Annotated in this window: 53 protein-coding genes and 11 tRNA genes (2 of these 64 only partly in view); 46 read left to right on the forward strand and 18 right to left on the reverse strand. The window is 67.5% G+C overall.

What is annotated here, in order from left to right:
* Together G4D77_RS26195 and G4D77_RS26200 are read left to right on the forward strand one after the other, a co-directional pair.
* Positions 1–791 carry the 3' portion of an LD-carboxypeptidase gene (locus G4D77_RS26195; protein ID WP_034399682.1) on the forward strand. Its footprint begins 202 nt before the window's first position, so only the last 791 of its 993 coding nucleotides appear in the window; its start codon lies beyond the left edge, outside the window; its stop codon occupies positions 789–791.
* Between the two features lie 19 nt (positions 792–810).
* Positions 811–1560, forward strand: a complete 750-nt coding sequence (locus G4D77_RS26200) for a sterol desaturase family protein (RefSeq protein WP_016449226.1) — start codon at positions 811–813, stop codon at positions 1558–1560.
* Positions 1561–1690: 130 nt separating this feature from the next.
* Here G4D77_RS26200 and G4D77_RS26205 read toward each other — a convergent pair whose 3' ends face one another.
* The gene (locus G4D77_RS26205; protein ID WP_016451406.1) at positions 1691–2071 is read right to left on the reverse strand and encodes a hypothetical protein; all 381 of its coding nucleotides are present in this window, start codon (positions 2069–2071) and stop codon (positions 1691–1693) included.
* 195 nt (positions 2072–2266) lie between these two features.
* Here G4D77_RS26205 and G4D77_RS26210 point away from each other — a divergent pair, with 195 nt between their 5' ends.
* Complete coding sequence (locus tag G4D77_RS26210; protein ID WP_154833903.1) at positions 2267–4801, forward strand: penicillin acylase family protein; 2535 nt, start codon at positions 2267–2269, stop codon at positions 4799–4801.
* 35 nt (positions 4802–4836) lie between these two features.
* Here the strand turns inward: G4D77_RS26210 and G4D77_RS26215 are convergent, their stop codons facing one another.
* The 3 genes from G4D77_RS26215 to G4D77_RS26225 form a co-directional block, all read right to left on the reverse strand.
* On the reverse strand, positions 4837–5814 hold the full coding sequence (locus G4D77_RS26215; protein ID WP_154833904.1) for an alpha/beta fold hydrolase: 978 nt from the start codon (positions 5812–5814) through the stop codon (positions 4837–4839).
* 103 nt (positions 5815–5917) lie between these two features.
* Positions 5918–6310 carry a transcriptional regulator gene (locus G4D77_RS26220; protein WP_193726204.1) on the reverse strand — a complete coding sequence of 131 codons (393 nt, stop codon included), beginning with the start codon at positions 6308–6310 and terminating at the stop codon, positions 5918–5920.
* 5 nt (positions 6311–6315) lie between these two features.
* Complete coding sequence (locus G4D77_RS26225; RefSeq protein ID WP_013801561.1) at positions 6316–6630, reverse strand: type II toxin-antitoxin system HigB family toxin; 315 nt, start codon at positions 6628–6630, stop codon at positions 6316–6318.
* Positions 6631–6831: 201 nt separating this feature from the next.
* Between G4D77_RS26225 and G4D77_RS26230 the strand changes: the two genes are divergently transcribed.
* From G4D77_RS26230 to G4D77_RS26245, 4 genes are all read left to right on the forward strand, one after another.
* Entirely contained in the window at positions 6832–8160 is a 1329-nt protein-coding gene (locus tag G4D77_RS26230; RefSeq protein ID WP_151020258.1) for an ABC transporter substrate-binding protein, read from the forward strand.
* A 77-nt stretch (positions 8161–8237) separates the two neighbouring features.
* Positions 8238–9977: an ABC transporter permease gene (locus tag G4D77_RS26235; RefSeq protein WP_213757758.1), complete on the forward strand. Its 1740-nt coding sequence runs from the start codon at positions 8238–8240 to the stop codon at positions 9975–9977.
* 6 nt (positions 9978–9983) lie between these two features.
* Positions 9984–11075, forward strand: coding sequence for an ABC transporter ATP-binding protein (locus G4D77_RS26240; RefSeq protein ID WP_012206598.1), 1092 nt, complete (start codon positions 9984–9986; stop codon positions 11073–11075).
* Between the two features lie 83 nt (positions 11076–11158).
* Entirely contained in the window at positions 11159–12070 is a 912-nt protein-coding gene (locus G4D77_RS26245; protein ID WP_061287831.1) for a LysR family transcriptional regulator, read from the forward strand.
* Here the strand turns inward: G4D77_RS26245 and G4D77_RS26250 are convergent.
* On the reverse strand, positions 12043–12690 hold the full coding sequence (locus G4D77_RS26250; RefSeq protein WP_016449233.1) for a TetR/AcrR family transcriptional regulator: 648 nt from the start codon (positions 12688–12690) through the stop codon (positions 12043–12045). The two genes, G4D77_RS26245 and G4D77_RS26250, sit on opposite strands and share 28 nt — an antisense overlap.
* 320 nt (positions 12691–13010) lie before the next feature.
* Between G4D77_RS26250 and G4D77_RS26255 the strand changes: the two genes are divergently transcribed.
* From G4D77_RS26255 to G4D77_RS26265, 3 genes are all read left to right on the forward strand, one after another.
* Positions 13011–14435, forward strand: a complete 1425-nt coding sequence (locus G4D77_RS26255; RefSeq protein WP_016451412.1) for an amino acid permease — start codon at positions 13011–13013, stop codon at positions 14433–14435.
* Positions 14436–14456: 21 nt separating this feature from the next.
* Complete coding sequence (gene hppD, locus G4D77_RS26260; RefSeq protein WP_016449235.1) at positions 14457–15551, forward strand: 4-hydroxyphenylpyruvate dioxygenase; 1095 nt, start codon at positions 14457–14459, stop codon at positions 15549–15551.
* Between the two features lie 104 nt (positions 15552–15655).
* A complete protein-coding gene (locus tag G4D77_RS26265) occupies positions 15656–16717 on the forward strand; it encodes an aldo/keto reductase (RefSeq protein ID WP_034347720.1) in 1062 nt (353 codons plus the stop codon).
* A gap of 17 nt (positions 16718–16734) precedes the next feature.
* Here the strand turns inward: G4D77_RS26265 and G4D77_RS26270 are convergent, their stop codons facing one another.
* From G4D77_RS26270 to G4D77_RS26285, 4 genes are read right to left on the reverse strand one after another with little or no spacing between them, the layout of a single operon-like run.
* A complete protein-coding gene (locus G4D77_RS26270) occupies positions 16735–17355 on the reverse strand; it encodes a hypothetical protein (protein WP_126312116.1) in 621 nt (206 codons plus the stop codon).
* Entirely contained in the window at positions 17352–17567 is a 216-nt protein-coding gene (locus G4D77_RS26275) for a helix-turn-helix domain-containing protein (RefSeq protein WP_013801570.1), read from the reverse strand. The genes G4D77_RS26270 and G4D77_RS26275 overlap by 4 nt, the downstream gene beginning before the upstream one ends.
* Positions 17568–17570: 3 nt before the next feature.
* The gene (locus G4D77_RS26280) at positions 17571–17729 is read right to left on the reverse strand and encodes a hypothetical protein (protein WP_193726205.1); all 159 of its coding nucleotides are present in this window, start codon (positions 17727–17729) and stop codon (positions 17571–17573) included.
* Positions 17726–18274: a DUF2975 domain-containing protein gene (locus G4D77_RS26285; protein WP_034363636.1), complete on the reverse strand. Its 549-nt coding sequence runs from the start codon at positions 18272–18274 to the stop codon at positions 17726–17728. The genes G4D77_RS26280 and G4D77_RS26285 overlap by 4 nt, the downstream gene beginning before the upstream one ends.
* A gap of 57 nt (positions 18275–18331) precedes the next feature.
* Here G4D77_RS26285 and ybaK point away from each other — a divergent pair, with 57 nt between their 5' ends.
* The 7 genes from ybaK (at position 18332) to G4D77_RS26320 (ending at position 27252) form a co-directional block, all read left to right on the forward strand.
* Positions 18332–18826 (forward strand): Cys-tRNA(Pro) deacylase, encoded by a 495-nt coding sequence (gene ybaK, locus G4D77_RS26290; protein ID WP_017404114.1) that lies wholly within the window; start codon positions 18332–18334, stop codon positions 18824–18826.
* A 168-nt stretch (positions 18827–18994) separates the two neighbouring features.
* On the forward strand, positions 18995–19675 hold the full coding sequence (plsY, locus tag G4D77_RS26295; protein WP_016451416.1) for a glycerol-3-phosphate 1-O-acyltransferase PlsY: 681 nt from the start codon (positions 18995–18997) through the stop codon (positions 19673–19675).
* A 98-nt stretch (positions 19676–19773) separates the two neighbouring features.
* Complete coding sequence (locus G4D77_RS26300) at positions 19774–21306, forward strand: DUF4178 domain-containing protein (protein WP_016449241.1); 1533 nt, start codon at positions 19774–19776, stop codon at positions 21304–21306.
* 18 nt (positions 21307–21324) lie between these two features.
* A complete protein-coding gene (locus G4D77_RS26305) occupies positions 21325–21543 on the forward strand; it encodes a DUF350 domain-containing protein (RefSeq protein ID WP_016449242.1) in 219 nt (72 codons plus the stop codon).
* A gap of 187 nt (positions 21544–21730) precedes the next feature.
* Positions 21731–23881, forward strand: a complete 2151-nt coding sequence (locus tag G4D77_RS26310) for a TonB-dependent receptor (protein WP_154833905.1) — start codon at positions 21731–21733, stop codon at positions 23879–23881.
* 87 nt (positions 23882–23968) lie between these two features.
* The gene (locus tag G4D77_RS26315) at positions 23969–25513 is read left to right on the forward strand and encodes a polyamine aminopropyltransferase (RefSeq protein ID WP_034363641.1); all 1545 of its coding nucleotides are present in this window, start codon (positions 23969–23971) and stop codon (positions 25511–25513) included.
* Positions 25492–27252 (forward strand): FAD-dependent oxidoreductase, encoded by a 1761-nt coding sequence (locus G4D77_RS26320; protein WP_193726206.1) that lies wholly within the window; start codon positions 25492–25494, stop codon positions 27250–27252. The genes G4D77_RS26315 and G4D77_RS26320 overlap by 22 nt, the downstream gene beginning before the upstream one ends.
* Before the next feature lie 45 nt (positions 27253–27297).
* Here G4D77_RS26320 and G4D77_RS26325 read toward each other — a convergent pair whose 3' ends face one another.
* The 3 genes from G4D77_RS26325 to G4D77_RS26335 are packed head-to-tail and all read right to left on the reverse strand — an operon-like array spanning position 27298 to position 29515.
* Complete coding sequence (locus G4D77_RS26325; RefSeq protein ID WP_154833907.1) at positions 27298–28287, reverse strand: HD-GYP domain-containing protein; 990 nt, start codon at positions 28285–28287, stop codon at positions 27298–27300.
* Between the two features lie 40 nt (positions 28288–28327).
* Entirely contained in the window at positions 28328–28993 is a 666-nt protein-coding gene (locus G4D77_RS26330) for a retropepsin-like aspartic protease family protein (protein WP_154833908.1), read from the reverse strand.
* Between the two features lie 36 nt (positions 28994–29029).
* The gene (locus G4D77_RS26335) at positions 29030–29515 is read right to left on the reverse strand and encodes a YajQ family cyclic di-GMP-binding protein (protein ID WP_012206580.1); all 486 of its coding nucleotides are present in this window, start codon (positions 29513–29515) and stop codon (positions 29030–29032) included.
* 104 nt (positions 29516–29619) lie between these two features.
* Here G4D77_RS26335 and murB point away from each other — a divergent pair, with 104 nt between their 5' ends.
* Positions 29620–30720 (forward strand): UDP-N-acetylmuramate dehydrogenase, encoded by a 1101-nt coding sequence (murB, locus tag G4D77_RS26340; protein ID WP_016449248.1) that lies wholly within the window; start codon positions 29620–29622, stop codon positions 30718–30720.
* 101 nt (positions 30721–30821) lie between these two features.
* On the opposite strand, the gene G4D77_RS26345 is transcribed toward murB, so the two are convergent.
* Both G4D77_RS26345 and G4D77_RS26350 read right to left on the reverse strand, forming a co-directional pair.
* Positions 30822–31184 (reverse strand): SPW repeat protein, encoded by a 363-nt coding sequence (locus G4D77_RS26345; RefSeq protein WP_016449249.1) that lies wholly within the window; start codon positions 31182–31184, stop codon positions 30822–30824.
* 98 nt (positions 31185–31282) lie between these two features.
* A complete protein-coding gene (locus G4D77_RS26350; protein ID WP_017407584.1) occupies positions 31283–32152 on the reverse strand; it encodes an MBL fold metallo-hydrolase in 870 nt (289 codons plus the stop codon).
* Between the two features lie 138 nt (positions 32153–32290).
* On the opposite strand from G4D77_RS26350, the gene G4D77_RS26355 reads away from it, so the two are divergent.
* Positions 32291–33190 carry a LysR family transcriptional regulator gene (locus G4D77_RS26355; protein ID WP_154833909.1) on the forward strand — a complete coding sequence of 300 codons (900 nt, stop codon included), beginning with the start codon at positions 32291–32293 and terminating at the stop codon, positions 33188–33190.
* 202 nt (positions 33191–33392) lie between these two features.
* On the opposite strand, the gene argG is transcribed toward G4D77_RS26355, so the two are convergent.
* From argG to G4D77_RS26375, 4 genes are all read right to left on the reverse strand, one after another.
* On the reverse strand, positions 33393–34727 hold the full coding sequence (gene argG, locus G4D77_RS26360; RefSeq protein ID WP_016449252.1) for an argininosuccinate synthase: 1335 nt from the start codon (positions 34725–34727) through the stop codon (positions 33393–33395).
* Positions 34728–34845: 118 nt separating this feature from the next.
* Positions 34846–35163, reverse strand: coding sequence for a pyrimidine/purine nucleoside phosphorylase (gene ppnP / locus G4D77_RS26365; RefSeq protein ID WP_012206574.1), 318 nt, complete (start codon positions 35161–35163; stop codon positions 34846–34848).
* Positions 35164–35286: 123 nt separating this feature from the next.
* The gene (locus G4D77_RS26370) at positions 35287–36027 is read right to left on the reverse strand and encodes a glycine zipper 2TM domain-containing protein (protein WP_016449254.1); all 741 of its coding nucleotides are present in this window, start codon (positions 36025–36027) and stop codon (positions 35287–35289) included.
* 127 nt (positions 36028–36154) lie between these two features.
* Entirely contained in the window at positions 36155–36532 is a 378-nt protein-coding gene (locus G4D77_RS26375) for an ArsC family reductase (RefSeq protein ID WP_016449255.1), read from the reverse strand.
* A gap of 79 nt (positions 36533–36611) precedes the next feature.
* On the opposite strand from G4D77_RS26375, the gene folC reads away from it, so the two are divergent.
* The 27 genes from folC to G4D77_RS26510 form a co-directional block, all read left to right on the forward strand.
* Entirely contained in the window at positions 36612–37934 is a 1323-nt protein-coding gene (gene folC / locus G4D77_RS26380) for a bifunctional tetrahydrofolate synthase/dihydrofolate synthase (RefSeq protein WP_154833910.1), read from the forward strand.
* 71 nt (positions 37935–38005) lie between these two features.
* Positions 38006–38929 carry an SPOR domain-containing protein gene (locus tag G4D77_RS26385; protein WP_154833911.1) on the forward strand — a complete coding sequence of 308 codons (924 nt, stop codon included), beginning with the start codon at positions 38006–38008 and terminating at the stop codon, positions 38927–38929.
* A gap of 49 nt (positions 38930–38978) precedes the next feature.
* Positions 38979–39470: a CvpA family protein gene (locus G4D77_RS26390; RefSeq protein ID WP_016451425.1), complete on the forward strand. Its 492-nt coding sequence runs from the start codon at positions 38979–38981 to the stop codon at positions 39468–39470.
* Positions 39471–39603: 133 nt separating this feature from the next.
* Positions 39604–41112: an amidophosphoribosyltransferase gene (gene purF / locus G4D77_RS26395; RefSeq protein ID WP_016449259.1), complete on the forward strand. Its 1509-nt coding sequence runs from the start codon at positions 39604–39606 to the stop codon at positions 41110–41112.
* A 195-nt stretch (positions 41113–41307) separates the two neighbouring features.
* Positions 41308–42522 carry an O-succinylhomoserine sulfhydrylase gene (locus G4D77_RS26400; protein WP_154833912.1) on the forward strand — a complete coding sequence of 405 codons (1215 nt, stop codon included), beginning with the start codon at positions 41308–41310 and terminating at the stop codon, positions 42520–42522.
* A complete protein-coding gene (gltX, locus tag G4D77_RS26405) occupies positions 42519–43925 on the forward strand; it encodes a glutamate--tRNA ligase (RefSeq protein WP_017404949.1) in 1407 nt (468 codons plus the stop codon). Before G4D77_RS26400 ends, gltX begins: the two co-directional genes overlap by 4 nt.
* Before the next feature lie 70 nt (positions 43926–43995).
* Positions 43996–44071: transfer RNA gene (locus G4D77_RS26410), tRNA-Ala, on the forward strand.
* Between the two features lie 38 nt (positions 44072–44109).
* Positions 44110–44185: transfer RNA gene (locus tag G4D77_RS26415), tRNA-Glu, on the forward strand.
* A gap of 44 nt (positions 44186–44229) precedes the next feature.
* Positions 44230–44306: transfer RNA gene (locus G4D77_RS26420), tRNA-Asp, on the forward strand.
* Between the two features lie 71 nt (positions 44307–44377).
* Positions 44378–44453, forward strand: a tRNA-Glu gene (locus G4D77_RS26425).
* A gap of 44 nt (positions 44454–44497) precedes the next feature.
* Positions 44498–44574: transfer RNA gene (locus tag G4D77_RS26430), tRNA-Asp, on the forward strand.
* A gap of 13 nt (positions 44575–44587) precedes the next feature.
* Positions 44588–44663 (forward strand) — tRNA-Ala (locus G4D77_RS26435).
* 39 nt (positions 44664–44702) lie between these two features.
* Positions 44703–44778, forward strand: a tRNA-Glu gene (locus G4D77_RS26440).
* Between the two features lie 44 nt (positions 44779–44822).
* A tRNA-Asp gene (locus G4D77_RS26445) sits at positions 44823–44899 on the forward strand.
* Positions 44900–45177: 278 nt separating this feature from the next.
* A complete protein-coding gene (locus tag G4D77_RS26450; protein WP_017407525.1) occupies positions 45178–45546 on the forward strand; it encodes a hypothetical protein in 369 nt (122 codons plus the stop codon).
* A gap of 226 nt (positions 45547–45772) precedes the next feature.
* Complete coding sequence (locus tag G4D77_RS26455) at positions 45773–47227, forward strand: TolC family protein (RefSeq protein WP_016451428.1); 1455 nt, start codon at positions 45773–45775, stop codon at positions 47225–47227.
* Between the two features lie 41 nt (positions 47228–47268).
* Positions 47269–48486 carry an efflux RND transporter periplasmic adaptor subunit gene (locus tag G4D77_RS26460; protein WP_016450795.1) on the forward strand — a complete coding sequence of 406 codons (1218 nt, stop codon included), beginning with the start codon at positions 47269–47271 and terminating at the stop codon, positions 48484–48486.
* A 4-nt stretch (positions 48487–48490) separates the two neighbouring features.
* Positions 48491–51580, forward strand: a complete 3090-nt coding sequence (locus tag G4D77_RS26465; protein ID WP_016450796.1) for an efflux RND transporter permease subunit — start codon at positions 48491–48493, stop codon at positions 51578–51580.
* A 16-nt stretch (positions 51581–51596) separates the two neighbouring features.
* Positions 51597–51932, forward strand: a complete 336-nt coding sequence (locus G4D77_RS26470) for a P-II family nitrogen regulator (protein ID WP_016450797.1) — start codon at positions 51597–51599, stop codon at positions 51930–51932.
* A 126-nt stretch (positions 51933–52058) separates the two neighbouring features.
* A tRNA-Ala gene (locus G4D77_RS26475) sits at positions 52059–52134 on the forward strand.
* 38 nt (positions 52135–52172) lie between these two features.
* Positions 52173–52248 (forward strand) — tRNA-Glu (locus tag G4D77_RS26480).
* A 44-nt stretch (positions 52249–52292) separates the two neighbouring features.
* Positions 52293–52369, forward strand: a tRNA-Asp gene (locus G4D77_RS26485).
* A gap of 730 nt (positions 52370–53099) precedes the next feature.
* On the forward strand, positions 53100–53624 hold the full coding sequence (locus G4D77_RS26490) for a sigma-70 family RNA polymerase sigma factor (protein WP_154833913.1): 525 nt from the start codon (positions 53100–53102) through the stop codon (positions 53622–53624).
* 152 nt (positions 53625–53776) lie between these two features.
* Entirely contained in the window at positions 53777–54061 is a 285-nt protein-coding gene (locus G4D77_RS26495) for an MbtH family protein (RefSeq protein WP_034395838.1), read from the forward strand.
* A gap of 5 nt (positions 54062–54066) precedes the next feature.
* Positions 54067–54810, forward strand: coding sequence for a thioesterase II family protein (locus G4D77_RS26500; RefSeq protein ID WP_047219762.1), 744 nt, complete (start codon positions 54067–54069; stop codon positions 54808–54810).
* Positions 54788–55477 (forward strand): 4'-phosphopantetheinyl transferase family protein, encoded by a 690-nt coding sequence (locus tag G4D77_RS26505; protein WP_016450665.1) that lies wholly within the window; start codon positions 54788–54790, stop codon positions 55475–55477. The genes G4D77_RS26500 and G4D77_RS26505 overlap by 23 nt, the downstream gene beginning before the upstream one ends.
* A protein-coding gene (locus tag G4D77_RS26510; protein ID WP_016450666.1) for a TauD/TfdA family dioxygenase crosses the window boundary here: on the forward strand, positions 55474–55649 show its 5' end (the start). It continues 814 nt past the right edge of the window; only the first 176 of its 990 coding nucleotides appear in the window; its start codon is at positions 55474–55476; its stop codon lies beyond the right edge, outside the window. The genes G4D77_RS26505 and G4D77_RS26510 overlap by 4 nt, the downstream gene beginning before the upstream one ends.

Below are 55649 nucleotides of genomic sequence, written 5' to 3' on the forward strand. Positions count from 1 at the left end.
CGCGCCTGGCGGCCATCGACCGTGCGGCGGCCAGCGGTGCCGACCTGGCGCTGCCCACGCGCGGCGGCTACGGCCTCACGCGCATCCTGCCGGGCATCAAGTACAAGGCCGTGGCCAAGGCCATCGCAGGCGGCACTCGCTTCGTGGGCCTGAGCGACTTCACGGCGCTGTCGCTGGCCCTGCTGGCCAGGACCGGCGCCACCACCTGGGCCGGCCCGCTGCTGGTGCACGACTTCGGCCGCCCCGATGCCGAGGGCGGCGTGGACGACATCATGCTGGACTGCTTCAACGACCTGCTCAGCGGCCAGGGCGAGGGCGCAGGCTGGCAGATGCCGAAGATCGGCCTGCGCGAAGACGGCAAGCCTGCCGTCAAGGACTTCTACATCAGCGGCGGCGCCACGCTGTGGGGCGGCAACCTGGCCGTGCTGGTGTCCCTGCTGGGCACGCCGTACTTCCCGCAGATCAAGGGCGGCATCCTGTTCCTGGAAGACGTGGGCGAGCATCCCTACCGCGTGGAGCGCATGCTGACCCAGCTGCTGCATGCGGGCGTGCTGGCCCAGCAAAAGGCCATCGTGTTCGGCCAGTTCAGCGAGTTCAAGCTCAGCTCGCATGACAAGGGCTTCAAGCTGCAGACCGTGATCGACTGGCTGCGCAGCCAGGTCAAGTGCCCCGTGCTGCAGGGCCTGCCCTACGGCCATGTGCCGACCAAGGTGATGCTGCCCGTGGGCGCGCCCGTGTCGCTGTCGGTCGAAGGGCGCGATGCGCTGATCTACTGGGGCCACGTGCACTGAGCGGCAAGGAGCAGACGGCATGCTGCAGATGTGGGAGTTCGCGGCCTACCCGCTGCTGGCGCTGATGTTCGTCGGCATCTTCACGCGCGAGGTGATCGCGCCGGCCTCGCGCAACCATTGCGACCGGCGCTGGCTGATCCTGTCCACGCTGCTGGGCCTGGGCACGCTGGCCACCACCTTGGCGGTAGGCCATCTGTTCTCGGACGGCATCCGCCGCCATGCGCTGTTGGACGTGGGCCGGCAATGGCCGGCCTGGGCCGTGGGCGCACTGAGCTTTGTGCTCACCAGCTTTGTCTTTTACTGGTGGCACCGCGCCACGCACCGGTCGGACACGCTGTGGCGCCTGTTCCACCAGCTGCACCACAGCGCGCCGCGCGTGGAGGCGCTCACGGCGTTTTTCGCCCATCCCATGGACACGGCCGCCGCCGTGCTGCTGAGCGCGCTGTCCAGCTACTGGGTGCTGGGGGCCAGCCCGCTGGCTGCCGCCTTCGCCATCGGCCTCACGGGGGCGTTCGACCTGTTCCTGCATGCCGACATCCGCACGCCGCGCTGGCTGGGATACATCGTGCAGCGGCCCGAGATGCACACCGTGCACCACCAGTACGGCCACCATGCGCAGAACTACGGCCTGCCCGTCTGGGACCTGCTGTTCGGCACCTGGGCCAATCCGGCCGAGCGGGTGGAGCGCCTGGGCTTTGATGCCGACAAGGCCGAGCGCGTGACCGACATGCTGCGCTGGCAAGACGTGCACAAGCAGAACTCCCCCTGAGGCGCTGCGCGCCTTCCCTCTCTCGCTTCGCGGGGGGGCGGCGCGGCCGGCGTAGACCCTTGCTCGCTGTCCCTTGTTCTTGGCCGCGCCAGTTTTTGAGGCTCTGTACGGTGGCGGTGGGGGCTGACTGCTATTCGAGGTAGCGGCCGTTTTCCTTGCGGCGGGCGCGCATGCCGGTGCGCAGGAAGAGCACGGTGCCGCCTTGCTCGGCCAGCGGCACGCGCGTGTCGCCGGACAGGTGGGCGTCCAGGCGCTGGGGCAGGTTCTCCAGCAGGGAGCGGATGGCGGACAGGTCAGTGTCGGCCGCTTCGGGGTGGTCGCGCACGAAGCCTTCAAGGTAGGCGCGGGCATCGGCCTGCAGCTGCTCGCGCGTGGTGGCCAGCGAGACGTAGCTGACGCCGGCCTGGCCCGGCGCCTCGGTTCCCAGCAGGTAGCAGCCTATGTAGTCACCACGGGGCTGGCCCACGGGCGGGTCCTGGCTGAGCTTCTTCAAGAGGCTGAAAGGCCACATTCCTGGTACTTCCTGTTTCTGTCTGGCGCCCTGCATCCAACTGCGCAGGGCGGGCGCTGATTGTCGCCTGAAGGCGGGGCCAGACTTGCTGACGATTCGTCGTGAGCAATGTGAGCAATGTGAGCAATGGACCAGTTCATATGCTACAAACTGCAACGCTACGATATGAAAAAAAAGCAGGGGGAAGGGAGAAGAATGGGAGTCATGCGAATCCTGAACTCGCGATGGTGGAGCGTGGGCGCCGTGGCGTTGGTCGGCTCGGCCTTGCTGGCCGGCAGCGCGGTGGCCATCTATGCCGTGCGCGTGCAGCCGGTGCTCGACGGACAGCTCACGCTGGCCGGCCTGGAGCAGCCCGTGCGTGTGCGGCGCGACGAGGCCGACATCACCCACATCAGCGCCTTCACGCCGCAGGACCTGTGGCGCGCGCTGGGCCATGTGCATGCGCAGGAGCGCGGCTGGCAGCTGGAGTTCAACCGCCGCCTGATGCACGGCACGCTGTCCGAGGTCCTCGGGCCGGCCACGCTGGATACCGACAAGCTCATGCGTGCGCTGGACATACGCGGCGCGGCGCGGCGCCAGTACGCATCCCTGCCCGCCAACGCGCGCGAGGCGCTGCAGGCCTACAGCGAGGGCATCGCGGCCTTCTATGCGGCCCTGCCCATGCGCCAGCATCCGCAGGTGCCCGAATTCATGCTGCTGGGCACCACGCCGGGCGGAGGCGACAGCTCGGCCTGGGCGCCCGAGGACAGCGTGGGCTGGGCGCTGATGATGGCGCTGGACCTGGGCGGCAACTGGGGCAACGAGTTCGCGCGGCTGGCCGCGCTCTCGCAACTGGACACACAGCAGCTGTGGCAGCTGATGCCGCCCTATCCGGGCGAGGCGCCGGCCACCGCCACCGATCTGGCCGCGCTTTACCGGGGGCTGGGCGTGTACCGCCAGGAGGCACAGGCGGCGTCTGCGCCCAAGGTGGCTGCCGCCGGCGAGGCGAGCGATGCCTGGGCCCGCTGGTCCCGCGACATGGTGCGCGATGCGGGCACCAACGACGGCAAGGGCAGCAACAACTGGGTGCTCTCGGGCAGCCGCACGGTCAGCGGCAAGCCCCTGCTGGCCAACGATCCCCATCTGGGCCTGAGCGCGCCCGCCATCTGGTACTACGCGCGTCTGCAGTCGCCCGCCGGCCATGCGCAGGACGGCACGCCGCTGGCGCCCATTGATGTGGTGGGGGCCACCCTGCCGGGCCTGCCCTTCGTGGTGCTGGGGCGCACGCGCGAGGTGGCCTGGGGCTTTACCAACACCAATCCCGATGTGCAGGATCTGTACCTGGAGCAGATCGATCCAGGCAACCCGGGCCGCTACCGCACGCCGGACGGCTGGGCGCCTTTCACCGAGCGCAGCGAGCGCATCAGGGTCAAGGGCCGGGCCGATGTGCAGCTCACGCTGCGCAGCACGCGCCACGGCCCCGTGATCAGCGATGTGCAGCCCCAGTACGAGGCCGTGCTCGACAAGCGCCGCTACGCCGTGGCCCTGCGCTGGGCGGCGCTGGACACCGACAACCTCACCGTGCAGGCCGGCCTGCGCGCCAACGAGGCGCGCAGCGTGGCCCAGCTGTTCGAGGCCTTTGCCGACTACCACTCGCCCATGCAGAGCATCGTCGCGGCCGATGTCCATGGCGACATCGGCTTCAAGGCCGCAGGCCGGGTGCCGCTGCGCGCGGCCGACAACGACCTGCGCGGCGTGGCGCCCGCGCCGGGCTGGGAGGCACGCTACGACTGGCAGGGCTGGCTGCCCTACGACCAGGCCCCGCAGGACGATGGAACGGCGCAGGGCTATCTGGCCACCGCCAACCAGCGCATCACGCGCGAGGGCTATGCCCACTTCCTCACCCAGGACTGGAGCCTGCCGTACCGGCACCAGCGCATCACCGAACTCATCGATGCGAAGGACAGGCACGACGTGGTCAGCATGGCCTCCATCCAGAACGACCAGACCTCGCTGGCCGCCCGCGCCCTGCTGCCGCAAATGCTCAAGGCCCTGGACGAAGCGCCGGCCACACATCCGCTGGCCGGGCAGGCGCGCCGGGTGATGGCGCAGTTCGACGGCCGCATGGATGCTGCGCAGGCCGCGCCCCTGATCTTTGCCGCCTGGGTGGACGAACTCACGCGCGGCCTGGTGATCCCGCGCATTGGCGCACAGACCTTTGCGGCCACCTATGGCAAGCGCGACTACCGCGCAGGCATCGAAGGCATGCTGGAACGCCGCGACGGCTGGTGGTGCGCGGCTGCAGGCTGCAGTGCCCAGGTCAGCCAGGCGCTGGACCGGGCGCTGGTGCGCCTGCAGTCCATGCAGGGCAGCGATCTGGGCCGCTGGCGCTGGGGCGCGGTGCATGCGGCCCTGAGCAGCCACCGGCCGCTGGGCAGCGTGGGGCTGCTGGCGGGCATCTTCAATGTCAGCGTGCCATCGGGCGGCGACAGCTACACCGTCAACGTGGGCCAGTACCTGCCCGGCGATGCCAGGGCGCCGTTCGCCAACCGCCATGCGGCATCGCTGCGCGCCATCTACGACCTGGCCGAGCCCGAGCGCTCGCTGTTCATCTACCAGACCGGCCAAAGCGGCGTGGCCCTGTCCAGCCGCTATGCGGACATGTCTGCCGAATGGGCCGACGGCCGCTACCGGCCCCTGCAGATGGCGCCTGCGCGCTGGCGCCATTCCATGATGCTGCGGCCCCAGTAGGTTGCAGCAGGCTGCAGCAGCGGCGCGCGCAGGCCTCAGGTGCCGAGGAATTGCTCGATCAGCCCGGCCACGGCCGCCGGCTGGTCGTGGTGCAGCATGTGGCCGGCGTCCTGGACCACGGCCGTGCGGCAGTCGGCAATCTGCCCGATGCGCTCGTGGTACTCGGCCAGCGTGTAGCGGTCCTTCCACCACATGCCCAGGCTGTCGTCGCTGGCTTCGATGGCCAGAACGGGCGCGGTGATGGCACGGTACAGGGCCAGGATTTCTTCCACGCGGAACAGCTGCGCGCTGATGAGCTTGTGCGCCGTGTCGCCCAGGATTTCCCAGCGGCCCTGCGCATTGGGCGCCGCCCAGTGGTGGGCCAGCCACAGCGCCTTGTCCTCGGTCAGGCGGCGGTTGGTCTTCATCAGCCGGCGGGCCACGTCCTGCACGCTGTCATAGCTCTTGAGCTCCATGCCGCCGCTGCGCAGCTGGCGCAGCTCGTCCATCCACTGCGCATAGCGCGCAGGCGCCTGGTCTGGCCGGGTGGCCGGCATGCCGAAACCCTCCAGATTGACCAGCCGGCGTATGCGCGCAGGCCGCGCGCCCGCATACATCATGGACACGTTGCCGCCCATGCTGTGGCCCACCAGGTCCACGGGCGTATCGCCCGCCAGGGTGTCCAGCAGATGGTCCAGGTCGCCCAGGTAGTCGGCAAAGTCATGCCGGTCGGCAGGCCAGGCCGGCCGGCTCAGGCCGAAGCCGCGCCAGTCCGGCGCAATGATGCGGCGCCCCGCCATGAAGGCCTCGCCAAAGGCATCGACCACGAACTGGTAGGAGGCCGCCACATCCATCCAGCCGTGCACCAGCACCAGCGGCGCCAGCGCGGGATCGCCATCTACGGGTCCCCACTCGCGCACGTGGTACTCCATGGTGCGCACCGGCACCATGCGCGAGCGCCAGGGGCGTGTGGGAGCGTAGATGGGCGCTTCTTCAGCGGCCGTGGCGGGGAGGGAAGAGGGGGCTTGCAGCATCCCGCCGATTATTCCGGTTTGCTGCTGTGCAGCAGTCAGGGGCGGGACAGCGGTGGCTGGGGATTTCCCGGTGCGCCAGCACGCCTCCCGGCCGGGGTGGGCATCAACCGTGGCTTTCCGGGGCGGCGGTGCGCGGGCGGGACAGCAGGCTCTCGGCCGGTATGCCCAGGTCATGAAGCCTGTAGAGCATGTTCAGCGTCAGGGGGCGGCTGCGGTTGAGTATTTCGTAGATGCGGTTGGTCTGCCCGATGTAGGGCACCAGGTCCTTGACCGTCATGCCCCGGGACTCCATGAGCAGGCGCAGCGCATCGATAGGGTCGGGGGGAGCGATGGGGTAGTGCCTGGCCTCGTAGGCCTCAACCAGCGTTCCGAGAATGTCCAGCCTGTCGCCGTCGGGCGTTCCCGGGGCCGGGTCCTTGTCGATCAGTTGCGAGATCTCGGTCAGTGCTGTCCTGTAATCCTGCTCGGTCCGGATGGGGCGGATTTCCATGGTCATTCCTTTCATTGCAGGCTCTGGTCCACTGTGGCGGCATCCACCTTGTCGTACTGCGCGTGCGTGCCTATGAACTTGATGTACAGCCACTGCTGCCTGTAGGCGATGGCGGCAATCAGGCGGTAGTCGTTGCCCTTGACGTTGAACACGACCCGGTTGTTGCCCACGATGCTGGCATTGCCGATCTGGTCCTTCACGTCCTGGGGGCAGGTCCACTGCGCGCGGGTGGCCATGTCGAACCACGCCTCAAGCGGCCCTTTGGCATCCGCATGCTCCGGCCTGCTGTAGAAATTGACGAGGGTGGAACGGGCCACGATGTGCATGGGTGGATGTTAGTCCCAAATTGGGACTGAGGCTGCTGGCATGGTCTTTGTGCTCTTTGCCGTGCTTGTGCTTTCGCGCCGGGTTAACCCGAGCGCCGCCGCCGCTGATGCATGGCATCAGAAACAATGATTGGCCGGCCGGGCCGGCGCTGCCTACAGTGGGTTGCAGATTGACCGCACAACAACCCGAAGGAGACAGCAATGCAGCAACGCAGATGGCTGACGGCCGCCATGGCCGCAGGATTGTGGGGCGCCGCCATGGCGGCGCAGGCCGGCACGGTGACGGTGCTGACCTCGTTTCCCAAGGAGCTGACCACGGCCTACCAGAAGGCCTTCGAGGCGGCCAATCCGGGGATCAAGATCGAGATCCTGAACAAGAACACCACGGCCGCCGTGGCCTATGTGCGCGAGCTGCCCGAGGGCCAGCGGCCCGACATCATGTGGGCCAGCGCCCCTGATGCCTTCGAGGTGCTGGCGCGCAACAAGCTGCTGACCGCCGCGCCCGAGACGCGCAATCCGGCCGCGCCCGCCAAGATCGGCAACTACCCGCTCAACGACCCGCAGGGCCTGTACTACGGCCAGGCGCTGGCAGGCTACGGAATCATGTGGAACACGCGCTACCTGAAGGCGCACAAGCTGGCGGCGCCCAAGGAGTGGAGCGACCTGACGCGGCCCGAGTACTTCGGCCACATCGCCATCTCCTCGCCCTCGCGCTCGGGCACCACGCAGCTGACGGTGGAGACCATCCTGCAGGGCGAGGGCTGGGACAAGGGCTGGCGCCAGCTGCTGTCCATGATGGGCAACGCCGCCGCCGTGACCGACCGCAGCTTTGCCGTGCCCGATGGCGTGAACAACGGCCAGTACGGCATAGGCATCGTGATCGATTTCTTCGGGCTGGCGGGCAAGTATTCGGGCTTCCCGGTGGACTTCGCCTACCCGGCGATGACGGCCGTGGTGCCGGCCAACATCGCGCTGATCGCGGGCGCCAAGAATGCCGACGAGGCGCGCAAGTTCATGGCCTTCACCATGTCGGTGCCGGGCCAGCAGCTGCTGTTCGACCCCAAGATCAGCCGCCTGCCCATCCTGCCCTACAGCCAGCTCAAAGCGCCGGCCGGCTACCCCGTGCCGCAGGAGGTGGCGCAGCGCGCCAAGGTGCAGTTCGATGCCAATCTGTCCGAGTCGCGCTATGCCGTGGTGATCAGCCTGTTCGACCAGATGGTGACCTTCCGCCTCAAGGAGCTGCAGGCGGCCACGCGCGCCATCCAGGAGGCGCACAAGGCCCTGCAGGCCAAGCCCAATGCCAGGGGGCAGGAGCTGCTGGCGCAGGCGCGCGACATCGCCTACTCGCCGCTGGTGGGCGAAGCCAATGTGAAGGACGAGCAGTTCCTGGAGCTGTTCCGCAAGAGCCGGCGCGATGTGGCCGTGTCCAAGGAGCTGACGGGCCTTGAGCAGATGTGGGCCGACAAGGCGCGTGCCAACTACGAGCGCGCAGGCAAGCTGGCCGCCGAGGCGCGCGGCCTGGCCCGGTAAGTGGCGGGCGCAGGGGCCCGGCACCGGGCGCCTGCATGCACTCCCCTTGACAGTCTCTTTCGCTGCGGAGCATTCGCATGAGCATCGATTCCATGGCGGCGCCCGTCGTCGCCCCCCTTGCTGCGCGCGCACGGCGCATTCCGTCGGGCTGGGGGCCGTGGCTGGCTTTCGCGCTGATCCTGGCCTTTTTGCTGGCCTTTCTCATCGTGCCCGTGGGCATGGTGGTCTACACCGCCTTCGTCAATGAAGGCGGCGGGCTCACGCTGGGGCACTTCGGCAATTTCTTCGGCCAGACCGTCTTCCGCGAGTCGTTCTTCAACAGCCTGGGCGTGTCCCTGGCCAGCGTGTTCTTCGCCAGCCTGATCGCCGTGCCGCTGGCCTACCTGACGGTGCGCTTCGAGTTCCGGGGCGCGCTGCTGATACAGACGCTGGGCGTGCTGCCGCTGATCATGCCGCCCTTCGTGGGGGCGGTGGCGCTGCAGCTGATCTTCGGGCGCAGCGGCTCGGTCAACCTGCTGCTGGACGACTGGTTCGGCTTCACCGTGCCCATCATGGAGGGGCTGACGGGCGTGATCTTCGTGGAGAGCATCCACTACTTCCCGTTCATCTTGCTCAACCTCGTGGCGGCCATGCGCAATATCGACGGGGCCATGGAGGAGTCGGCGCTGAACCTGGGCTCGCGTGGATTCCGGCTGTTCCGGCGCGTGATCTTTCCGCTGGCCATGCCCGGCTACCTGGCGGGCGCGGCCCTGGTGTTCGTGAAAGTGTTCGACGACCTGGGCACGCCGCTGGTGATGGGCGTGACCAATATGCTGGCGCCCCAGGCCTATCTGCGCATCACCTCGGTGGGGCTCGATGATCCGCTGGGCTATGTGATCAGCGTGATCATGATCGCGTTCTCCATCGTCGCCCTGTGGCTGGCTGCGCGGGTGATGAAGGGCAAGGACTACGCCACGCTGCAAAAGGGCGGCAGCGCGCTGCAAAAGCGCCGGCTGTCGGCCTGGGAGGCGCTGCTGGCCTATGGCTGGATCGCCCTGGTGCTGCTGGTGGTGCTGGCGCCGCACATCGGCATCTTGCTGATGTCGTTCTCCAAGGTCTGGAGCTTCTCGGTGCTGCCCGACAGCTATACGCTGGAGCACTACGCCACGGTGTTCACCGACTCGGGCTACATGATCGGCAACACGCTGCTGTACTGCCTGATGGCGGCGGGCATCGACGTGGTGATCGGCACCGCCATCGCCTACCTGATCCTGCGCACCCGGCTGCCTGCCCGGCAGTGGCTGGACTACCTGGCCTCGGTGGCGCTGGCGATTCCGGGGCTGGTGCTGGCCATCGGCTACCTGCGCCTGTTCAAGGGCGTAAACCTGCCCTTCACCGACACACCCATCGTCACGACCTGGGTGCTGATCATGGTGGCCTATGCGGTGCGGCGGCTGCCGTATGCGCTGCGCTCGTGCATGGCGGCGCTGCAGCAGGTGCACATCTCGCTGGAGGAGGCCGCGCAAAGCCTGGGCGCGGGCCGCACCAGCGTGATACGGCGCGTGATGGTGCCGCTGATGGCCGGCGGCATCCTGGCCGGCTTCGTCACCAGCTTCATCACGGCGGCGGTGGAGCTGTCGGCCACCATCATGCTGGCCTCGGCCCAGAGCCAGGCGCCCATGAGCTACGGCATCTACCTGTACATGCAAAGCATCTCGGGGCGCGGGCCCGGTGCGGCATTGGGCGTGCTGGCCGTGGTCGTGGTCGGCCTGGGCACGTATTTCTCGCACCGCTTCGTGGAGCGCTCGCGCGCCACCGTGCAATCGACTTCGGAGTGAACCGCCATGCACCTGGACCCTGTCTCCCTCGAATGCAGGCACATCAGCCTGAGCTACGGCAGCAACGAAGTGCTGCGCGACGTCAACCTCAAGATCGAGCCCGGCGAGTTCTTCGCGCTGCTGGGGCCTTCGGGCTCGGGCAAGTCCACGCTGCTGCGGCTGATCGCGGGCTTCAACCGGCACCAGCGCGGCGAGCTGCTGGTGGGCGGGCAGGACATCACGGGGGTGCCGCCGCATGCGCGCAACATCGGCATGGTGTTCCAGAACTACGCGCTGTGGCCGCACATGACGGTGTACGACAACGTGGCCTTCGGCCTGGTCGAGCGCCGCGAAAGCCGCGACACCATCCGCCGCAAGGTGGGCGAGGTGCTGGAGCTGGTGGGCCTGTCGCAGTACGCGCAGCGCCGCCCGGGCCAGCTGTCGGGCGGGCAGCAGCAGCGCGTGGCGCTGGCGCGCACCGTGGTGATCGCGCCCAAGCTGCTGCTGCTGGACGAGCCGCTGTCCAACCTCGACAAGCAGCTGCGCGTGCAGATGCGCGAGGAACTGCGCAGCCTGCAGCGCAAGCTGGGCCTGACCACCATCTTCGTCACCCACGACCAGGAAGAGGCCATGACCACGGCCGACCGCATGGCCGTGCTCGACAAGGGCGTGCTGCAGCAGGTGGGCTCGGCGGCGGGGCTGTACGACTATCCGGCCAACCGCTTCGTGGCGGGCTTTGTCGGCACGGCCAATGTGCTGGAGGGCGAGGTGCTGCCGACGATAGGCGAGTCGCTGGTCTTCAAGGTGCCGGGCCTGGGCACGCTGACCCTGCCGCGCCCGGCCCAGCCGCCCGTGCCGGGGCGCGCAGCGCTGGCCTTCCGGCCGCACCAGGTGCAGATTGCGGTGCGCGACGATGCGGGCGATGCCTCGCGCGTCTGGGTGGAAGGGCAGATCGAGAGCGCCGAATTCCTGGGCGAGTTCTCGCGCTACCGCGTGCGCGTGGGCGAGGTGGCGGTGGTCGCCGACCAGGCGCACTACGCGGGCATTGCCATGTTCCCCATGGGCATGCCGGTGCGCCTGGGCATCGAGCCCACGCAGCTGCGCTACCTCGATGAGTGAATGATGAGACGGCTAGGGATGTTCCCTGACACCCGGGCCTGCCCGGGCCGCAGGCCCTGGCGCCTGCGCTAGGCTGGCCGCCCATGGAGATGTATCAGCTGCGCGCCTACGTCACGGCGGCCACGCTAGGCAGCGTCACGCGCACGGCCGAGGCCCTGCACCTGACGCAGCCCGCCATCACGGCCCAGATCAAGGCGCTGGAGGAAGAGCTGGGCGTGGCGCTGTTCGACCGGCGCCCGGGCCGCATCAGCCTCACGCGGGCCGGCGAGGCCCTGATGGAGCCCGCCCGGCAGGTGCTGGATGCGGCAGGACGGCTGCAGGGCCAGGCCCGCGAGCTGCAGGGCGAGGTCACCGGCCAGCTGCTGCTGGGCACGGTGGCCGACCCCGAGGCGCTGCGCCTGGGCTCGCTGCTGCATGGCCTGGTGGAGGCGCTGCCGCTGCTGGACATCAAGACACGCCATGGCTGGGCCGAGGAGCTGCGCGCGCAGGTCGCGGCCGGCGGCCTGCAGGGCGCGTTCTACATCGGCGCCCACATGCCGCGCGACCTGGGCGCGCTGGTGCTGCAGACACTGCACTACCGCGTGGCGGCGCCGCCCGCGCTGCGCGAGCGCGTCCTGCAATCGGGCTGGAAGGACCTGGCGCAACTGCCCTGGATCGGCGCGCCAGCGCAGCACCATGAGCAGGCCCTGCTGCTGGCGCTGTTCGCCCGCCAGGGGCTGAGCCCCAATCAGATCGTGGAAAGCGATGCCGCCGCCGCGCCCGAGAGCCTGGTGCGCGCCGGCCTGGGCTTGGCGCTGCTGCGCGAGGACCGCGCCCTGGCCGCGGCCGAGCATGGCTGCGTGGCCATCTGGCCGCATGCGCGCGTGTCGGCGCAGCTGGGCTTCATCCACCCGCGCGAGGCCGAGCACGACCCGGCCCTGGTGGCCACGCTGTCGCAGCTGCGCAGGGTCTGGGGGTTGACCGAGGTTCAGGCGGCGGCGCCGCCGCCGGCCTGAGGGGTGCCTGCCTGGACGATGGCCTCGACCAGCGCATCGAGGCTGCCCTGGCGTTCCTGCTCGCCCACCTCGAACAGCTCCAGCACGCCGGTGCCGCGCAGGATGGCGAAGGCCATGGCCGCAAAGCCCTGGGGGCGGGGATGGTGGGCCGCGATCTCGGGGAAGACGTCCAGGAAGCGGGTGTAGAACACGCTGTCCACATGTACCCGGCGCGCGTCCACGCGGTCGAACAGCGAGGGGGAGGCCTTGCAGCCGAAGAACATGCTCCAGGCCGCCTGGTAGTTGGCCGCGCCGAAGATGTTGTCCCAGGCCAGGGTGACGAAGGCCTCGGCACGCTCGCGCAGGGGCAGGGCCTTGTCGGGCCAGACCGTGCCCTGGTCGCTCAGCGGCTCCATGACCTCGATGACCAGCCGCTCCATCAGCGCATCGCGGCTCTCGAAGTGGTGCTGCAGCGCGCCCAGCGACACATCGGCGCCGCGCGCGATGGCCTGCAGCGTGGCGCTCTTGAAGCCGCCCTCGCGCAGCAGCGCCAGGGCGGAGTCGATGATCTTGCGTTGCGTTGTCTCCACACGCTCGGTCTGCGGCGTGCGTGCGCGCCGCTGCGTGGCGGACGTCGTCATGTTCTGGGCTCCAGAGGGCAAAAAAATAATAGTAGATTGTTTTTGTTTGTTGCGGGCGTTCAACCTTTGCCGCAGTGCGGCATGGCGGGCGGCAATGCGTCGATGGCCTTCGCTACTCCTTCTTCTTGGGCTTGTCCATAGGGATAAATTACAAGAAATAATAATTTATTGTTTTTTATAGTTGATACCCATCAACAAGGGGCGCACAAGGCCCCGCATTCCAACAGGCACCCCACGAGGAGACATTGCCGTGAAGACCACCGAAGTGTTCCAACCCCTGCGCCGCCGCGCGCCTTGCTGAGAGCCGGAGCACCCCCTTGATGCACAGTTCTTCTTCGCAGGGCCATCTGGAGCGCAGGCTCAAGAACCGCCATATCCAGCTCATCGCGCTGGGCGGCACCATCGGCACGGGCCTGTTCCTGGGCTCGGCCGGCATCATCGAGCTGGCCGGCCCGTCCGTGCTGCTCGGCTACGCCATTGGCGGGCTGATCATCTTTTTCATCATGCGTTTCCTGGGCGAGATGCTGGTCGAGGAGCCCAACGCGGGCTCGTTCAGCTATTTCGCCAACCGCTACCTGGGCCGCTTCGCGGGCTTTCTGGCGGGCTGGAACTGTGTGGCGCTGTATGTGCTCGTGGGCATGCTGGAGCTGACGGCCGCAGGCAAGTTCATCCAGTTCTGGTGGCCCGGCATACCCACCTGGGTGACGGCGGCGGTGTTCTTCGTGCTGATCAACGGCGTGAACTTCATCAACGTCAAGGCCTATGGCGAGTTCGAGTTCTGGTTCGCGCTGATCAAGATCGTGGCCGTGATGGCCATGATCGGCGCAGGCCTGTATTTGCTGTTCAGCGCCGACCGGCCCGAGCAGACCGTGCGCAACCTGTGGACGCACGGCGGCTTCTTCCCCAACGGCTTCTCAGGCCTGGTGATGGCCTTCGCCTTCATCATGTTCGCCTTCGGTGGCGTGGAGATGCTGGGCTTCGCGGCGGCCGAGACCGACCAGCCGCGCACCGTCATCCCCAAGGCCGTGAACCAGCTGATCTACCGCGTGCTGGTGTTCTACATCGGCTCCATGGCCGTGCTGATGTCGCTGATGCCCTGGACCGACCTGCTGGGCCAGCTCAAGGCCGGCGGCGACACCTACAGCAGCAGCCCCTTCGTGCTGGTGTTCTCGGGCCTGGGCGAGAACGTGGCCGCCCATCTGCTGAACTTCGTGATTCTCACGGCCACGCTGTCGGTCTACAACAGCATGGTCTACAGCAACAGCCGCCTGCTGTACGGCATGGCCAGCGAAGGCAATGCGCCGCGCTCGCTGATGCAGGTCAACCGCCGCGGCGTGCCGGTGCGGGCCATCGTCTATCCGGCCATCTTCACGGCGCTGGCCATCGTGCTGAACTATGTGGCGCCGGCCGGCGTGCTGGAGCTGCTGATGTCGCTGATCGTGGCGGCCCTGGTGATCACCTGGACCATCATCATCGTGGCGCACTGGCGCTTTCGCCGGGCCCATGCGGCACGCGGGACCGTGCTGGGCTTTCCCGCACCGGCCGCGCCGCTGACCAATGCCATCTGCCTGGCCGCCATGGCCCTGGTGGTGGGCGTGATGCTGCTGACACCGTCGGTGCGGTCCTCCGCGCTGGCCATTCCGATCTGGGTCCTGGTGGTCTACGGGGCCTATCGCCTCGTGTTCCGCCAACGTCCCACGCCTGTGCTGGAATCCGTACTGGAACCCGCGCACATCCCCCGTTGAAACCTTCAAGGAGAACCAACCATGGCAGACCTGTTCGACAACCCGATGGGCCTGATGGGCTTCGAATTCGTGGAATTCGCATCGCCCACGCCCGGCGTGCTGGAGCCGCTGTTCGAGAAGCTGGGCTTCACCCTGGTGGCCAGGCACCGTTCCAAGAATGTGCTGCTGTACCGCCAGGGAGGCATCAACTTCATCATCAACAATGAGCCGGGACAGGCCGCCTATTTCGCTGCCGAGCACGGCGCCTCGGCCTGCGGCCTGGCCTTCCGCGTCAAGGATGCGCACCAGGCCTACAAGCGCGCGCTGGAGCTGGGCGCGCAGCCGGTGGAGATCCCCACGGGTCCCATGGAGCTGCGCCTGCCGGCCATCAAGGGCATCGGCGGCGCGCCGCTGTACCTGATCGACCGCTTCGACGAAGGCAAGTCCATCTACGACATCGACTTCGAGTTCCTGCCCGGCGTGGACCGCAACCCCAAGGGCCACGGCTTCCAGGTGGTGGACCACCTGACGCACAACGTCTACCGCGGCCGCATGACCTACTGGGCGGACTTCTACAGCAAGCTGTTCAATTTCCGCGAGATCCGCTACTTCGACATCTCCGGCGAATACACGGGCTTGGCTTCCAAGGCCATGACGGCGCCCGACGGCCTGATCCGCATCCCGCTGAACGAGGAATCGCGCCAGGGCGGCGGCCAGATCGAGGAGTTCCTCATGCAGTTCAACGGAGAGGGCATCCAGCACATCGCGCTGCTGACGGACAACCTGCTGGACTCCATCGACCAGCTGCAGATGGCCGGCATTCCGCTGCTGACCGCGCCCAACGACATCTACTACCAGAACCTGGAAGGCCGCCTGCCCGGCCACGGCCAGCCCGTGGGCGAGCTGCAGGCACGCGGCATCCTGCTGGACGGCACGACCGAGGGCGGCCAGCCGCGCCTGCTGCTGCAGATCTTCTCCCAGCCCATGCTGGGGCCCGTGTTCTTCGAGTTCATCGAGCGCAAGGGCAACTACCGCGAGGGCTTCGGCGAAGGCAATTTCAAGGCCCTGTTCGAGTCCATGGAGCGCGACCAGATCAACCGCGGCGTGCTGCAGGCCGAGGCACCGCAGGGCGCCTGATCCCGACGGACGCAACGCGCCCGCCCGGCCCTGGCCGGGTGGGCGCGCTGTCGTCAGGGTAAACACGGGCGGCCCTACACTCGGTGCCCATGAATTCCCCCTCGATGCAACCGGTGGCGCTCGGTCAAAGCGCATTGCAAGTCAGCCCCATCTGCCTGGGCACCATGACGTTCGGCGAGCAGGTCGGCGAGGCCGAGGCCTTTGCCATCATGGACCGCGCGCTGGAGCGCGGCGTGGACTTCTTCGACACGGCCGAGATGTATGCCGTGCCCGCACGCGCCGAAACCTGCGGCGCCACCGAGACCATCATCGGCCGCTGGTTCGCCCAGCGCCCCGGCGCGCGCGCCAGGGTCGTGCTGGCCACCAAGGTGGCTGGTCCTTCGCGGGGCATGCCCTGGGTGCGCGAGGGCAAGGGCATGACGGCGGCCGACATCGCCGCCTCCTGCGAAGGCAGCCTGCGCCGCCTGGGCACGGACGTGATCGACCTCTACCAGATCCACTGGCCCGAGCGCAACGTGCCGGCCTTCGGCCAGCTGTACTACGACCCGGCCAAGGAAAGCTCGCAGACCGGCATCCATGAGCAGCTCGAGGCGCTGGGCCGCCTGGTCCGGGAAGGCAAGGTGCGCCACATCGGCCTGTCCAATGAAACCCCCTGGGGCGTGCACGAATTCGTGCGCCTGGCCGAGCAGCACGGCCTGCCGCGCGTGGCCTCGGTGCAGAACGCCTACTGCCTGCTCAACCGCAGCTGGGAAAACGGCATGGATGAAAGCTGCCACCGCCTGGGTGTCTCGCTGCTGGCCTATTCGCCGCTGGCCTTCGGCCTGCTCACGGGCAAGTTCGACGTGCATGCGCCCACCGATCCCGCTGCGCCGCAGGCCGCACGCATTGCGCGCTACGAGTCCGTGCGCAAGCAGCGCTGGGGCCGGCCCGAAGCCCTGGCCGCCGCGCGCCGCTACAACGCGCTGGCGCGCGAGCATGGCATGACGCCCACGCAGCTGGCGCTGGCGTTTTGCTACACCAAGTGGCAGGTGGCCAGCACCATCATCGGCGTGACCTCGGTGGCCCAGCTCGATGAGGACCTGAACGCCTGGGGCACCCAACTGTCGCCCGAACTGCTGTCGGCCATCGACGCCATCCGCTGGGAAGTGCGCGACCCCGCGCAATAGCCCTCAGCCCTGCGCCTTCAGCGGCTGCACTCGCCCTTGAGCGCAGCGGCCGCCAGCATGGGCAGGCTCAGCAGGCCCATGCCGCCGCCCTTGAACTCGCCCTTCATGCAGTCGCCCTGGGCGGCCTCGCGCATGCCGCTGGCCAGCGGGTCCTCGCGCTGCGCATGAATCTGGGGCCTGACCAGGCCCTGCCGGGCCGCCGACTGCACGGCCTCGCGGCCTGCGGCCGAGTCCAGCAGGCGGCCCATGGCCCTGGCGCTGCGCGCGGCGTCCGGAGCGGCCTCGGTGTCGGCGAGCACAGGCGCTTGCGCGGCGGCTGTCGCGGCCTGCTCCGTGGCCTTTGCAGCCCCTGCGCCTTGCCTTGATGGCGGTGCGACGGCGGCGGTGTCCGGCCGTCGCGCAGGCGCGGGCGCGGGCGCCGGTCCGGGCCGGGCAGCCGCTGCAGCAGGAGATGGCGCCGGCGCCGGCGTCGGCGTCGAAGTCGGCGTCTCGACCCAGACCACCTGAAGGCGGTGGGCCTCGGCCTGCCCGGTGCCGGGCCGCGCAATGTCCGGGGCCAGACCCTGCCACAGCAGCGCCCCGTGCAGCAGCAGCGACAGCAGCAGGCCCGCGATCAGTCGCAGCCGTCCGCTGCTCAAGCCTCGGGCCCTGCCACCCATTCCAGCAGGTCGCCGGGCTGGCACTGGAGCGCCTCGCAGATGCGCTCCAGCGTGTCGAAGCGCACGCCGCGTACCTTGCCGCTCTTGAGCAGGGAAATATTCTGTTCGGTGATGCCGACCATCTCGGCCAGTTCGCGCGAGCGCATCTTGCGGCGGGCCAGCATCACATCGAGGTGGACGATGATGGGCATGGTTCAGTCGCCATCCCGGAATCGGTTGGCGTCGCGAAGGAAGATCACCAGGGTCAGCAGGAATAGGCCCAGCAGCATCAATGCGGCCTCGTACAGGTGCAGCGAGAGCGGGCGCTGGCCGGGGAGCACCATGAGGTGGATCGTGATGGGAACGCCGCTCATACGAATCCCGCGTTCTCGTCGGCGATGCGCCGCGCCTGCAGCATCACATGGGCGATGGAGACCAGCACCACGCCGAGCAGGACCAGCAGGCCATCGTGCCAGTACAGGCCCAGCGTGACGAAGCGCTGCCCTGGCGGATTGCCCATGCTGGCGGCCACCGACATCAGCGCGCGCGTGAAGGGCAGGGCCAGCGCGCCCGCCAGCACCGTCCAGGCAAAGCGCATCAGGGCGTGCTGCGCCTGCTGGCCGAAGACACGGCCCTGCAGGTATTCGCCGAACAGTGTCCACAACTGGCGCAGCGCATACAGCCCGCAGCCCACGGGCAGCAGGCTGACCAGTGCGGTGCGCCAGCGCGCAGCCATGTCCAGCGGCTGGCCGGGCGGCATGCCCAGCAGGCCTTGCGCCTGGCCCGAAAGATCTTGCGGCGACAGCAGGGCGGCTACCGGCAGGGCCAGCAGCGCGACGGCACCGAGGGCAATCAGGATGCGCGCCGCCTGGGAGTGGCGCCTCAGGGCGTTGCCTGCGGCGTGGGGCGTATAGTTCATGGCACAGCCTTGTATTGATGAATCGATAAAAAATTATTGTAAAACGATAAAAAATTCATGTCCAAGAAAAACTCTCATGTCAGCGAGACACCGGCCACCCAACTGCTGCGCGCCCACAAGGTGGAGTTCACCGAGCACCCCTATGAGTACCTGGAACACGGCGGCACCGAGCACAGCGCGGCCAGCCTGGGGCTGGACGAGCACATGGTGGTCAAGACCCTGGTGATGCAGGACCAGGACGCCAGGCCGCTGATCGTGCTCATGCATGGCGACTGCAAGGTCTCCACCAAGAACCTGGCGCGGCAGATCGGGGCCAAGAGCGTGGAGCCCTGCAAGCCCGAAGTCGCCAACCGCCACAGCGGCTACCTGGTCGGCGGCACCTCGCCCTTCGGCACGCGCCGCGACATGCCGGTCTATATCGAAGAGAGCATCCTGGCGCTGCCGCGCATCGCCATCAACGGCGGGCGCCGGGGCTTTCTGGTGCAGCTGGACCCGCAGGTCTGCGTGCGGCTGCTGGATGCACGGCCCGTGCACTGCGCGCTGGCAGAATAGATGCCCTGAAGAAATGAACACGACTTGCGCACACGGGAAGGCGGCCGCCGCCTCCACCGGGTTCGCGCAGGTCCTGATGAAAAACATGTGTCGGCGATCAGGGAGGGCGGGCCATCAGGGCCGGCCGGATCGCGCGCCGGCGCTCCACAGACCGGCCAAGGACTTCAATTGAACGCGCTCTACCCCCTTCTCGCCACCGTGGCGGCCTACCTGATCGGCTCGCTGTCGTTCGCCGTCATCGTCAGCCGGGCCATGGGCCTGAATGATCCGCGTACCTATGGCAGCGGCAACCCCGGCGCCACCAATGTGCTGCGCTCCGGCAGCAAGGCGGCAGCGGCCGTCACCCTGCTGCTGGACGCCGCCAAGGGCTGGCTGCCCGTGGCCCTGGTGCAATGGTTCGGCAGCCGCTTCGGCATGGGCGACGGCACGGTGGCCATGGTGGCGCTGGCTGCCTTCCTGGGCCACCTGTACCCGGTGTTCTTCCGCTTCAAGGGCGGCAAGGGCGTGGCCACGGCCCTGGGCGTGCTGCTGGGCATCAGCGTCTGGCTGGGCCTGGCGGTGGCGCTGACCTGGCTGATCATTGCCGTGTTCTTCCGCTATTCCTCGCTGGCGGCCCTGGTGGCCTCCGTGTTCGCCCCCGTCTACTACCTGCTGTGCAGTGGCGTGGTCTGGTATGCCGAGACACCGATTGCCGCCGCCATCGTCGCCATGGCGGCCCTGCTGATCTGGCGCCACCGCGAGAACATCCAGCGCCTGATGGCCGGCAAGGAATCCAGGCTGGGCAGCAAGAAGGCCGACCCGGCAGCCGCCGCGGCCAAGCCCGGCACGGCCAAAGGCAAGCCGCATTGACCGTCGCCGCCGCGCTGCGCACCACGGGCGCAGCTTGCGTGCGGGGCGTGGCCGGCCGGTCACGCTCCAGGCCCTCTCTTCACTGACGACTCTCTCACATGGCATCCAGTCCATCGCAGCGCGTGTACCGCGCACCATGCCCCGGCTGCGGCGCGCCCGTGGAATTTGCCAGCGCCCAGGCCAGCTATGCCGTCTGCGAGTTCTGCCGCAGCACCGTGGTGCGCCAGGGCGATGTGCTGCAGCGCCGTGGCTCCATGGCCGAGGTCTTCGAGGACTACAGCCCCCTGCGCATCGGCGCCACGGGCCAGATGCTGCGCAACGGCAAGCCCGAGCACTTCACCCTGGTCGGGCGGCTGCAGCTCAAGAGCGAGGCGGGCGCCTGGAGCGAATGGGTGGCCGCGTTCAGCGATGGCGCGCTGGGCTTCCTGAGCGAGGACAACGGCCAGTTCGTCTGGTCCTGGCCCTGGGAGGCCGAGGCCCTGCGTAACGGGCCGTTCAAGGCCTCCGACTGGCTGCTGGGTTCGCAGCGTGTGCTGGGCGGCAAGAGCTTCACGGTCAGCAGCGTGCAGAACGCGCGGCTGGTATCGGCCCAGGGCGAGCTGGCGCAGCTGCCCGAGCCCGGCACACCGTACCGGCTGGTGGAGCTGCGCAGCGAGCAGGGCCAGGTGCTGTCCGTGGACTTCTCCGTCCAGCCTCCCGCGCTGAGCCTGGGCGAGCGCGTGGTGCTGGACGACCTCAGGATGCAGGGGCTGCGCGACGGCGCCTCGCTCAAGGGTGAGCAGGGCCGGCACTTCAACTGCCCCAAGTGCGGCGCCGTGGTGCCCGTGCGCTTTTCCACCACCAAGAGCCTGAGCTGCCCCAGCTGCGGATCGCTGGTGGACCTGAGCCAGGGCATTGGCAAGGAATTGGCCTATGCGGAACAGAACGAGCCCGTGCGCCCGGCCATCCCGCTGGGCAGCAAGGGTGTGCTGGAAGGCCAGCAATGGCAGGTGGTGGGCTTTCAGCACCGCATGGGCCAGGAGCCTGGCGACGACGAGAGCTTTGGCTGGGAGGAGTACCTGCTGTTCAACCAGAAGGCCGGCTTCGCATTCCTGGTCGATTCCTCCGATGGCTGGAGCATGGCCCGCGTGACCACGGGCGTGCCCAAGCTCTCCAAGAACCGCAGCACGGCCAAGTACATGGGCCGGCAGTACCAGCTTGAATCGCGCTACACGGCCGAGACCACCTACGCCCTGGGCGAGTTCTACTGGCCCGTGCAGCGCGGCCAGACCACGCGCAATGTGGACTATGTGAGCGCAGGCGCGCAGAACAAGGCCTTCCTGGCCAGCGAGACCGAGAGCGGCGAGACCACCTGGTCGCATGGCAGCGCCGTCTCGGCCACCACGCTGGCAATGGCCTTCGGCCTCAAGCAGTTGCGTGACCGCTCGCAGGTCGGTGTGATGTCGGGCAGCCGCTTCGGGCTGTGGACCATCATCATCGGGCTGCTCATCCTCTGGCTGGTGTTCGTCACCTTGCGCGGCTGCGCATCGCGCCCCAACTGCGACCCCAATACCGACGCCAACTGCAACAGCTACACCCGCAGCAGCGGCGGCTCCTGGGGTGGCTACACCTCGGGCGGCAGCCACAAGTAAACAACGGAGAAACTGATCATGAACTTCGACTGGCTCAACCCCGCCGCCTTCTTCGGCTCGATCCTCTATGCGCTGGTGGGCGTGGTGGTGTTCTGGCTGTGCTTCTTCATCATCGACAAGATCACACCCGTGGACATGTGGGCCGAGATCGTCGAGAAGCACAACAAGGCGCTGGCCATGGTGGTGGCCGCCATGTGCCTGGGCATCAGCATCATCGTCGCTGCCGCCATCCACTGAACGGGGCCGCCTGGCCCCCGCATTCCCCATCTCCTGCCGACACGCAGCCCGCCTGAAAAGGTGCGGCTGCGCTGCGCATGGCGGCGTTGCTGCGTCGCAACAAATTCCTTGTTGATAGTGAGTTTGCAAATGATATTCGTTTGCATTCTAAATAAAATCGCCCCCTTCATTCGAAGAGAGGGTTTCCATGACAGACCATCAAGCTGCCCGCAGGGCAAGGCTTTCAGTGGGTGTGACCGCTGGCATCATCACCACCGCGCTGGCGGGCGGGGTCCATGCCCAGGAGGCCGCTCCAGCCGATCCGGCCCTGGCACAGACGCAGACGCAGACGCATCCTCAACAGGCCCACACCCTGCCCACGCTGCAGGTCAACGCCTCCCAGTACGACCCTGACGACGTGCGGCCCGAAGGCGTGACCACGGCGACCAAGACCTACCTGGCGCCCAAGGACATCCCGCAGACCATCGACACGCTGGAGGTCAACAAGTACAAGAACTACGGCATCAACGACCTGGCCACCATGCTGGACGGCGTTCCCGGCGTGAACACCAGCTACGACATGCGCGGCGAAGGCGTGTACATCCGAGGCTTCAAGGCCGACGAGAGCGACATCTACCGCGACGGCGTGCGCGAGAGCGGCCAGGTGCGCCGCAGCACCGCCAATGTGGAGCGCATCGAGATCCTCAAGGGCCCGGCCTCGGTGCTCTATGGCCGCAGCGCAGGCGGCGGCGTGGTCAACATGGTGAGCAAGCAGGCGCGTTTCGATGCCAAGAGCAGCATCACGCTGCGCGGCGGCTCCTGGGACAACGTGGGCGGCACCATCGACATCAACCGCGTGCTCAACGAGAACGTGGCCGTGCGACTGACGGCCGACCGCGAGCAGGCCCACAGCTTCCGCGAAGGCATACGCAACCGCAACGAGATGGTCTCGCCCAGCATCCTGGTGGACTCGCGCACGGGCTGGCGCTGGACCGGCCAGTACACCTATGACAACGTCTGGCGCGTGCCCGATCGCGGTCCGGTCTACGACCAGCTGCCGGCCGGTGTCTCCATCCGCAAGGGCTTTGCGGCGCCGGGCGACTATGTGGAAGACCGCCTGCGCGTGCTGCGCTCCGACCTGTCCTACGACTTCAACAACCGCTGGAGTCTGCGCTGGGTGGCCAGCAAGCGCGAGGCCAGCCAGGATTTCGACCACTACTTCGCCGGCACCTACCGTGCCGCGACCGGCAAGATCACGCCCAACTACGCCTGGCAGCAGACCCGCAACACCACGCTGTCCAACACGCTGGACCTGACGGGCAAGTTCAGCACGGGCAGCATCCGGCACGATCTGCTGGTGGGCCTGGAGGCCAGCGAGGAAGAGCGCGCGCCGCGCGTCGGCCAGCCCGGCAGCACCTTCGCCTATGACCCGTTGCAGCCCATCGTCTGGCCCAGCCGTCCGGCGCAGGGCAAGCCGACCCAGGACAACTATCACAAGGGCAAAGGCCAGGCGCTGTACATGCAGGACCTGGTCAGCCTGACCGAGCAGTGGAAGCTGCTGCTGGGCCTGCGCTACGACAGCTACGACTTCCAGAGCACCAACAAGATCGCCAACCTCACGCGCAAGACCGACGGCAACGGCTTCAGCCCGCGCGTGGGCGTGGTGTGGCAGCCGGTGCGCGAGCACAGCTTCTATGCGTCCTGGAACAAGAGCTACTCGCCCTATGGCGGGCGCGGCATCCTGACCGTGGAAACCGCCGTGGGCGCGGTGCCGGACGACGAGCCCCAGTACTCGCGCCAGTCCGAGGTCGGCGTCAAGAGCGACTGGCTGGGCGGCGCGCTGTCCACCCAGGTCTCCGTCTACCAGCTGGAGAAGTACAACATCCGCTACCGCCCCGATCCCGAGAATGATCCCTACACCTGGGCCATCCGGGGCAAGGACCGTTCGCGCGGCATCGAGTTCAGCGCGGCCGGCCGCGTGGCCGGTTCCTGGTATGTGCGCGGCGGCGTGGCCTTCATGCAGGCCAAGGTGGCTGAAGACGCGCAAAACCCCGCCAACGTGGGCCTGTACCTGCGTGACACGGCCAAGCGCAACGGCAACCTGTTCCTGCGCTATGCGCCCAAGGGACCCTGGTATGGCGAAGTCGGCGTGACCTACACGGGCAGCCGCTTCACCAACGCCGCCAACACGGCCATCCTGCCCGGCTACTCGCGCTGGGATGCGCTGGTGGGCTGGCGCCAGGACGCCTGGACCGTGACCGTGGCCCTGTCCAACCTGTTCGACAAGCAGTACTGGCGCTCCGGCTCCATGCCGGGCGCACCGCGCAGCGTGCTGGTCAGCGCCAACTACCAGTTCTGACGGAACCCCCAGGAGGCGCGCGGCGCCTTCGCCCGTTGCACGGCGCCTCTCGCGCACACGGGGGGCGCATCGCGCACAATACCGGCCGTGCAAACCTCAGCCTCTCTTGCCGGCGCGCAGCCGGCGCGCCCCATCGACATCGCCCTGCTGGTCAGCGTTTTCGTGATCGCGGCCTGCGGCCTGCTTTACGAACTGGCTGCGGGTGCGCTGGCTTCCTATCTGCTGGGCGATTCGGTCCTGCAGTTCTCCACCATCATCGGCAGCTACCTGTTCGCCATGGGCATAGGCTCCTGGCTGTCGCGCTATTTCGAGGACCACCTGCCTGCGCACTTTCTGCGCATCGAGCTGATGGTGGCCCTGATCGGCGGTGCGTTGCCGGCCACGCTGTTCATTGCCAATGCCTACGCGCCCGGCGCGTTCCGGTTCCTGCTGTACGGCATGGTGCTGGTGGTGGGCACGCTGGTGGGGCTGGAGATTCCGCTGGTGATGCGCATCCTCAAGCGCAATGTGACGCTCAAGGACCTGGTGTCCCAGGTGCTGACCTTCGACTACCTGGGGGCGCTGGCCGTGTCGCTGGCATTTCCGCTGCTGCTGGTGCCCAAGCTGGGCCTGGTGCGCACGGGGCTGCTGTTCGGCTTCATGAATGCGGCGGTGGCGGTGTGGGCGCTGCTGCTGTTTCGGCATGAACTGCGGCGCCCGCGCGCCCATGCCCTGGCCTGCGCGGCCGTGCTGGCCCTGCTGGGCACGGGCATCTGGGGAGCCGACCATCTGACGCGCCTGGCCGACGACCATTTCTACCAGGACCGCATCGTGCTCTCCAGCAGCTCGCCCTACCAGCGCATCGTGGTGACGCAGGGACGCCAGGGCGCGCGGCTGTACCTCAATGGCAACCTGCAGTTCGCGCAAGGCGACGAGTACCGCTACCACGAGGCCCTGGTCCACCCCGTGATGGCCGCGCATGGCGCGCCCAAGCGCGTGGCCGTGCTGGGCGGCGGCGACGGCATGGCCGTGCGCGAGGTGCTCAAGTACCCCTCGGTGGAGTCGGTCACGCTGGTGGAACTGGATCCGGCCATGACCGACCTGTTCAAGGACAACGCCATGCTGCGCCGGCTCAACGGCGATGCGCTCAGCGATGCGCGCGTGCGCATCGTCAACACCGATGCCTTCCACTGGCTGCAGCAGGGCGGGGACACCTTCGACGTCGTCATCGTCGATTTCCCCGACCCGACCAATTTCGCCATCGGCAAGCTGTTCACCAACAGCTTCTATGCCTTGCTGGACAAGCGCCTGGCCGCCAGCGGCTATGCCGTGGTGCAGACCACGTCGCCCCTGATCGCGCGCAAGAGCTACTGGACCGTGGTGCAGACCATCGAATCCATCGGCCTGCAGGCCACGCCCTACCACGCCCATGTGCCCAGCTTTGGCGAGTGGGGCTTCGTCATCGCCAGCCACCGGCCCTGGCGCGAGCCCGATGCACTGCCTGCGGGCCTGCGCTTTCTGAGCGCGCAGACCATGGCGCTGATGTTCGACTTTCCGCTGGACATGGCGCGTGTGCCGGCCGAGGTCAACCGCCTGTCCAACCAGGTGCTGGTCAATACCTACGAACGCGAATGGGGCAGGGTGGAGCGTTGAGCCCCGACCGCCCGTCTTTGTGGAGCCGGCGCCAATGGCTGCAGGGCCTGGCCGGCGGTGCGGCCGCAGGCCTGGCCGGCTGCACGCCAACGCCGCCTCGTCTGGAAGACCTGCCTGGTGGCTTCAGCGGCGTGGCGCTGGAGCGCGGCCATGCCTTGCGCGCGTTCTGGCAGCGATTGGGCCAGGGCCTGGCGCTGCCGGCGCCGGCCGTGGTGCACCGTGCCAACGTGGTGATTGCCGGTGGCGGCATGGCGGGCCTGGCGGCTGCGCGGGCGCTGGAGCTGTCGGGGGTGCAGGGTGTGGCACTGCTGGACACGCAGCCGGCCATGGGCGGAAACAGCCAGGGCGGCAGCATGTCCGGGCTGGCCTGTCCTTTGGGCGCCCACTATCTGCCCTTGCCTGGCGACGATGCATCCGAGGTCCAGGACTGGCTCGAGGCCCTGGGCCTGCGCCAGCGCCGCGCAGGCCGCTGGCAGTACGACGAGCGCCATCTGTGCCACAGCCCGCAGGAGCGCCTGTTCTGGCAGGGCGCCTGGCATGAGGGCCTGCTGCCCGTCGATGGCGTGGCGCCGCGCACGCTGGAGCAGTACGAACTCTTTGCGCGCAGCGTGGCCCAGGAGATGGACAGGGCGCCCTTTGCCATGCCGTCCATCCGCGTCTGGCAGCGCCAGGGCCGGCTGCCCGCCGCCCATGCCGCGCTGGACGGCCAGACCATGCAGGCCTGGCTGGCCAGCCAGGGCATCGATGATGCGCAGCTGATCTGGTATCTGGAGTACTGCTGCCGCGACGATTTCGGCGCGGGCCTGGCGCGGGTGTCGGCCTGGGCAGGCATTCACTATTTCGCCAGCCGCCACGGCTTCTCGGCCCCGCGCCGCCAGGATGAGCGCACGCCCGAAGACGCGGGTGATGCCGTGCTGACCTGGCCCCAGGGCAATGGCTGGCTGTCGCAGCAACTGGTGGCCGGGCTGGGCTGCACCGACCTGCAGACCGATTGCAGCGTGCTATCCATTGCCGAGAGTGCCGATGGCGTGGAGATCGACGTCTACCACCACGGCCGCCAGCAGCACGAGCGCTGGCTGGCCGCGCGCTGCATCGTGGCCCTGCCCAGCTTCATCGCGGCACGCGTGGTGCGCGATGCGCCGGACTTCCTGCGCGCGGTGGCCGGCCGGCTGGACTGGGCGCCCTGGCTGGTGGCCAACATCCATCTGCAGCGGCCGTTGGCCGACCGGCCCGGCGCCGATCCGGCCTGGGACAACGTGCTGTTTGCCGATCCGAATGCGGGCGGCCTGGGCTATGTGGACGCGGGCCACCAGGGCCTGGACCGGCTCACGCCCCGGCCCACGGTGCTCAGCTACTACCAGGCGCTGGGCGACTGGCCTGACGGGCGCGCCCAACTGCTGGGCCAGCCCTTCGGCTTCTGGCGGGACCGCATCGTCGGCAGCCTGCTCGTCCCCCATCCCGACCTGCTGCACAAGGCCACGCGCATGGAGATCACGCGCTACGGCCACGCCATGGCCATACCCCGGCCCGGTGACCAGCAACTGCTCAGCCAGGTGGCGCTGCAGTCGCTGCACCGGGGGCGCAGCGCGCTGTGCGCCGGCGAGCGCGTGGCCCTGCTGCCCACGCCGGGCACGCGCCGCCTGTGGTTCGCACATTCCGACTGGGCCGGCTACTCGGTACTGGAGGAGGCCTTCACGCGTGGCCACCATGCGGGCCTGTGGGCTGGCGCGCGGACCTGACACGGGCCGCGGCGCCGGTGTCGCGCGCTTCAGGCGCCAGATCGTTCAGACAGGCCCGGGCATCTGCACCATGCGGTACAGCGACTGGCTGCCGCGTGCGGCCAGCACGCCCAGCTGGGCCAGCGTGCGCGGGTCCAGCTCCAGCGTGATGGCGGCGCGCGCCAGTGCCGAGCGGATGCGGGGGCCGTCCTCGCCTTCATGGATGACGGGCGGATACAGGCTCGCGCCGTCGGCGCCGATCACGCTGGCCACCAGCGGCGGCTGCGGCGGCTCGCCACGGCGCAGCACCACGGCGATGTCACCGTTGTCCAGCCGCACATAGGTGCCCGGCGGGCACAGGCCCACGGCGCGCACCAGCGCGAAGCCCACCTCGTCGGAGTAGCGCTGCTGCTGGGTGAGCGCGCGCAGCGACTCGGCGGCGCTGCGGCCTTCGCGTGACTTGCGCGGGCTGATCAGGGCGGCGTAGCGGTCCACCGTGCCCAGGATGCGGACCAGGCGCTGCACCGGGGGCAGTGTGGCCAAGGGCTGCTGGGGCACGGCTTCATGGTGGCGGGCCACCAGTTCCAGCCACAGCGCATCGTTGACGAACAGCCGCGCCAGCAGGGCCTGGCTGTGCAGCGGGTGGCGCTGTACGGCCTGCTGCTGGGCGGGGGTCAGCGGCTCGCGCTGCAGCGCCAGTTCGTCCTGCAGCGCGTTCATGCCGATGTTCATGGTCAGTGCGCCATACACCAGGGTGCGGTGTTCGCACTCGTCCAGGCGCAGCTCGCGCGCCAGCACATGGCACAGGCAGGCGCAGACCAGGGCATGGGAGGCGCTGTAGCCCACGGTGGACGAGCAGGCGCGCTGGAACATCAGGTACAGCGCGGCATCGCTGTCGTGGGCGATCAGCTCCTGCAGCCACAGGTCGATCTGCTGCAGCTTGACCAGGAAGCTCTGCACCTGCAGCGGCGCGGACAGCAGCACGGACAGTGCGGCCTCCAGGTCGGACCACAGGCCCAGCAGGTCTTCGTAGGAATCGTCGGGGCGTCGGCTCATCGTTGGCGGGGTGCGGGAAGCGGGGCGCATGCAGGCCGCATCAGCGCCGCTCCAGCACCATCTCGCTGCCCTGGCGGGTCATCTGGACGTGGGCAAGAAAGCTGTTGCCCAGCAGCACATAGGGCATGGGAAGAGGGGCGACCACGGCGTCCACACCGAAGACCTCGACATCGCCCACGCGCACCGAATCCAGCCGCAGGCGCCAGCCCTGGGCATCGCCGTTGGCGGTGCGCATCATCACCGGCTGGCCCTTGAGAAAGGGCAGGCCCATGCGTTCGGCGTCGGACCGGCCGATGGCGACCGAGCTGGCGCCCGTGTCCACCATGTAGACCATGGTCTTGCCATTGATCTGGCCGCGTTCGATGAAGTGCCCCCGGTTGTCGGCCTTGAGCACCACGCGCCGGCCGAGCGCGGGATCGCCCGCCGCCGCGCCCCGGCCGCCCAGGCTGATGGGCGCCTCGCCCAGGCGCAATGTCTGGCGGCGGCCCTTGATTTCCACCTCGGCCGTGTCACCCGATACCTGCAGCACGCACACGTCCTGCAGGCTTTCGCCCGCCGCCAGCGCGCGCGGCGTGCCGCCGTCTATGACCAGCAAGGCCTTGCTGCCCAGCACGCCGCTGAGCGCCACGGACTGCGCCGTCGCCGACGGTGGAGCCAGCGCGGCCGCTGCGGCCAGGCTCAGAAGTACGGCACGTAGGTGGCGCATGGGGTGGCTTGTGGCGCAGAGGCGGGTGCCAGGCGATCAGTCGCGGAAGTTGTTGAAGGACAGGGGATGGTCGGCCAGGTCCTTGCGGATCAGGGCCATGGCGGCCTGCAGGTCGTCGCGCTTGGCGCCGGTGACGCGCACGGCGTCGCCCTGGATGGCGGCCTGCACCTTGAGCTTGCTGTCCTTGATCAGCTTTTGCAGCTTCTTGCCCAGCTCGGCCTCGATGCCGTTCTTGACCTTGATGGTCTGCTTGAGCTTGTCGCCGCCGATCTTCTGGGCCTTCTGGATGTCCAGGAAGCGCACGTCCACGCTGCGCTTGGTCAGCTTGTTGCGCAGGATGTCCTCGACCTGCTGCAGCTGGAAGTCGGCATCGCCGAACAGCGTGATTTCCTTGTCCTTGAGCTCGATGGCGGCCGAGGTGCCCTTGAAGTCGAAGCGTGTGCCGATTTCCTTGGCGGTGTTCTCCACGGCGTTCTTCACTTCGACGAAGTCGGCTTCGCACACGGTGTCAAAAGAAGGCATGGCAAATATTTCCTGTAAATGTTCTGAAAAAGTACCGCAGCGCGCGGCCGGGCGATGCGGGCGCGGGGCCGGCGGCGCAGGGAGGCGGTGCGACAATCCGGTCGATGTTAGTCGAGAAAAATGTTCCGCTGCAGCATTGCAACAGCTTCGGCATCGCCGCCCGTGCCCACACCCTGGTGCGCGTGCGCAGCGACGAGGACGTGCGCCATTTCCTGGCCGATCCGCTGTGGGGCCGCCAGCCCGTGTTCGTGCTGGGCGGCGGCAGCAATGTGGTGATCACGGGCGACGTCGATCCCGTGGTCCTCAAGATGGAGATAGCGGGCATGCGCCTGCTGCGCGAGACCGATCGCCACTGGATCGTCGAGGCCGGTGCCGGCGAGCGCTGGCACGACCTGGTGGCCTGGACCCTGTCGCAGGGCTACGGCGGCCTGGAGAACATGGCGCTGATTCCCGGCACCGTGGGCGCGTCGCCGGTGCAGAACATCGGCGCCTACGGATTGGAGCTGCAGGACCGGTTCGAGTCGCTGGATGCCATCGACCTGGCCACGGGGGAGTCCTTCACGCTGGATGCCGCGCAATGCGCCTTCGGCTACCGCGACTCGGTGTTCAAGCATGCGCCGGCCGAGCCCACGCCCGTGGCGCGTGCGCGCATGAGCGGCGTGCCGCCGCGCGGCATGGGCCTCAAGGGCCGCGCCGTGATCACGCGCGTGCGCCTGGCCCTGCCCAAGGACTGGAAGCCCGGCCTGGGCTACCTGGACCTGCAGCGCCGCCAGGCCGAGGCGGGAGTGGCCGAGCCCACGGCCCGCCAGATCTTCGACTGGGTGTGCGAGATCCGCCGCGCCAAGCTGCCCGATCCGGAGCACATCGGCAACGCGGGCAGCTTCTTCAAGAACCCGACGGTGACGCCCGAGCAGTGCGCCGACATCATTGCGCGCGAGCCCCGCATCGTGCACTACCCCATGGACGACGGCTCCATCAAGCTGGCCGCCGGCTGGCTGATCGATGCCTGCGGCTGGAAGGGCAAGTCCATGGGCCGCGCCGGGGTGTATGACAAGCAGGCCCTGGTGCTGGTCAACCGGGGCGACCGGCACAGCGTGGACAGCAGCGTCACGGGCGGCGAGGTCATGACGCTGGCCGGAGCGATACAGACCAGCGTCTACGAGCGATTCGGCATCCGCCTGGAGCCCGAGCCCGTCGTGGTCTGAGCGGCCTTGGGCGGTCCTTGGGCGGTTCTTGAGGGGCACGGCGGCAAAAAAACAGCGGCCCGCAGGGCATTGCCGCCTGCGGGCCGCTGCGCATCAGCGCCTCAGTGGGCGGAGCGACTGCGCCAGTCCATATAGTCCTTGTCGGTCATCAGCACCCACAGCGCGAGCACCAGCACCACGATGCCCGACACCACGGCATTGCGCATGGCGTCCATCTGGCCGGCAAAGCCCAGCACCCAGGGCGAGATCACCATCCACAGACCCAGCAGGCCTTCGGTCCATTCCTCCCACGCGCGGGGCATGAAGATGGCTCCCAGCGCAGCGGCAATCAGCGCCAGTCCGATGACCACGCCGTTGGCCGTGGGCGCCATCTGGTCCTGGAACCCCAGCACCCAGGGCGAGACTGCCAACCAGACTCCCAGCAGGACGTTGAGCGGGTCCTGCCAATGCTTCATGTATTTCATGGCTGCACCTCCTGCCGCCACGACGAATGAGGGCGGCAGCTGGTTGGATCAAGGGCGCAGCATGCAGGTTCCATGAGGATTTTTGCGAAAGTGCATGCTTACCATGGCATCTCGCCCTTGTTCACCTTGGCGCCGATGTCCAGCGACAGCGCCATGCCGGCCTGCGGGTAGGCCTGCTTCATGGCACCGATCAGCTCGGCGCTGTTGCCCGCCTTGGCGGCGGCGGCCTCGAAACGCTGGAGATAGTCGCGTGTATAGGCGATGGCGCTGGCGTCCATGGCCGTGCCGGCCTGCATGTGGCCGGGCACGACGACAGCGGGCTTGAGGGCCTGCATCTCGTCCAGCTGCGCCAGCCAGGCCTTGCGCTCGGCGCTCTTTTGCGTGTCCGCTGTCCAGACATGCAGGTTGCCGAACACGCCCACGTTGCCGACGATGGCCTGCAGCGCAGGCACCCAGACATAGGGGCGGTGGGCCAGCGGGCCGGTGGTGCCGCGCAGCTCCAGCGCCTGGCCGTCCACCATCACCGTATTGCCTTGCAGGGCCTCGGGCAGCACGGGATGGCTGGGGGCGTTGGCGCCCATCTTGGGGCCCCAGAAGGCCAGCTTGCCCTGCAGCTTGGACTCGATCTTCTCGCGCACGGCCGGCGTGGCCACCACCTTGGCCTGCGGGAACAGGCTCTTGAGCACCTCGGCGCCGAAGTAGTAGTCGGGGTCGGCATTGCTGATGAGGATGGTGGTCAGCTGCTTGCCGCTGTCCAGCACATTGGCGGCAATGCGCAGGCCGTCGGCGCGGGTGAAGCCGCTGTCCACGACCACGGCCTCCTTGGCACCGGTGATCAGGGTGGAGGTCACGGCAAAGCTGTGTTCGTCGGCCTGGTAGACCTTCATCTGCAGCGGGGCGGGCGCCTGGGCGTGGGACAGGCCGGCCGACAGGGCCAGGGTGAGCGAAAGCAAGGTGGTGCGAAGCATGTCGATTTCCTTTGAAAAAAGCACAAGACAGAAAGCGGGTGGCAGCGCCGTGCTGCCATGGGTGGTACTTTAGTTTTTGAAATCGAGCAGATAAACGGCAAAATATGCGCTTGTTTGTTGCAGAAATCGAGCATATCCATGGACCGATTGCTGGCGATGCAGGTGTTTGCCACGGTGGCCGAATGCGGCAGCTTCACGGCGGCGGCCGAGCGGCTGGACCTGTCGCGCGCCATGGCCACGCGCCATGTGGAGTCGCTGGAGCAGTGGCTGGGCGCGCGCCTGCTGCACCGCACCACGCGCCGTGTCTCGCTCACCGATGCCGGTGCGCAGTGCCTGCGCTACAGCCAGCAGATGCTGGCCCTGGCCGATGAGGTGCAAGGCGAGATGCGCGCCAGCGACAGCCAGTTGCGCGGCCTGCTGCGCGTGACCTGCAGCATGTCCTTCGGCCATGCGCAGATGGCGCCGGCCATTGCGCAGTTCATGCGGCTGCACCCGCACCTCAAGATCGACCTGCTGGTGGACGACGGCGCGCTGGACCTGGTGCAGCAGCGCATCGACCTGGCCATACGCATCAGCGCCGATCCGGGCGCCGCACTCATCGGCCGGCCGCTGGCCGTCTGCGAATCGGTGCTGGTGGCCTCGACCGCCTATCTGGATGCGGCTGGCCGGCCGCAGGCACCGGCCCAGCTGCAGGCGCACCGCTGCCTGGGACACATGCGCGTGGGGCGCAATGTCTGGCAATTGACTCGCCGTGACGATGAAAGCGATGAGCAGCAGATCGCCGTCACCACCTGGTTCAACGCCAACGAAGCCACCGTGCTGGCCGCCGCTGCCGTCGAAGGCGCCGGCATTGCCTTGCAGCCAACCTACCTGGTCCAGCCCATGCTGCAAAACGGCCAGCTGGAGCTGGTGCTGCCCGACTGGCGCCCGCAGCCGCTGACCGTGCATGCGCTGTACAGCTCGCGCCGCCATCTGCCGGTGGCCGTTCGTGCGCTGCTGGATTTTCTCGTGCAGCGCTTCGAGGGCGCGCGCTGGTAGCAGGGGCGTAAAAAAAGCCGCCTTGCGGCGGCTTGTGGGATGCAAGTGTGCGATTTTCTGGCCCATGGCGTCGCGTGCTTGGCGGGCGCGTCCCATGCCAGGGACGCCGAGCAAGGGCCGCCCCGCAGCGAGGGCGTCGTCCCCCTCCCTCGCGAAGCGAGTAGAGAGGGGGAAGCGGCGTCAGCCGCTCAGGGGGTGTAGGTCATTCCTTGCCGCCCAATTGGGGCAGGGCGGTGCTGGTGCCCAGGGACAGCAGGCCGGCCTTGGCGTAGATGGCCAGCTTGTCGCGGGTGTCCATCAGGTCCAGGTTGCGCATGGTCAGCTGGCCGATGCGGTCGGCGGGGCTGAAGGGCGCGTCCTCGACCTTTTCCATCGACAGGCGCTCGGGCGCGTAGGTCAGGTTGGGCGATTCGGTGTTCAGGATGGAGTAGTCATTGCCGCGGCGCAGCTCCAGCGTCACGGTGCCGGTCACGGCGCGGGCCACCCAGCGCTGGGCGGTTTCGCGCAGCATGATGGCCTGCGGGTCGAACCAGCGGCCCTGGTACAGCAGGCGGCCCAGGCGCAGGCCGTTGATGCGGTACTGCTCGATGGTGTCCTCGTTGTGGATGCCGGTCACCAGGCGCTCGTAGGCGATGTGCAGCAGGGCCATGCCGGGGGCTTCGTAGATGCCGCGGCTCTTGGCTTCGATGATGCGGTTCTCGATCTGGTCGCTCATGCCCAGGCCGTGGCGGCCACCGATGCGGTTGGCTTCCAGGAACAGCTCCACGGGATCGGCGATTTCCTTGCCATTGAGGGCCACGGGGCGGCCTTCTTCGAAGGTCACCGACACTTCCTCAGCCTTGACCTCGACCTCGGGCTTCCAGAACGCCACGCCCATGATGGGGTTGACGATGCGGATGCCGCTGTTCAGGAACTCCAGGTCCTTGGCCTCGTGCGTGGCGCCCAGCATGTTGCTGTCGGTCGAGTAGGCCTTCTCGGCGCTCATCTTGTAGCCGAAGCCCTCCTTGGTCATGAAGGCCGACATCTCGGCGCGGCCGCCCAGCTCGTCGATGAAGGTCTGGTCCAGCCAGGGCTTGTAGATCTTCAGAGCGGGGTTGGTCAGCAGGCCGTAGCGGTAGAAGCGCTCGATGTCGTTGCCCTTGAAGGTCGAGCCGTCACCCCAGATGTTGACGTCGTCTTCCTTCATGGCGGCCACCAGCATGGTGCCGGTCACGGCACGGCCCAGGGGCGTGGTGTTGAAATAGGTGATGCCGCCCGTGGAGATGTGGAAGGCGCCGGCCTGGATGGCGGCAATGCCTTCGCCGGCCAGCTGCGCGCGGCAGTCGATCAGGCGGGCCTGCTCGGCGCCGTACTCCATGGCCTTGCGGGGGATTTCGTCGTAGTCGGCCTCGTCGGGCTGGCCCAGGTTGGCCGTGTAGGCGTAGGGCAGGGCGCCCTTGTTCTTCATCCAGCGCAGGGCGGCGCTGGTGTCCAGGCCGCCCGAGAAGGCGATGCCGACCTTTTGGCCGACGGGGACGTTTTGCAGGATGGTTTCCATACGATGCTTCTCTCAATAACGATGGCGGCTGGCGTGCGGGACGCGGCTGCCGGAAAACACGGAAGGCGCCTGGGCGCCGTCAGGTCGAATGCGTCGGTCTGCCCAGGCGCTCAGGCGCTTAGGCGTAGTGGCAGATGTAGTGGTAGGCCTCGGTCACGCGGATGTCGAACTTGGAGTTCGCAGGCACCTGGAAGGACTCGCCGGCCTTGGAGGTGAGCCACTGGTCCGAGCCGTCGAGCTTGTACTCGCAGGAGCCGGCCACGCATTCCATGATCTCGGCAGCGGCCGTGCCGAAAGTCAGCTGGCTGGGCAGCACCACGCCGGCAGACTTCTTCGTGCCATCGGCCAGCGTGAAGCCATGGCTGATGCATTTGCCGTCGAAATAGACATTGGCCTTGGTGGTCAGGGTGATGCCAGAGATGGTTTCGGTGGTCATGGAAGCTGGGCAGAGGGTGGACTAAACCGCCCATTTTAGGCCAGCACCCGGCCGCTGCCGGTACGTGCTGGCCGCCGCCATGCAAAAAGCCCCTTGTCGGGGCTTTGCATGCGCAGGTCCGTCTCAGCGGCGCCAGCCGTGGCGGTAGCCGCCGCGCCAGCCGTGATAGCTGGGGCGCGAGGCGTAGTACACGCCGGCAGCAAGGGCTGCTCCAATCACCACGGGGGCCACATAGTCACCGGCCGAATACACGGGCTGCACAGGCTGGGGGGCGTAGTAGCCACCGCCGTCGTAGTAGTTGTTCTGGTAGACCACGGGCGGCGGCACGGGTGCGGTGGAGTACGCGGCCTGGGGCGGCTGGTTGGTGCCGTAGTAGCCGTTGCTGCCATAGGCCGCGCTGTTGGCGGCGGGCTGCACGCTCAGCGCGATCCAGTCCCCGGGCGGCGTGGTGGTGCGCGTCGTGTAGTTGCGGCCTGCGTACTCGTAGACCACGTCATAGGCCACGGCACGGTTCTGGTAGTAGGTCTGGGTAGTGCAGTTGCGCACCGTCTGGTACTGGGGCTGGCCCGTGGCCTCGGCCTGGTTGCCCAGCATGGCGCCGCCGATCACGCCGGCCGCCGTGGCGGCCGCCCGTCCGCCGCCATGGCCGATGGCATTGCCGACCACGCCGCCCGCCAGGGCACCCAGAACGGCGCCCGCGCCCGAGGTGCGCTGGCCGGTATAGACGTTTTCATCGCGGCAGACCTGCTGTGGCACGGCCACCTGCTGGGTCACCGGGGTCACCGACAGCACCCGGCCTTGCTCCTGGGCCAGGGCCACGGTGGCGGTCGTGGCCGCCAGCGTCAAAAGAACCAGGGATTTCATGATTGCACTCCTGTTGCGCTGGCGGTATTTCCTGCCAGGCTCCATGCAAGTGTATTCCTCGGGCCTGGAAAGCAGTTTGCGGTCGCGTAAATCCACGTAATAAGCTGTTCCAGGCCTGATGGCAGAGTCAGCGCTTGCCCCCGTGGGCCATCTCTGCCCAGGCGTCGGGCGCAAAACCCACGGTGATGCGTCCCTGCGGCCATTGGACGACCGGGCGCTTGATGACGCTGGGCTGCTGCTGCATGAGGGCTGCGGCACCGGCCGCATCCTGGGCGGCGGCCTGGGTGTCGGCATCGAGCTTGCGCCACGTCGTGCCCTGGCGGTTGAGCAGCTTTTCCCAGCCGACAGCCTGCATCCAGGCGGGCAACTGCTCGGCGGGAACACCCTGTTTCTTGAAGTCGTGGAATTCGTAGGCGATGCCCTGGTCGGTGAGCCAGGCGCGGGCCTTCTTGACGGTGTCGCAGTTGGGAATGCCGTAGAGCGTCACAGTGTTTGCAGTGGTCATGATTGGTTGCAGTTGCCGCAGTCAATGGATGGCGAGGACCCTATAAGGACACTGTCCCTGGGTAACAATAGCGCGCAGTATGCACACCTCATTTCCCACATTGGATGCATGGCTCGCCTATTGCGAGCGCCTGCACCCCAAGAATATTGCGCTGGGCCTGGATCGCGTGCGCGAAGTTGCCCAGCGCCTGGACCTGCGTTTCGACTGCCCCGTGATCACGGTGGCGGGCACCAACGGCAAAGGCTCGACCTGCGCCATGCTGGAGGCCGTGGCGCTGCAATCGGGCTTTCGCCCCGGCGTCTACACATCGCCGCATCTGGTGCATTTCGAGGAACGCTGCCGCGTGGGCGGCGAGATCGTGAAGGCCGTCGAGCTGCTGCCGCAGTTCGAGGCCGTGGAGCAGGCGCGCGTGCAGGGCACGGAAGTGGCGCTCACCTATTTCGAGTTCACCACGCTGGCCATCCTGCGGCTGATGAGCCAGTCCAGGCTGGATGTGGCGATTCTCGAGGTGGGCCTGGGCGGGCGGCTGGATGCCACCAATGTGATCGACGCCGATTGCGCCGTCATCACCAGCATCGACATCGACCATGTGGAATTCCTGGGGCCGGACCGCGAGAGCATCGGCCGCGAGAAGGCCGGCATCATGCGCGCCGGCCGGCCTGTGGTGGTCAGCGATCCCATGCCGCCGCAAAGCGTGCTGGACCATGCACAGGCCATTGGCGCCGATCTCTGGCGCCTGGGCCAGGACTTCAATTTCTCGGGCGACAAGCAGCAGTGGGGCTGGGCCGGACGCGGGCGGCGCTATGCGGGCCTGGCCTATCCGGCGCTGCGCGGCGCCAACCAGCTGGTCAATGCATCGGGTGCGCTGGCCGCGCTCGAAGCCATCCGCAGCCGCCTCCCCGTCACGGCCCAGGCCGTTCGCACGGGGCTGGCCATGGTCGAGCTGCCGGGCCGTTTCCAGATCATTCCGGGCCAGCCCACGCTGGTGCTAGATGTTGCGCACAACCCGCATTCGGTGGCGGCGCTGACGGCCAACCTCGATGCCATGGGCTACTTTCCCTGCACGCATGCGGTCTTCGGCGCCATGCACGACAAGGACCTGGCCCCCATGCTGGCCAGGATTGCCCCGCTGATCGACCGCTGGTATCTCACCGACCTGCCCACGCCGCGCGCCGAGAGCGCCGAGGTGCTGCGCCAGAAGATCGAAGCCCTGCCGCCCGCGCCGGGCGTGCCACGCGAGATCTCGCTGGCCACCTTCGCAAACCCGCAGCTGGCGCTGGATGCCGCGGTTCTTGCAGCAGGTCCCACTGATAGAATCGTGGTCTTTGGCTCGTTCTTCACGGTGGGCGGCGTGCTGCAGGACGGCCCGCCCCGGCTGAACGCCAAGCATCTGGGCACCTGAATCCAGTGATCCGCACCGCAAACGGCCATCGTGGCTGCCTGTGGTGGCCGATCTGAACGAGTCCGCACTCCATGGCATTTTTCAATTTTCGTTGGCCCGGCAAAAAAGACGACGGTGATTCGTCGTCCGCATCGAGGCGGCCCACACGGCTGGGACAGGCGGAAAGCGTCGATGTCATGCGCCGCCGGGCGCGCCACCGCCTCATCGGCGCTGCCGTGCTGGTCCTGGCAGGCGTGGTGGGATTCCCCCTGCTGTTCGACACCCAGCCGCGTCCGATTCCCGTGGACATCCCCATCGAGATTCCCGACCGCGACAAGGTCGCTCCTCTGGTCGTGCCCGGCGCCAATGCCGTGGACGCCCATCCGCACCAGGGCGCCGCTTCCCCGGCAGGCCGCGTGTCGGCCCAGGCCTCGCTGGGCGCCGACGAGGAAGAGGTTCCCATGGGCAGGCCTGCCGTGCCCGTGGCGCCGGCCGTCTCGCAGGTGGCTCCGGTCAAGCCGGAAGCAAAGCCCGAAACCCGGCCCGAGGCAAAGCCTGAGCCCAAGCCCGCCGCCAAGCCTGAGACCAAACCCGAGCCCAAGCCGGAACCCAGGCCCAAGCCCGAGCCGGCCAAACCCGAACACAAGCCGGAGCCCAAGCCCGAACCCAAACCCGAGCAGAAGCCAAAGCCCGAACCCAAGCCCGAGCCGTCCAGGAGCGACGACGCCGCGCGTGCCCGGGCCCTGCTGGAAGGTCGCAGCGCACCGGCGGCTGCTGCGGCGACGGACGAGCGCTTCATCGTGCAGGTCGGCGCCTTCTCCGATGCCGGCAAGGCCCAGGAAATTCGCGCCAAGCTGGAGCTGGCGGGCCTGAAGACTTTCACGCAGGTGGTGGACACCAAGGACGGCAAGCGCACGCGTGTGCGTGTGGGCCCGTTCAACGGCCGTGCCGAGGCCGACAAGGCGGCGGCGCGCGTCAAGGGCCAGGGCCTGCCGGCGTCGGTGCTCAAGCTCTGAGGCGGTGACGTACATCTTGCAAAGCAGCACAGGCGCACAGAGATAGCGTATGTCCACGGTGGACTGGGTTTTGCTGGCCTGCGTGCTGGCATCGATGCTGCTAGGCGCCTGGCGCGGGCTGGTGTATGAGGTGCTGTCGCTGCTCGGCTGGCTGGTGGCCTTTGTCGTGGCCCGCATCTGGGCTGCCGACGTGGCGCTGTGGCTGCCCATGCAGGACTGGGACATGCAGCTGCGCTATGCCGCAGGCTTTGTGCTGTTGTTCGTGCTGGCGCTGTTCGGCTGGGGCCTGGTGTCTTGGCTGTCGCGCCGGCTGATCGAGGCGGTGGGCCTGAGGCCCGTGGACCGCACGCTGGGCGCGCTGTTCGGCGTGCTGCGCGGGGCGCTGCTGGCCCTGGTGGCAACGATGGTGATCAGCTACACGCCGCTGCACCAGGGACAGTGGTGGCAGGATTCAGCCCTGGCGCCGTGGCTGATGCAGGCGCTGGCTGCGGTTTTGCCGCAGCTGCCGCAGGAATGGGGACGCTATCTGCCGGCTGCATGACAAGGCGCTGCAGCGCAGGAGTCGGCTGGCAGAAACAGTTTGGATAGAGAAATCGGGCGCAGGCGTGGCCAATGGGTGGCTGCTACGGCCCAGACAGCGAAGGGCGACCTTCGCAAACGGATGGAACGCAACTATGTGTGGAATCGTTGGTGTAGTCAGCACCGCGCCCGTGAATCAACTGATCTATGACGCCCTGCTGCTGCTGCAGCACCGTGGCCAGGATGCCGCCGGCATCGTGACCCAGCAGGAGCGCAAGTTCTTCATGCACAAGGCCAAGGGCATGGTGCGCGACGTGTTCCGCACCCGCAACATGCGCGCCCTGCCGGGCACGGTGGGCCTGGGCCAGGTGCGCTACCCGACGGCCGGCAACGCGACCAGCGAGGAAGAGGCCCAGCCCTTCTACGTGAACGCGCCCTTCGGCATCGTCATGGTGCACAACGGCAACCTCACCAACGCCAAGCAGCTGCGCGAGGAACTGTCGGACACCGACCACCGCCACACCAACACCGAGAGCGACTCCGAAGTCCTGCTCAACGTGCTGGCCCACGAGCTGGCCCGCGCCAGCAGCGGCGCACCGCTCAAGAGCGAAGACGTCTTCCAGGCCGTCAGCGCCGTGCACAAGCGCATCAAGGGCTCGTACGCCGTGATCGCGCTGATTGCGGGCTACGGCCTGCTGGCCTTCCGCGACCCCTTCGGCATCCGTCCCCTGTGCATGGGCCGCAGCGCCGACGGCACGGTGATGCTGGCCAGCGAATCCGTGGCCCTGGAAGGCACGCTGCACCAGCTCGAGCGCGATGTCGCTCCGGGTGAAGCCGTGTTCGTGCACAGCGACGGCCAGGTCGAAACCCGCCAGTGCGCCGAAAAGAGCGAGCTGCACCCCTGCGTGTTCGAGTACGTGTACCTGGCCCGTCCGGACTCGGTGCTCGACGGCATCTCCGTCTACCAGGCGCGCCTGAACATGGGCGAGACGCTGGCCAAGCGCGTGGTCTCCACCGTGCCGCCCAACGAGATCGACGCCATCATCCCGATTCCGGAATCCAGCCGGCCCAGCGCCATGCAGCTGGCCCAGCTGCTGGGCATTCCCTACCGCGAAGGCTTTGTCAAGAACCGCTACGTGGGCCGCACCTTCATCATGCCGGGCCAGGCCTCGCGCAAGAAATCCGTGCGCCAGAAGCTCAACGCCATCGGCAGCGAGTTCAAGGGCCGCAAGGTGCTGCTGGTGGACGACTCCATCGTGCGCGGCACCACCTCCAAGGAAATCGTGCAGATGGCGCGTGACGCCGGCGCCGTCAAGGTCTACCTGGCCTCGGCCGCTCCTCCGGTGCGCCATCCCAACGTCTACGGCATCGACATGCCCACGCGCGCCGAACTGGTGGCGCATGGCCGCACGGTCGAGGAAATCCGCCAGGTCATCGGCGCCGACGCGCTGATCTACCAGGACGTGGCCGCCATGAAGCAGACCGTGGGCAAGATCAATCCGCAGGTGCAGGGCTTCGAGGCCTCGTGCTTCGACGGCGTCTACATCACGGGCGACATCTCCGAGGACGAGGTCACGGCGCTCAACGAGGGCCGTAACCGGGGCGGGGAGGAAGAGGCCAGCGATGCGTCGCGCCTGTCCCTGCCCAATGCCCAGGAAGCCTGAGCGCCAGGGCATTCAGTGACAATGTCGGGCGGGCCTGTGGCCCGCCTTTTTTGACAAATGAGCTAAAAGCGCTGGTGCTGGAGCGTCCAGGGCCGCAAGGCCCTGGAAGCCGCCAGGTGACAAGTGCTTCTAGCTCCTTTTTTCCGGGCACCGCCACCGCTGGCGTGCTGCGCCCGATCCCCAAGGACCATCAACGTGACCAACAAGACACTTCCCGAAGGCCTGCATCCCGATACGCTGGCCCTGCGCGTGGGCGTGGAGCGAAGCCAGTGGGGTGAGCACAGCGAAGCCCTGTACATGACCAGCAGCTTCGTGCAGCCCGACTGTGCAACGGCTGCGCGCCGCTTCGCCAATGAAGAGCCCGGCTACACCTACAGCCGCACCTCCAACCCCACCGTCACCAGCTTCGAGCAGCGCCTGGCCGCCATGGAGGGCACGGAATGCGCGGTGGCCACGTCCACGGGCATGTCGGCCATCTTGCTCGTGGCGCTGACCACGCTCAAGGCCGGCGACCATGTGATCTGCTCGCAGTCCATGTTCGGCTCCACCATCAAGCTGCTGGGCGGCGAGATGGCGCGCTTCGGCGTAGAGACCAGCTTTGTCTCGCAGACCGATGTGCAGGCCTGGAAGGCGGCCATCCGTCCCAACACGCGCCTTCTGTTCGCCGAGACGCCGACCAACCCGCTGACCGACCTGTGCGACATCGCCGCGCTGGCCGAGCTGGCGCACGCCCATGGCGCGCTGCTGGCCGTGGACAACAGCTTTGCCTCGCCCGTGCTGCAGCAGCCTGCCAAGTTCGGTGCCGACCTGGTCGTGCACTCCGGCACCAAGCTGCTGGACGGCCAGGGCCGTGTCATGTCGGGCGCCGTCTGCGGCACGACGGCACTGGTGGACAAGGTCATGGGCACCTTCCTGCGCAGCGGCGGCCTGAACCTGGCACCGTTCAACGCCTGGGTGGTGCTCAAGGGGCTGGAGACGCTGTCCCTGCGCGTGAAGGCGCAAAGCGCCTCCGCGCTGGAGCTGGCCACCTGGCTGGAAGCCCATCCCAAGGTCGCCCGCGTCTACTACCCGGGCCTGGCCAGCCACCCGCAGCACGAGCTGGCCATGCGCCAGCAAAACGGCATGGGCGGCGGCGTGCTGTCCTTCGATGTGGTGGGCGAGGGCGCCGAACAGCTGCGCGCCAACGCCTTCCATGTGGCCGACAGCACCCTGGTGTGCTCGATCACGGCCAACCTGGGCGACGTCAAGACCACCATCACCCATCCGGCCAGCACCTCGCATGGCCGCCTGAGCGAAGAGCAGCGCCGTGCCGCCGGCATCGGCCAGGGCCTGCTGCGCATCTCCGTCGGACTGGAATACCTGGGCGACCTCAAGAACGATCTCTCCCGCGGACTGGATACCCTGCAATGACACAAAAAGTACGTACCCGTTTTGCCCCGTCTCCCACGGGCTTCATCCACCTGGGCAACATCCGCTCGGCCCTGTATCCCTGGGCCTTTGCGCGCGCCACGGGCGGCGATTTCATCCTGCGCATCGAGGACACCGACGTGGAGCGCTCCACCCAGGCCTCGGTGGACGTGATCATCGAGGGCATGGCCTGGCTGCAGCTGGACCATGACGAAGGTCCGTTCTATCAAATGCAGCGCATGGACCGCTACAAGGAGGTGCTGGCCGGCCTGCAGGCTTCGGGCCATGTCTACCCCTGCTACATGAGCGTGGAAGAACTCGACGCCCTGCGCGAGCGCCAGATGGCCAACAAGGAAAAGCCGCGCTACGACGGCACCTGGCGCCCTGAGGAAGGCAAGGTGCTGCCGCCCGTGCCCGAAGGCGTGCGTCCCGTGCTGCGCTTCAAGACGCCGAAGGGCGGCGTCGTGGCCTGGGAAGACAAATGCAAGGGCCGCATCGAGTTCCAGAACAGCGAGCTGGACGACCTGGTGATCGCGCGCCCCGATGGCACGCCCACCTACAACTTCTGCGTCTGCGTGGACGACATGGACATGGCCATCACCCATGTCATCCGTGGCGACGACCACGTCAATAACACGCCGCGCCAGATCCACATCTTCGAGGCCCTGGGCGCCAGCGTGCCAGTGTTCGCCCATCTGCCCACCGTGCTCAACGAGCAGGGCGAGAAGATGAGCAAGCGCAACGGCGCCAAGGCCGTCACCCAGTACCGCGACGAAGGCTACCTGCCCGACGCCATGGTCAACTACCTGGCCCGCCTGGGCTGGAGCCACGGCGACGACGAAATCTTCAGCCGCGCCCAGTTCCTGGAGTGGTTCAACCTGGACCACCTGGGCCGCAGCGCTGGCCAGTTCGACGAGGCCAAGCTGCGCTGGGTCAACGCCCAGCACCTGAAGGCGCTGGACGACGCGGCCCTGGCAGAGCTGGTGCGCCCCTTCGTGCTCAAGACCGGCCTGGACCAGGCCCTGCTCGACGCAGACGACCGCCTGCCGCGCATCTGCGCCCTGTTCAAGGACCGCTGCGAAACCCTGGTCGATCTGGCCGGCTGGGTGCGCCTGTTCTATGTGGACGCCTTCGACCGCAACGCCGAGGACCTGGCAAAGCACGTGACCGACGCCGTGGCGCCCACCCTGGACGCCTTCGCCGAAGGCATCGCCTCGGTGGAGTGGAGCAAGGAAGCCATTGCTGCCCTGATCAAGGAAGTGCTCAAGGCCCAGGGCCTGAAGATGCCGCAACTGGCCATGCCGGTGCGCGTGCTGACGCTGGGCACAGCGCACACGCCTTCGGTGGATGCGGTGCTGGAGCTGCTGGGTCGTGAAAAAATTCTGGCGCGTTTGAAAAACCGCTGAAAACCTGTCTATAATTCGAGTCTCTGATGCAAACGCAGCAACTAACAAGAAGCAGCGATTGCAGCATGAAGGGGGTATAGCTCAGCTGGGAGAGCGCTTGCATGGCATGCAAGAGGTCATCGGTTCGATCCCGTTTACCTCCACCAAAAATTGAGACTTGAGTATTTACGCAAGTTCTAGGATTGACCCTATCGTCTAGAGGCCTAGGACATCACCCTTTCACGGTGAGTACCGGGGTTCGAATCCCCGTAGGGTCGCCAAGTTTGCAGCACTTGGCTCGCAAGAGCGCAAAAGTTGCCTGCCAGGAGTGGTAGTTCAGTTGGTTAGAATACCGGCCTGTCACGCCGGGGGTCGCGGGTTCGAGTCCCGTCCACTCCGCCAAAATTTGTCGCTTGGTATGTAAGCGCCTTTGAAACACGAAGGCGCTTTTTTATCGGCGGATCACAGGCTGTGACCCTATCGTCTAGAGGCCTAGGACATCACCCTTTCACGGTGAGTACCGGGGTTCGAATCCCCGTAGGGTCGCCAAGTTTGCAGCACTTGGCTCGAAAGAGCGCAAAAGCTGTCTGCCAGGAGTGGTAGTTCAGTTGGTTAGAATACCGGCCTGTCACGCCGGGGGTCGCGGGTTCGAGTCCCGTCCACTCCGCCAGTATCGGATTCTTGGGGGTATAGCTCAGCTGGGAGAGCGCTTGCATGGCATGCAAGAGGTCATCGGTTCGATCCCGTTTACCTCCACCAAAAATCGAGACTTGAGTTTGTAACGCAAGTTCTAGGATTGACCCTATCGTCTAGAGGCCTAGGACATCACCCTTTCACGGTGAGTACCGGGGTTCGAATCCCCGTAGGGTCGCCAAGTTTGCAGCACTTGGCTCGCAAGAGCGCAAAAGTTGCCTGCCAGGAGTGGTAGTTCAGTTGGTTAGAATACCGGCCTGTCACGCCGGGGGTCGCGGGTTCGAGTCCCGTCCACTCCGCCAGATTCCTTGTGCAGACCCTCGTGTTTGCGCAGACAAGAAGCCACCGCAAGGTGGCTTTTTTGTTTCTGGTTGTTGCAGTTTTCGGTGTGACTTCTTCACATGGAAAGCCTTTGTGCACAAAACACGATCTATTGCCCAGATTTTTTAAGGGCAAACCCGGAACTTTCCCTCAACATTCGTAACAATAGACGGTGTCCTGTTTGCAGGGCGTCCATCTTTCACCGACTCGTCTGCCCCGCTCCATGCGCCTTGCGCCATCGTTTGTCTTTTCGTTGCTGATGCTGCTGTCCATCTTCTGCGGGCAGGTGGCAGCTTCGGCATCTTCCGATGGGTTGGAAGGCGATGGCCTGCTGGCGCACCATCCCGTCGTGACCATCGATGAGGAATTCCTCGAGGAACTCGCGGAAGTGGAGGAAGACGACGAGACCGAGTTTGCCGAGCTGACGGCACACAGCGGCAACAAGCGCCAGCTGCTGGCCCTGCTGGCCTGCGGCGAGGACCGTTCCGCCGAGATGTACTGGCCGCCCGAGCCCATCGCCGTGCAGGTGGTGTCGCTGTGGGCCCCGCCTTCGACCTATTCCCAGGCGCACCTGTCGCCCGCCCCGGGCCAGCTGCTGCGCCCTCCAAGACCTTCCCTGCTCGGCTGACCGCATATTGCGGCGCAGGCATGCCTTGTGCCCCTTGCGCCCCTTGTCGGCTGACGCATCCCACTGCCTGATCACTGCTCGTGCGCGCCTTGCTGGCGTGCACGCCATGCCGTCGTTCGCGCGCTGACTGCGCACGGCGCGGCCATGCCCGTTCCCGCGTGGTCCGCAGGGAAGGGCCCATCTCTTACTCAACCCCTCGACTGTCGCTTTGCGGCAGATGCATGCCATGGTGAATCCAACGGTATTGGCGGGAATGGCCCCCGCCCGTTTTCCATCCTGTTCGCGCAAGGTCCTGCAAGGCGCGATCTGCAGCCTGCTGGTGGGCTGGGGTGCTGGCGCTTCGGCGCAGGCCCACCCCCCTGGCAAGCCCCAGGCGTCCCAGGCGCCCCTGACGCAGGCGGCTCCGGCCGCCGCCGAGGCCGCCGAGGCCGCGGCGTCCCGTACGCCGATCGTGCCGAAGGCCGGTTCGGCCGCAGAGGCGCCTTCGGTGGCTTCGGCCGCCGCACAGCGCCTGCCCCAGCTGAGCCTGAACGAAGTCGTTCGCGCCGTGCTGGACCACAACCCCGATCTGCGCGCTGTCGAGCAGTCCCGGACCACGGCGCGCGCAGGCGTGGTCAGCGCCTCGGCGCTGCCCAATCCCAAGCTCGAATGGAACCAGGGCCGCAACAGCGCCCGCGTTCCGGGCGCGGCAGCCGGCACGGTGCAGGGCTGGGCCGTGGCCTTGCCCATCGAGAACCCCGCCGTGCGAGGTGCGCGCGTGGAGGCCGCGAGGGCAGGCGAGCAGGGCTCGGTGCACTTCGTGGCGACCACGCGCAATGCGCTGGTGGCCCAGGTGCGGCTGCGCGCCTACGAGATGGTGCTGCGCGAGGCGGAGGTCGAGGCCGCCAAGGAGGCGGTGCGCCTTCTGGAGCAGGCCCATGAGCGCGTCCGCGTCCGCGTGGACAGCGGCGAGGCGGCCCGCTACGAAATCATCAAGGCCGATGCCGAAATCATCCAGGCGCGCCAGCAGGAGCAGACCGCAAGGCTGCGTGCCGAGCAGGCGCAGCTGGCGCTGGGCCGCCTGGCCGCAGGCCAGCTGCCCGTGCGCTTCCGCCTGGATGTGTCGCTGGAGGATCCGCTGCGCATCGAGGACATGGGCGAGATCGATCCCATGGAGCATCCCGAACTGCGCCAGCTCAAGGCAGAGGTCGAGCGTGCCCAGGCCCGGCTTGACGGTGCCAAGGCCTCGCGCTGGCCGGGCGTGGAGCTGCGCTACGGCCAGACGCGCGAGCCCGACGTGCGCCTGAACACGGTGGGCGTGAGCATCCAGATCCCCTTGCTCGACCAGCACCGCGGCCCGATCGACGAGGCGGCCTCCGAGCTGGAGCGCGCGCGTCTGCAGCTGGAAGGCCGGCAGATTGAGCTGCGCCAGCAGACGCTGCAGGCCTGGAAGGAACTGGAGATGGCGCGACTGCGCACCCAGGCACTGAGCCAGGGTTCGGTGCGCGAGGCCGAGTCGGCCCTGCGCGTGGCCGAGGCCGCCTACCGCTTCGGCGAGCGCGGCATTCTCGATGTGCTCGATGCGCAGCGCGTGCTGCGCTCCATCCGTGCAGACCTGCTCGACGCGCGCTACCAGCTGCAGGCGGCGCGCATACAGCTCGAATACCTGGCGGGCCGCTACGACGATCCGTCCGCGCTGTGAAGCGCGCCGTCCCTGCCTCACACCCGAAATCAGAAACGAACATGTCCTTGAATATGCATCCGCAACCCATCGCCGCCCGCGCAGGCAGCAGCACCTTGGTGAACTCCCTGGCCCTGGCCGGCCTGCTGGCCGCAACGCTGGCGCTGAGCGCCTGCGGCAAGAACGAAGAGGCCGAAGCCAAGGCGGCGCCCGCAGCGGCCGCTGCGCAGGAGCAGGACCCGATGGAGGTCCGCGTGACCGCCGAGATGGCGCCCAACTTCGCCGTCAAGCCCGTGGCGCAGGCGCAGATCGCGCTGCTGCAGGAGGTGTCCGGCCGCATCGAGGCCAATGAGCGCCAGGTCACCCGCATTGGCGCGGCCGCCACGGGACGCGTGACCGAAGTGCTGGTCGAAGTGGGCGACCGCGTGCGCGCGGGCCAGGTGCTGGCCCGCGTGGCCAGCCCCGAGCTGACCACCGCCCAGCTGGCCTATCTGCGTGCACACTCCGCCGCCACGCTGGCCGAGCGCGGCGTGGAGCGCGCGCGCCAGCTGATCGCCGCCGACGTCATCGGCTCGGCCGAGCTGCAGCGCCGCGAGTCCGAGCTGTCGATTGCGCGCGCCGAGCAGCGCGCTGCCGGCGACCAGTTGCGCCTGATCGGCATTCCCGACAGCGCCATCGCCCAGCTGCGCGACAAGGGCACGCTGCAGTCGCATGCGGCCGTGCTGTCCACAGGGGCCGGCGTGGTGATCGAGCGCAAGGTCAGCTCCGGCCAGGTGACCCAGCCCGGCGATCCGCTGTTCACCGTGGCCGACCTGAGCAGCGTCTGGGTGGTGGGCGCGATCCCCGAGCAGATGGCCAGCGGCGTGCGTGCCGGCCAGGCCGTGGAGATCGCCGTGCCCGCCCTGGGCGAGCGCGTGCTGTCCGGCCAAATCGTGCATGTGGGCGACACCGTGACGCCCGAGACCCGCACCGTCACCATCCGCACCCAGGTGGACAACCCCGAGCGCGACCTCAAGCCCCAGATGCTGGCCACCATGCGCATCCAGGGCGAGGTGCGCCAGCTGCTGGCCGTGCCGGCCGAGGCCGTGGTGCGCGAGAACGACCGCGACCATGTCTTCGTCAAGAAGGGCGAGAACCACTACCGCCTCACGCCCGTCGAGCTGGGCACCGCCAGCGGCGGCATGCGCCCCGTGAACAAGGGCGTGGCCGATGGCACGGTCATCGTCACCACGGGTGCCTTCCACCTGAACAACGAGCGCAAGCGCGCAGAGCTGGAGTAAGCCCATGATCGCTTCCATGATCCGGGCCGCACTGAGCCAGCGGCTCATCGTGATCGTGCTCTCGCTGGTGCTGTGCGGCTTCGGCCTGCGCGCCGCCATGAATCTGTCGGTGGATGCCTTTCCTGACGTGACCAACGTCCAGGTTCAGGTGGCCACCGAGGCGCCAGGCCGTTCGCCCGAGGAAATCGAGCGCTTCGTGACCGTGCCGCTGGAAATCGCCATGACCGGCATGCCGGGCCTGGTGGAGATGCGCTCGCTCAACAAGAGCGGCCTGTCCATCATCACCCTGGTCTTCACCGATGCCACCGACGTGTACTTTGCACGCCAGCTCGTCACCGAGCGGCTGATGGAGGTCACGCCGCGCATGCCCGCAGGCATCATCCCCGTGCTGGGGCCGGTGTCCACGGGCCTGGGCGAGGTCTACCAGTACACGCTGGACCATCCCGACGACGGCAAGCGGGCCCTCACGCCCGAGGAGCTGACCGAGCGCCGCACCATCCAGGACTGGGTGGCGCGCCCGCTGCTGCGCTCCATTCCCGGCGTGGCCGAAATCAACTCGCAGGGCGGCTACGTCAAGCAGTACCAGGTGGAGGTCGATCCCGGCCGGCTGCGCCACTACGGCCTGTCCGTGCGCCATGTGGTCCAGGCCATCGCCGACAACAACGCCAATGCCAGCGGCGGCATCCTGCCCCAGGTCACCGAGCAGTACCTGATCCGCGCCGTGGGCCTGGTCCAGTCGCTGGATGACATCGGCAACATCGTTCTCAAGCAGGAAGGCGGCGTGCCGGTCTTCGTGCGCGATGTGGCCGAGGTCCAGCTGGGCCAGGAAGTGCGCCAGGGCGCCATCATCAAGGGCGGCTATACCGAAGGCGTCTCCGGCATCGTGCTGATGATGCGCGGCGGCAATGCCAAGGAGGTGGTCACCCGCGTGAAGGAGCGCGTGCAGGAGATCAACTCCAAGGGCATGCTCCCCGGCGGCCTGCAGATCGTTCCCTACTACGACCGTACCGATCTGGTCGACTCGGCGCTGTGGACCGTGGGCAAGGTGCTGATCGAGGGCATCCTGCTCGTGGTCGTGGTGCTCTTCATCTTCCTGGGTGACGTGCGCTCCAGCCTGATCGTGGTGGCCACGCTGATCATCACGCCGCTGACCACCTTCATCATGATGAACCGCTGGGGCATCTCGGCCAACCTCATGTCGCTGGGGGGGCTGGCGATCGCCATCGGCCTCATGGTCGATGCCACCGTGGTGGTGGTGGAGAACGTGTTCCACAAGCTCGGCCAGGCCGGCGACAGCATGGGCGCACGCGTGCGCACCGTGCTGTCGGCCACCACCGAGGTGGCCACGCCCACCATCTTCGGCATCGCCATCATCATCCTGGTGTTCCTGCCGCTGATGACGCTGCAAGGCATCGAAGGCAAGATGTTCGGCCCGCTGGCGCTGACCATCGCGATCTCGCTGGCCGTCTCGCTGGCCGTGTCGCTGTTCCTGTCGCCCGTGCTGTGCTCGTACTTCCTCAAGGGCGGCGCGGACCATGACACGCGCCTGATCGCCTTCCTCAAGCGCCACTACCTGCGCCTGCTGGACCTGGCCACCGCGCGCAACCGCGCCACGCTGGCCGTGGCCGTGGCGCTGCTGCTGGGCTCGCTGGGACTGTTCCCGCTGCTGGGCAAGTCCTTCATGCCCACCATGAAGGAGGGGGCGCTGACGCCGCAGATCAACCGCGTGCCCAGCATCTCGCTGGACGAGTCCATCCGCATGGAAATGGCGGCGATGAAGTCCGTGGCAGAAGTGCCCGGCGTGCTCAGCGTAGTCTCCAAGCTCGGACGCGGCGAATCGCCGGCCGATCCCGCAGGCCCCAACGAGTCCGACCCCATCGTGCTGCTGGACCCCGAGTCCGACCGCACCCAGGACGAGATCGACGAAGACATCCGCCAGCGCCTGTCCTCGATCCCGGGCGTGCAGATCGTGCTGTCCCAGCCGATCTCCGAGCGCGTGGACGAAATGGTCACGGGCGTGCGCTCGCAACTGGCCATCAAGGTCTTCGGCGACGAGCTGAGCGAGCTGCGCGACGTGTCCGAGCAGGTCGCACGCATCCTCAAGAGCGTGCCGGGCAGCACGGACATCCGCGTCGAGCGCCTGTCAGGCCAGCAGGCGCTGACCGTGGATATCGACCGCAAGGCGATCGCCCGCCACGGCCTGAACGTCACCGACGTGCAGGGCGTGATCGAGTCGGCCATCGGCGGCAAGGAAGTGACCACGGTCTACGAGGGCGAGCGCCGCTACAACGTGGTGGTTCGCTTCCCCGAGCCGTTCCGCGGCTCGCCCGCCGCCATCGGCGCCACCTTGCTGACCACGGCCACGGGCGCCCAGGTGCCGCTGAGCAGCGTGGCCCGCATCGAGCTGGTGGACGGCCCCGCGCAGATCAGCCGCGAAGGCGGCAAGCGCCGCGTGGTGGTGGGAGCCAACGTGGAAGGGCGCGACCTGGGCGGCTTCGTGACCGAAGTGCAGCAGCGCATCGACAGTGAAGTGCAGTTGCCCGATGGCTACTACTTCAAGTACGGTGGCCAGTTCGAGAACATGGAGCGCGCCATGGGCACGCTGCAGATCATCGTGCCGCTGACCATCGTGGCCATCTTCTTCCTGCTGTTCCTGCTGTTCAACTCGGTCAAGCTGGCCGGGCTGATCATCCTGGTGCTGCCCTTCGCCTCCATCGGGGGACTGATAGGCCTGTTCGTCACGGGCGAATACGTGAGCGTGCCGGCATCGGTGGGCTTCATCGCGCTGTGGGGCATTGCGGTGCTCAACGGCGTGGTGCTGGTCTCCTGCATCCGCAAGCTGCGCGAAGATGGCATGAACGTGGCCGAGGCCGTGCGCGAAGGCTGCGTGCAGCGCTTCCGCCCCGTGATGATGACGGCCACCGTCGCGCTGCTGGGCCTGGTGCCCTTCCTGTTCGCCACCGGCCCCGGCTCGGAGGTGCAACGCCCGCTGGCCATCGTGGTGATCGGTGGCCTGATCTCGTCCACCCTGCTCACGCTGGTGGTGTTGCCGACCCTGTACCGCTGGTTTGACGAAAAACCGCTGGAAGCCTGATGAAGGAGACACTGCAATGACCATGAAGGAAATCCGGGCCATCGTGCGCCCCAGCCGCCTGGAGCGCCTGCGCGACGCGCTGCGCGCCATTCCCAACTTCCCCGGCGTGACGCTGTTCCGTGCCGAGGGCTTCACGGCCCCGGCCGCCATCGACAAGCGCAGCGTGAAGGAGGAGTTGACCGACTTCTCCGACAAGATCATGGTCTGCGTGCTGGCCGAGGCATCCATGGTCGAGCCCATCCGCGCGGCCATCACCTCGGCCTGTCACTCGGGCCAGGTCGGCGACGGCCTGGTCTGGGTGGTGGACATCGCCGAGATCCACCGCATACGCGACGGGCAGAGCCTGGCCTGACCCGGGCTTGAGCAGGGCGCCGGAATGCAGGGCGACATAAAAAAGTCATGCATTCCGGAATTGCCCCAAAAACGCTGTGCTACAATTTTTGAATCGCAGCAACGAAGCAGTGCAACGTTGCAGCAAGGGGGTATAGCTCAGCTGGGAGAGCGCTTGCATGGCATGCAAGAGGTCATCGGTTCGATCCCGTTTACCTCCACCAAAAATTGAGACTTGAGTATTTACGCAAGTTCTAGGATTGACCCTATCGTCTAGAGGCCTAGGACATCACCCTTTCACGGTGAGTACCGGGGTTCGAATCCCCGTAGGGTCGCCAAGTTTGCAGCACTTGGCTCGAAAGAGCGCAAAAGCTGTCTGCCAGGAGTGGTAGTTCAGTTGGTTAGAATACCGGCCTGTCACGCCGGGGGTCGCGGGTTCGAGTCCCGTCCACTCCGCCAGATTCCTTGTGCAAACCGCCGCGTTTGCGCAGACAAGAAGCCACCGCAAGGTGGCTTTTTTTCGTCTGCAGTTTCGCTGCGGGCCGCGTCTCGATGGGGCCTGCCCAGTGCGATGGCAGGGGCCTGCGCTGCAGGCAGTTCCTGCTTCCATCCCGATGTATCGGGCATCACCAGTCCGTCATGATCCAGGCCCATCATCCACGGCGAGGGAAAGCCATGGTGATGCGATGCGCCATAGGCGATGCCTGCCGATTTTCCACAGCCGATAGCCGTGTCTCCGTTTGCACTGGCGGGACGTCTTCCAGGCAGGTGTGAGCAGCCATTCCAGGCCCGGTCCTGTCGCCGGAACTGGTAATGCTTCTCATTTCAATGTTGGAAAACGTCAAAGGAGCGCCACTGCATGCCATGGTCCCGGTTCAAGTTTCAGCACGTCTGCAAGGCTGCACAGCCCTTGCCGATCCTGTTGCAGGACGCATGGATCCGGCGAGGGCGGCCGCCGCCCTGAGGCCGTCATGAGGCCGATCTAGGCCCGATCTAGGCCTGCCTCCCAAGTCACGCCGATGCGCATCGGCGCGCACTGATGCCCTGCGGTCAGCGGTTGTGCCGCCGCTTGCCGCCTGTGCCGAGGCCCGCTCCGCCCTATTGCACGGGCGGCACGCCGGCCGTCCATCGACCTGCGGTCGACATTTCCCCTTGACGTTCTTGCCTAGCTTGCGAGAGGAACTGCATCGTGTCCTTGAATCACACACATTCTTCGCTGGAAGAGGTCTTCATTGCTTCGCGTGGACAGTTGGTGAGGGTCGCGCGAAGAATTCTCAGGAATCCCGAACTGGCCGACGAGGCCGTGCAGGACACCTATCTGCGCGTTGCCGAGATGCGCAGCGATGCCGAGATCGCCAAGCCCGCCGCCTACTGGACGCGCGCCGTCTGCAACATGGCGCTGGACTACCTGCGCCGCCAGGAGCGCGAGGACAGCTACCGCACCCACGGCGTGGATGTGGAGACGCTGGAGATACCGGACGGCCGCTCGCCCGAGCGCAGCCTGTTCGAGTCCCAGGCCATACGGCTGATCGACCAAGCTCTTGATGAGGTGCCGCCCAAGACACGGGAGACCTTCGAGCTGTACCGCATCAAGGGACTCACGCAGCGCCAGATCGCCGAGCACATGGAGTGCGCGCTGGGCCTGGTGAACGCCAGGATTGCCGATGCCTGCAAGGCCATCCATGTCCACCGCTCGCTGCTGGACCACCATTGAACGGTGCAGCCCGGCGCACGACCCGGAACCGGCGCGCACGCGGCGTGAACAGTTTCGGATCCGGAACGTCATGTTCAACAGAGGCGCAGTACCGGATCGCCGCGATCCGGTACTGCGCCTCACCGATGTTCAACCGCATTAAGGACGCCTGCATGTCTACAAGCTGCTTCGACCGCGAAGACGAAACCTTCATCGTTCTGGTCAACCACGAGGAACAGTATTCCATCTGGCCGCACTGGAAGGCCGTGCCCGGCGGCTGGACCGCCGTGGAGGGTGTGAAGGGCGACAAGAAAACCGTGCTCGACTACGTGGACGCCACCTGGACCGACATGCGGCCCAAGTCGCTGCGCGTGTGGATGCAGCAGCAGGAGCAGGCGGGTGCCGGCGCCGCGCTGCAAAGCGATACCGATACCGTGATCGAAACCGCAGCGGGCTGACGCGCATGCACGCGCCGCTGACCCTGCTGTGCCTGCCGTGCGCAGGCGCCAGCGCCACCATGTACCTGCGCTGGCGCAGGCTGCTGCCCCACTGGATCCGCATTGCGCCGGTGGAGCTGCCGGGGCGGGGCAGCCGGCTGGGCGAGCCTGCGGTCGAGGACTTCGGGCAGCTGGTATCGCTGCTGTGCGCCGAGCAGCGCCAGGCCATGCGCGGCCGCTTTGCGCTGCTGGGCCACAGCATGGGCGCGCTGCTGGCCTTCGGCATGGCGCGGCAGTTGCGCGAGCAAGGCAGGGAGCTGCCGCTGGCCCTGGTTGCCTCGGGCAGCCCGGCACCGGCCTGCCGTGCTCCCGAGCGCTTTGCGGGCAAGGGCGACGATGCGGCGCTGATTGCCGATCTGCGCAGGCAGGGCGGCACGCCCGAAGAGGTGTTTGGCAGCCCCGAGCTCATGCGCATCACGCTGGATGTGCTGGGGTCCGACTACCGCGTCTGCGAGAGCTTCGGCCATGTGCCCGCTGCGGGCCTGCCGCTGCCGGTGCACGTCTTTGCGGGGCGGCAGGACGACATCGAGGCGCCCCGCGTCCATGCCTGGTCGCAGGAGGCCGCCGGGGCCTTCACGCTGGACTGGTTCGAGGGCGGGCATTTCTTCATCAGGCAGCGCGAAGGCGATGTGCTGGCCGTGCTGGCGCAGCGCCTGGCCGGGTCCCAGTCACTCCAGGGGGAAATCCATGCAGCTCGTGTCCGTGCGTGAGGCCATGAGCCAGGGCATCGAGGTCTTCAGGCTGGACCTGGACCTGTCGGCCGAGCTGAGCGACAGCCTGCCGCACCTGACCCCCGAGGAGCGCGGTCGCGCCGCGCGCTTCGTGCGGGCCGCCGACCGGCTGCGCTTCGCACAGACGCGCGCTGCCACGCGGCGGCTGCTGGGGCGCAGGCTGGGCTGCTGCCCGGCCGATGTGCCCCTGGCCATCGGCACGCACGGCAAGCCTTTCGTGGATGACGAGCCGCACAGGGCGCCTGTGTTCAACGTCTCGCATTCGGGCGGCCATGCGCTGATCGCGCTGGCCGACCCCGGTGGCGTGCTGCACCTGGGCGTGGACATCGAGCAGCACAAGCCCGACCTCGATGCCGAGGTCATGCTCGACGCCGTCTGCACCGACCAGGAACGCGCCAGCGTGCGCCGTGCGCCTGATCGGCTGGCGGCCTTCTACCAGCGCTGGGTGGGCAAGGAGGCCGTGCTCAAGGCCATCGGCATTGGCGTGGCCGAGCACCTGCGCTCCATAGGCATCAGCCCGGGAGGGGACGGACGGCTGGCCATCGCCTGCGCGGTCCCCGACTGGAATGGTTTTCAAGCGATGGCGCTGCCAGCGCCGCCGGGCTACGCGGCAGCTCTTGCGTGGCGCACCAAGGAATCGACATGAACGAAACCCTCCAGCGCTTCGAGCGCAAGGCCCCCGCGGGCTCGCTGCTTCCCCAGCTCATCACGCCCGCCCAGCCGGGCCAGGACCTGCTGGCCGCGCTGCCGCCGCTGCGCCGCGACATCGACGAAGCCCTGCTGACCACGGGCGGCGTGCTGCTGCGCGGCTTTGGCGT

This window comes from Delftia sp. WY8 (assembly GCF_018437695.1).
In the GTDB taxonomy this organism is placed as follows: Bacteria; Pseudomonadota; Gammaproteobacteria; order Burkholderiales; family Burkholderiaceae_C; genus Comamonas; species Comamonas tsuruhatensis.

Coding starts and splice junctions, on each gene's coding strand:
- G4D77_RS26200 (WP_016449226.1), top strand. CDS start 811: ATGCTGCAGATGTGGGAGTTCGCGGCCTACCCGCTGCTGGCGCTGATG.
- G4D77_RS26205 (WP_016451406.1), bottom strand. CDS start 2,071: ATGTGGCCTTTCAGCCTCTTGAAGAAGCTCAGCCAGGACCCGCCCGTG.
- G4D77_RS26210 (WP_154833903.1), top strand. CDS start 2,267: ATGGGAGTCATGCGAATCCTGAACTCGCGATGGTGGAGCGTGGGCGCC.
- G4D77_RS26215 (WP_154833904.1), bottom strand. CDS start 5,814: ATGCTGCAAGCCCCCTCTTCCCTCCCCGCCACGGCCGCTGAAGAAGCG.
- G4D77_RS26220 (WP_193726204.1), bottom strand. CDS start 6,310: ATGACCATGGAAATCCGCCCCATCCGGACCGAGCAGGATTACAGGACA.
- G4D77_RS26225 (WP_013801561.1), bottom strand. CDS start 6,630: ATGCACATCGTGGCCCGTTCCACCCTCGTCAATTTCTACAGCAGGCCG.
- G4D77_RS26230 (WP_151020258.1), top strand. CDS start 6,832: ATGCAGCAACGCAGATGGCTGACGGCCGCCATGGCCGCAGGATTGTGG.
- G4D77_RS26235 (WP_213757758.1), top strand. CDS start 8,238: ATGAGCATCGATTCCATGGCGGCGCCCGTCGTCGCCCCCCTTGCTGCG.
- G4D77_RS26240 (WP_012206598.1), top strand. CDS start 9,984: ATGCACCTGGACCCTGTCTCCCTCGAATGCAGGCACATCAGCCTGAGC.
- G4D77_RS26245 (WP_061287831.1), top strand. CDS start 11,159: ATGGAGATGTATCAGCTGCGCGCCTACGTCACGGCGGCCACGCTAGGC.
- G4D77_RS26250 (WP_016449233.1), bottom strand. CDS start 12,690: ATGACGACGTCCGCCACGCAGCGGCGCGCACGCACGCCGCAGACCGAG.
- G4D77_RS26255 (WP_016451412.1), top strand. CDS start 13,011: ATGCACAGTTCTTCTTCGCAGGGCCATCTGGAGCGCAGGCTCAAGAAC.
- hppD (WP_016449235.1), top strand. CDS start 14,457: ATGGCAGACCTGTTCGACAACCCGATGGGCCTGATGGGCTTCGAATTC.
- G4D77_RS26265 (WP_034347720.1), top strand. CDS start 15,656: ATGCAACCGGTGGCGCTCGGTCAAAGCGCATTGCAAGTCAGCCCCATC.
- G4D77_RS26275 (WP_013801570.1), bottom strand. CDS start 17,567: ATGCCCATCATCGTCCACCTCGATGTGATGCTGGCCCGCCGCAAGATG.
- G4D77_RS26280 (WP_193726205.1), bottom strand. CDS start 17,729: ATGAGCGGCGTTCCCATCACGATCCACCTCATGGTGCTCCCCGGCCAG.
- G4D77_RS26285 (WP_034363636.1), bottom strand. CDS start 18,274: ATGAACTATACGCCCCACGCCGCAGGCAACGCCCTGAGGCGCCACTCC.
- ybaK (WP_017404114.1), top strand. CDS start 18,332: ATGTCCAAGAAAAACTCTCATGTCAGCGAGACACCGGCCACCCAACTG.
- G4D77_RS26300 (WP_016449241.1), top strand. CDS start 19,774: ATGGCATCCAGTCCATCGCAGCGCGTGTACCGCGCACCATGCCCCGGC.
- G4D77_RS26305 (WP_016449242.1), top strand. CDS start 21,325: ATGAACTTCGACTGGCTCAACCCCGCCGCCTTCTTCGGCTCGATCCTC.
- G4D77_RS26310 (WP_154833905.1), top strand. CDS start 21,731: ATGACAGACCATCAAGCTGCCCGCAGGGCAAGGCTTTCAGTGGGTGTG.
- G4D77_RS26320 (WP_193726206.1), top strand. CDS start 25,492: ATGGGGCAGGGTGGAGCGTTGAGCCCCGACCGCCCGTCTTTGTGGAGC.
- G4D77_RS26325 (WP_154833907.1), bottom strand. CDS start 28,287: ATGAGCCGACGCCCCGACGATTCCTACGAAGACCTGCTGGGCCTGTGG.
- G4D77_RS26330 (WP_154833908.1), bottom strand. CDS start 28,993: ATGCGCCACCTACGTGCCGTACTTCTGAGCCTGGCCGCAGCGGCCGCG.
- G4D77_RS26335 (WP_012206580.1), bottom strand. CDS start 29,515: ATGCCTTCTTTTGACACCGTGTGCGAAGCCGACTTCGTCGAAGTGAAG.
- murB (WP_016449248.1), top strand. CDS start 29,620: ATGTTAGTCGAGAAAAATGTTCCGCTGCAGCATTGCAACAGCTTCGGC.
- G4D77_RS26345 (WP_016449249.1), bottom strand. CDS start 31,184: ATGAAATACATGAAGCATTGGCAGGACCCGCTCAACGTCCTGCTGGGA.
- G4D77_RS26350 (WP_017407584.1), bottom strand. CDS start 32,152: ATGCTTCGCACCACCTTGCTTTCGCTCACCCTGGCCCTGTCGGCCGGC.
- G4D77_RS26355 (WP_154833909.1), top strand. CDS start 32,291: ATGGACCGATTGCTGGCGATGCAGGTGTTTGCCACGGTGGCCGAATGC.
- argG (WP_016449252.1), bottom strand. CDS start 34,727: ATGGAAACCATCCTGCAAAACGTCCCCGTCGGCCAAAAGGTCGGCATC.
- ppnP (WP_012206574.1), bottom strand. CDS start 35,163: ATGACCACCGAAACCATCTCTGGCATCACCCTGACCACCAAGGCCAAT.
- G4D77_RS26370 (WP_016449254.1), bottom strand. CDS start 36,027: ATGAAATCCCTGGTTCTTTTGACGCTGGCGGCCACGACCGCCACCGTG.
- G4D77_RS26375 (WP_016449255.1), bottom strand. CDS start 36,532: ATGACCACTGCAAACACTGTGACGCTCTACGGCATTCCCAACTGCGAC.
- folC (WP_154833910.1), top strand. CDS start 36,612: ATGCACACCTCATTTCCCACATTGGATGCATGGCTCGCCTATTGCGAG.
- G4D77_RS26385 (WP_154833911.1), top strand. CDS start 38,006: ATGGCATTTTTCAATTTTCGTTGGCCCGGCAAAAAAGACGACGGTGAT.
- G4D77_RS26390 (WP_016451425.1), top strand. CDS start 38,979: ATGTCCACGGTGGACTGGGTTTTGCTGGCCTGCGTGCTGGCATCGATG.
- purF (WP_016449259.1), top strand. CDS start 39,604: ATGTGTGGAATCGTTGGTGTAGTCAGCACCGCGCCCGTGAATCAACTG.
- gltX (WP_017404949.1), top strand. CDS start 42,519: ATGACACAAAAAGTACGTACCCGTTTTGCCCCGTCTCCCACGGGCTTC.
- G4D77_RS26450 (WP_017407525.1), top strand. CDS start 45,178: ATGCTGCTGTCCATCTTCTGCGGGCAGGTGGCAGCTTCGGCATCTTCC.
- G4D77_RS26455 (WP_016451428.1), top strand. CDS start 45,773: ATGGTGAATCCAACGGTATTGGCGGGAATGGCCCCCGCCCGTTTTCCA.
- G4D77_RS26460 (WP_016450795.1), top strand. CDS start 47,269: ATGTCCTTGAATATGCATCCGCAACCCATCGCCGCCCGCGCAGGCAGC.
- G4D77_RS26465 (WP_016450796.1), top strand. CDS start 48,491: ATGATCGCTTCCATGATCCGGGCCGCACTGAGCCAGCGGCTCATCGTG.
- G4D77_RS26470 (WP_016450797.1), top strand. CDS start 51,597: ATGACCATGAAGGAAATCCGGGCCATCGTGCGCCCCAGCCGCCTGGAG.
- G4D77_RS26495 (WP_034395838.1), top strand. CDS start 53,777: ATGTCTACAAGCTGCTTCGACCGCGAAGACGAAACCTTCATCGTTCTG.
- G4D77_RS26500 (WP_047219762.1), top strand. CDS start 54,067: ATGCACGCGCCGCTGACCCTGCTGTGCCTGCCGTGCGCAGGCGCCAGC.
- G4D77_RS26505 (WP_016450665.1), top strand. CDS start 54,788: ATGCAGCTCGTGTCCGTGCGTGAGGCCATGAGCCAGGGCATCGAGGTC.